Annotated in this window: 53 protein-coding genes and 1 other RNA gene (2 of these 54 cut by a window edge); 30 read left to right on the forward strand and 24 right to left on the reverse strand. The window is 61.9% G+C overall.

Features of this window, described 5'->3' with window-relative positions; genetic code table 11:
• Both hemDX and hemC read right to left on the reverse strand, forming a co-directional pair.
• On the reverse strand, positions 1-157 hold the beginning of the coding sequence (gene hemDX, locus AWB69_RS00315; protein WP_062080899.1) for a fused uroporphyrinogen-III synthase HemD/membrane protein HemX. Its footprint begins 2,057 nt before the window's first position; 157 of the gene's 2,214 nt are visible here — the first part of the coding sequence; its start codon is at positions 155-157; its stop codon lies off the left edge, out of view.
• Positions 157-1,158: a hydroxymethylbilane synthase gene (gene hemC / locus AWB69_RS00320; protein ID WP_062080901.1), complete on the reverse strand. Its 1,002-nt coding sequence runs from the start codon at positions 1,156-1,158 to the stop codon at positions 157-159. Before hemC ends, hemDX begins: the two co-directional genes overlap by 1 nt.
• Before the next feature lie 347 nt (positions 1,159-1,505).
• On the opposite strand from hemC, the gene ppc reads away from it, so the two are divergent.
• The 8 genes from ppc to AWB69_RS00360 all read left to right on the forward strand — a co-directional run bounded on the left by ppc (position 1,506) and on the right by AWB69_RS00360 (position 11,198).
• Entirely contained in the window at positions 1,506-4,559 is a 3,054-nt protein-coding gene (ppc, locus tag AWB69_RS00325) for a phosphoenolpyruvate carboxylase (protein ID WP_062081313.1), read from the forward strand.
• A 328-nt stretch (positions 4,560-4,887) separates the two neighbouring features.
• Positions 4,888-5,736, forward strand: coding sequence for a helix-turn-helix transcriptional regulator (locus tag AWB69_RS00330; protein WP_062080903.1), 849 nt, complete (start codon positions 4,888-4,890; stop codon positions 5,734-5,736).
• A 371-nt stretch (positions 5,737-6,107) separates the two neighbouring features.
• Positions 6,108-6,692 (forward strand): sigma-70 family RNA polymerase sigma factor, encoded by a 585-nt coding sequence (locus tag AWB69_RS00335; protein ID WP_062081315.1) that lies wholly within the window; start codon positions 6,108-6,110, stop codon positions 6,690-6,692.
• Positions 6,692-7,477, forward strand: a complete 786-nt coding sequence (locus tag AWB69_RS00340) for an anti-sigma factor (RefSeq protein ID WP_062080905.1) — start codon at positions 6,692-6,694, stop codon at positions 7,475-7,477. Before AWB69_RS00335 ends, AWB69_RS00340 begins: the two co-directional genes overlap by 1 nt.
• Before the next feature lie 171 nt (positions 7,478-7,648).
• Positions 7,649-9,055 carry an argininosuccinate lyase gene (gene argH / locus AWB69_RS00345; RefSeq protein ID WP_062080907.1) on the forward strand — a complete coding sequence of 469 codons (1,407 nt, stop codon included), beginning with the start codon at positions 7,649-7,651 and terminating at the stop codon, positions 9,053-9,055.
• Between the two features lie 61 nt (positions 9,056-9,116).
• The gene (locus AWB69_RS00350) at positions 9,117-9,722 is read left to right on the forward strand and encodes a helix-turn-helix domain-containing protein (protein ID WP_062080908.1); all 606 of its coding nucleotides are present in this window, start codon (positions 9,117-9,119) and stop codon (positions 9,720-9,722) included.
• Positions 9,688-10,125 (forward strand): hypothetical protein, encoded by a 438-nt coding sequence (locus AWB69_RS00355; RefSeq protein ID WP_062080911.1) that lies wholly within the window; start codon positions 9,688-9,690, stop codon positions 10,123-10,125. Before AWB69_RS00350 ends, AWB69_RS00355 begins: the two co-directional genes overlap by 35 nt.
• 131 nt (positions 10,126-10,256) lie before the next feature.
• Entirely contained in the window at positions 10,257-11,198 is a 942-nt protein-coding gene (locus AWB69_RS00360) for a bestrophin family protein (protein WP_062080913.1), read from the forward strand.
• Between the two features lie 100 nt (positions 11,199-11,298).
• Here AWB69_RS00360 and AWB69_RS00365 read toward each other — a convergent pair whose 3' ends face one another.
• The 4 genes from AWB69_RS00365 to apbC form a co-directional block, all read right to left on the reverse strand.
• Entirely contained in the window at positions 11,299-13,593 is a 2,295-nt protein-coding gene (locus tag AWB69_RS00365) for an arginine/lysine/ornithine decarboxylase (RefSeq protein WP_062080915.1), read from the reverse strand.
• A gap of 104 nt (positions 13,594-13,697) precedes the next feature.
• Positions 13,698-14,267, reverse strand: coding sequence for a dCTP deaminase (gene dcd / locus AWB69_RS00370; RefSeq protein ID WP_047896066.1), 570 nt, complete (start codon positions 14,265-14,267; stop codon positions 13,698-13,700).
• 211 nt (positions 14,268-14,478) lie between these two features.
• The gene (locus tag AWB69_RS00375) at positions 14,479-14,985 is read right to left on the reverse strand and encodes a superoxide dismutase family protein (RefSeq protein WP_407922999.1); all 507 of its coding nucleotides are present in this window, start codon (positions 14,983-14,985) and stop codon (positions 14,479-14,481) included.
• A 190-nt stretch (positions 14,986-15,175) separates the two neighbouring features.
• Positions 15,176-16,264 (reverse strand): iron-sulfur cluster carrier protein ApbC, encoded by a 1,089-nt coding sequence (apbC, locus tag AWB69_RS00380; protein ID WP_062080917.1) that lies wholly within the window; start codon positions 16,262-16,264, stop codon positions 15,176-15,178.
• A gap of 272 nt (positions 16,265-16,536) precedes the next feature.
• On the opposite strand from apbC, the gene AWB69_RS00385 reads away from it, so the two are divergent.
• Positions 16,537-17,193, forward strand: a complete 657-nt coding sequence (locus AWB69_RS00385) for an OmpA family protein (RefSeq protein WP_062080919.1) — start codon at positions 16,537-16,539, stop codon at positions 17,191-17,193.
• 400 nt (positions 17,194-17,593) lie between these two features.
• Entirely contained in the window at positions 17,594-19,771 is a 2,178-nt protein-coding gene (metG, locus tag AWB69_RS00390) for a methionine--tRNA ligase (protein WP_062080921.1), read from the forward strand.
• Between the two features lie 135 nt (positions 19,772-19,906).
• Here the strand turns inward: metG and AWB69_RS00395 are convergent, their stop codons facing one another.
• Complete coding sequence (locus tag AWB69_RS00395; protein ID WP_062080923.1) at positions 19,907-23,968, reverse strand: translocation/assembly module TamB domain-containing protein; 4,062 nt, start codon at positions 23,966-23,968, stop codon at positions 19,907-19,909.
• Positions 23,969-24,005: 37 nt separating this feature from the next.
• Entirely contained in the window at positions 24,006-25,739 is a 1,734-nt protein-coding gene (locus tag AWB69_RS00400; protein ID WP_062081320.1) for an autotransporter assembly complex protein TamA, read from the reverse strand.
• Between the two features lie 631 nt (positions 25,740-26,370).
• Between AWB69_RS00400 and AWB69_RS00405 the strand changes: the two genes are divergently transcribed.
• The 4 genes from AWB69_RS00405 to panD all read left to right on the forward strand — a co-directional run bounded on the left by AWB69_RS00405 (position 26,371) and on the right by panD (position 28,803).
• Positions 26,371-26,559 carry a DUF3460 family protein gene (locus AWB69_RS00405; protein WP_197500147.1) on the forward strand — a complete coding sequence of 63 codons (189 nt, stop codon included), beginning with the start codon at positions 26,371-26,373 and terminating at the stop codon, positions 26,557-26,559.
• A 2-nt stretch (positions 26,560-26,561) separates the two neighbouring features.
• Positions 26,562-27,467, forward strand: a complete 906-nt coding sequence (locus AWB69_RS00410) for a segregation and condensation protein A (protein ID WP_062080927.1) — start codon at positions 26,562-26,564, stop codon at positions 27,465-27,467.
• A gap of 93 nt (positions 27,468-27,560) precedes the next feature.
• Positions 27,561-28,394, forward strand: coding sequence for a pantoate--beta-alanine ligase (panC, locus tag AWB69_RS00415; RefSeq protein WP_062080929.1), 834 nt, complete (start codon positions 27,561-27,563; stop codon positions 28,392-28,394).
• A gap of 22 nt (positions 28,395-28,416) precedes the next feature.
• Entirely contained in the window at positions 28,417-28,803 is a 387-nt protein-coding gene (gene panD / locus AWB69_RS00420) for an aspartate 1-decarboxylase (RefSeq protein WP_047896052.1), read from the forward strand.
• A gap of 99 nt (positions 28,804-28,902) precedes the next feature.
• Here panD and AWB69_RS00425 read toward each other — a convergent pair whose 3' ends face one another.
• Positions 28,903-29,529 (reverse strand): ParA family protein, encoded by a 627-nt coding sequence (locus tag AWB69_RS00425; protein ID WP_062081322.1) that lies wholly within the window; start codon positions 29,527-29,529, stop codon positions 28,903-28,905.
• A 162-nt stretch (positions 29,530-29,691) separates the two neighbouring features.
• Here AWB69_RS00425 and AWB69_RS00430 point away from each other — a divergent pair, with 162 nt between their 5' ends.
• Entirely contained in the window at positions 29,692-30,111 is a 420-nt protein-coding gene (locus AWB69_RS00430; protein WP_062081325.1) for a PaaI family thioesterase, read from the forward strand.
• A 26-nt stretch (positions 30,112-30,137) separates the two neighbouring features.
• Here AWB69_RS00430 and AWB69_RS00435 read toward each other — a convergent pair whose 3' ends face one another.
• Entirely contained in the window at positions 30,138-31,625 is a 1,488-nt protein-coding gene (locus AWB69_RS00435) for a cobyric acid synthase (RefSeq protein ID WP_062080931.1), read from the reverse strand.
• A gap of 85 nt (positions 31,626-31,710) precedes the next feature.
• Here AWB69_RS00435 and cobU point away from each other — a divergent pair, with 85 nt between their 5' ends.
• The 4 genes from cobU to AWB69_RS00455 all read left to right on the forward strand — a co-directional run bounded on the left by cobU (position 31,711) and on the right by AWB69_RS00455 (position 35,160).
• Complete coding sequence (gene cobU, locus AWB69_RS00440; RefSeq protein ID WP_062081327.1) at positions 31,711-32,247, forward strand: bifunctional adenosylcobinamide kinase/adenosylcobinamide-phosphate guanylyltransferase; 537 nt, start codon at positions 31,711-31,713, stop codon at positions 32,245-32,247.
• Between the two features lies 1 nt (position 32,248).
• Complete coding sequence (gene cbiB / locus AWB69_RS00445; protein ID WP_062080933.1) at positions 32,249-33,190, forward strand: adenosylcobinamide-phosphate synthase CbiB; 942 nt, start codon at positions 32,249-32,251, stop codon at positions 33,188-33,190.
• Positions 33,183-34,190, forward strand: a complete 1,008-nt coding sequence (cobD, locus tag AWB69_RS00450) for a threonine-phosphate decarboxylase CobD (protein WP_062080934.1) — start codon at positions 33,183-33,185, stop codon at positions 34,188-34,190. Before cbiB ends, cobD begins: the two co-directional genes overlap by 8 nt.
• A gap of 61 nt (positions 34,191-34,251) precedes the next feature.
• The gene (locus AWB69_RS00455) at positions 34,252-35,160 is read left to right on the forward strand and encodes a cobalamin-binding protein (protein ID WP_062080936.1); all 909 of its coding nucleotides are present in this window, start codon (positions 34,252-34,254) and stop codon (positions 35,158-35,160) included.
• Positions 35,161-35,164: 4 nt separating this feature from the next.
• On the opposite strand, the gene cobC is transcribed toward AWB69_RS00455, so the two are convergent.
• The 6 genes from cobC to AWB69_RS00485 are packed head-to-tail and all read right to left on the reverse strand — an operon-like array spanning position 35,165 to position 39,595.
• Positions 35,165-35,737, reverse strand: a complete 573-nt coding sequence (gene cobC / locus AWB69_RS00460; protein WP_062080939.1) for an alpha-ribazole phosphatase — start codon at positions 35,735-35,737, stop codon at positions 35,165-35,167.
• On the reverse strand, positions 35,722-36,483 hold the full coding sequence (locus AWB69_RS00465; protein ID WP_062080941.1) for an adenosylcobinamide-GDP ribazoletransferase: 762 nt from the start codon (positions 36,481-36,483) through the stop codon (positions 35,722-35,724). The genes cobC and AWB69_RS00465 overlap by 16 nt, the downstream gene beginning before the upstream one ends.
• A 7-nt stretch (positions 36,484-36,490) precedes the next feature.
• Positions 36,491-37,540: a nicotinate-nucleotide--dimethylbenzimidazole phosphoribosyltransferase gene (cobT, locus tag AWB69_RS00470; protein WP_062080944.1), complete on the reverse strand. Its 1,050-nt coding sequence runs from the start codon at positions 37,538-37,540 to the stop codon at positions 36,491-36,493.
• Entirely contained in the window at positions 37,537-38,334 is a 798-nt protein-coding gene (locus AWB69_RS00475; RefSeq protein ID WP_062080946.1) for an ABC transporter ATP-binding protein, read from the reverse strand. The genes cobT and AWB69_RS00475 overlap by 4 nt, the downstream gene beginning before the upstream one ends.
• Positions 38,331-39,323 (reverse strand): FecCD family ABC transporter permease, encoded by a 993-nt coding sequence (locus AWB69_RS00480; protein ID WP_062081329.1) that lies wholly within the window; start codon positions 39,321-39,323, stop codon positions 38,331-38,333. The genes AWB69_RS00475 and AWB69_RS00480 overlap by 4 nt, the downstream gene beginning before the upstream one ends.
• A gap of 11 nt (positions 39,324-39,334) precedes the next feature.
• Positions 39,335-39,595: a hypothetical protein gene (locus AWB69_RS00485; protein ID WP_062080948.1), complete on the reverse strand. Its 261-nt coding sequence runs from the start codon at positions 39,593-39,595 to the stop codon at positions 39,335-39,337.
• A gap of 771 nt (positions 39,596-40,366) precedes the next feature.
• On the opposite strand from AWB69_RS00485, the gene AWB69_RS00490 reads away from it, so the two are divergent.
• From AWB69_RS00490 to AWB69_RS00510, 5 genes are all read left to right on the forward strand, one after another.
• Positions 40,367-40,750 (forward strand): hypothetical protein, encoded by a 384-nt coding sequence (locus AWB69_RS00490; protein WP_062080950.1) that lies wholly within the window; start codon positions 40,367-40,369, stop codon positions 40,748-40,750.
• A complete protein-coding gene (locus AWB69_RS00495; RefSeq protein ID WP_062080953.1) occupies positions 40,747-41,061 on the forward strand; it encodes a cell division protein ZapA in 315 nt (104 codons plus the stop codon). Before AWB69_RS00490 ends, AWB69_RS00495 begins: the two co-directional genes overlap by 4 nt.
• A 230-nt stretch (positions 41,062-41,291) precedes the next feature.
• A non-coding RNA gene (gene ssrS / locus AWB69_RS00500) (6S RNA) lies at positions 41,292-41,473 on the forward strand.
• Between the two features lie 190 nt (positions 41,474-41,663).
• Positions 41,664-42,122, forward strand: a complete 459-nt coding sequence (locus tag AWB69_RS00505) for an EVE domain-containing protein (RefSeq protein ID WP_062080955.1) — start codon at positions 41,664-41,666, stop codon at positions 42,120-42,122.
• An 84-nt stretch (positions 42,123-42,206) separates the two neighbouring features.
• Complete coding sequence (locus AWB69_RS00510; protein ID WP_062080957.1) at positions 42,207-42,932, forward strand: SIMPL domain-containing protein; 726 nt, start codon at positions 42,207-42,209, stop codon at positions 42,930-42,932.
• A gap of 79 nt (positions 42,933-43,011) precedes the next feature.
• Here AWB69_RS00510 and lgt read toward each other — a convergent pair whose 3' ends face one another.
• A complete protein-coding gene (gene lgt, locus AWB69_RS00515; RefSeq protein ID WP_062080958.1) occupies positions 43,012-43,917 on the reverse strand; it encodes a prolipoprotein diacylglyceryl transferase in 906 nt (301 codons plus the stop codon).
• Between the two features lie 21 nt (positions 43,918-43,938).
• Positions 43,939-44,886, reverse strand: coding sequence for a LysR family transcriptional regulator (locus tag AWB69_RS00520; protein ID WP_062080960.1), 948 nt, complete (start codon positions 44,884-44,886; stop codon positions 43,939-43,941).
• A 106-nt stretch (positions 44,887-44,992) separates the two neighbouring features.
• Between AWB69_RS00520 and ilvD the strand changes: the two genes are divergently transcribed.
• The gene (gene ilvD, locus AWB69_RS00525) at positions 44,993-46,666 is read left to right on the forward strand and encodes a dihydroxy-acid dehydratase (protein WP_062080962.1); all 1,674 of its coding nucleotides are present in this window, start codon (positions 44,993-44,995) and stop codon (positions 46,664-46,666) included.
• A gap of 137 nt (positions 46,667-46,803) precedes the next feature.
• Here the strand turns inward: ilvD and AWB69_RS00530 are convergent, their stop codons facing one another.
• The 3 genes from AWB69_RS00530 to AWB69_RS00540 form a co-directional block, all read right to left on the reverse strand.
• Positions 46,804-47,217 carry a DUF2486 family protein gene (locus AWB69_RS00530; RefSeq protein WP_062080964.1) on the reverse strand — a complete coding sequence of 138 codons (414 nt, stop codon included), beginning with the start codon at positions 47,215-47,217 and terminating at the stop codon, positions 46,804-46,806.
• 116 nt (positions 47,218-47,333) lie between these two features.
• The gene (locus AWB69_RS00535; protein WP_062080966.1) at positions 47,334-47,759 is read right to left on the reverse strand and encodes a DNA polymerase III subunit chi; all 426 of its coding nucleotides are present in this window, start codon (positions 47,757-47,759) and stop codon (positions 47,334-47,336) included.
• Between the two features lie 37 nt (positions 47,760-47,796).
• On the reverse strand, positions 47,797-49,308 hold the full coding sequence (locus tag AWB69_RS00540) for a leucyl aminopeptidase (protein ID WP_062080967.1): 1,512 nt from the start codon (positions 49,306-49,308) through the stop codon (positions 47,797-47,799).
• Positions 49,309-49,529: 221 nt separating this feature from the next.
• On the opposite strand from AWB69_RS00540, the gene lptF reads away from it, so the two are divergent.
• The 5 genes from lptF to AWB69_RS00565 all read left to right on the forward strand — a co-directional run bounded on the left by lptF (position 49,530) and on the right by AWB69_RS00565 (position 54,180).
• A complete protein-coding gene (gene lptF, locus AWB69_RS00545) occupies positions 49,530-50,627 on the forward strand; it encodes an LPS export ABC transporter permease LptF (protein ID WP_062080969.1) in 1,098 nt (365 codons plus the stop codon).
• Positions 50,628-50,631: 4 nt separating this feature from the next.
• Complete coding sequence (gene lptG / locus AWB69_RS00550) at positions 50,632-51,780, forward strand: LPS export ABC transporter permease LptG (protein WP_062080971.1); 1,149 nt, start codon at positions 50,632-50,634, stop codon at positions 51,778-51,780.
• Positions 51,781-51,812: 32 nt separating this feature from the next.
• Complete coding sequence (locus AWB69_RS00555) at positions 51,813-52,181, forward strand: sirohydrochlorin chelatase (RefSeq protein WP_062080973.1); 369 nt, start codon at positions 51,813-51,815, stop codon at positions 52,179-52,181.
• A gap of 351 nt (positions 52,182-52,532) precedes the next feature.
• Complete coding sequence (locus AWB69_RS00560; RefSeq protein ID WP_062080975.1) at positions 52,533-52,874, forward strand: helix-turn-helix domain-containing protein; 342 nt, start codon at positions 52,533-52,535, stop codon at positions 52,872-52,874.
• Positions 52,864-54,180 carry a type II toxin-antitoxin system HipA family toxin gene (locus tag AWB69_RS00565; protein ID WP_062080976.1) on the forward strand — a complete coding sequence of 439 codons (1,317 nt, stop codon included), beginning with the start codon at positions 52,864-52,866 and terminating at the stop codon, positions 54,178-54,180. The genes AWB69_RS00560 and AWB69_RS00565 overlap by 11 nt, the downstream gene beginning before the upstream one ends.
• Before the next feature lie 192 nt (positions 54,181-54,372).
• On the opposite strand, the gene cobA is transcribed toward AWB69_RS00565, so the two are convergent.
• The 3 genes in view from cobA to cysD are tightly spaced (at most 30 nt apart) and all read right to left on the reverse strand, a layout consistent with a single transcriptional unit that may run on beyond the window.
• Positions 54,373-55,131 carry a uroporphyrinogen-III C-methyltransferase gene (gene cobA, locus AWB69_RS00570; RefSeq protein WP_062080978.1) on the reverse strand — a complete coding sequence of 253 codons (759 nt, stop codon included), beginning with the start codon at positions 55,129-55,131 and terminating at the stop codon, positions 54,373-54,375.
• A 9-nt stretch (positions 55,132-55,140) separates the two neighbouring features.
• Entirely contained in the window at positions 55,141-56,466 is a 1,326-nt protein-coding gene (locus AWB69_RS00575) for a sulfate adenylyltransferase subunit 1 (protein WP_197500148.1), read from the reverse strand.
• A 30-nt stretch (positions 56,467-56,496) separates the two neighbouring features.
• Positions 56,497-56,812, reverse strand: the 3' portion of a protein-coding gene (gene cysD, locus AWB69_RS00580) for a sulfate adenylyltransferase subunit CysD (RefSeq protein ID WP_062080984.1). 647 nt of this gene lie beyond the right edge of the window; the window shows 316 of its 963 coding nt (coding positions 648-963); its start codon lies beyond the right edge, outside the window; it ends in the stop codon at positions 56,497-56,499.

The raw sequence follows: 56,812 nt of genomic DNA on the forward strand, positions 1-56,812 counted from the left end.
GACCAATATCGATGAGCGGAAACTCGATTGGCTCGAAACCGGCGCGCGCAAGCAGTGCCAGCAACGCGGCCGACTGGCCCGAAGGACGCGTGACGACAACAGCCGGTCGCTGCGCCGGCCGTCCCGATGAATAAGCAGATCCCCGAGCGCTCGCCATCAGTCGGCAGGCGAGGCAGCGGGAGGAATACCCGCGCCGCTCGCGGTACTCAACTCACGGACGATGTCCATTGCGCCCTGTGCTTCGAGTTCGGCCGAGACACGGCGGCCGAGATCCAGTGCGGCCTGCACGTCAGCATCCTGTGCGGAACCTTCGGCGCGCAGGACCCGCGTGCCGTCGACAGTCGATACACAACCACGCAGATGCAGCACGCCGTCGCGCCAGTCCGCATACGCGGCGAGCGGCACTTCGCAACTGCCGCCGAGCGAGCGCGACACCATCCGCTCGGCTTCGACGGCGGCGGCCGTCGCTTCATGATGCAAGGGTGCAAGCCAGGCCGCGAGATTGTCGCGGCCGGCACGGATTTCAATGCCCAAGGCGCCCTGTCCCGCGGCCGGCAGGCTGGTTTCGACGGGCAGGCTGGCACGAATCCGTGACTCGAGGCCAAGGCGTTTCAAGCCGGCGGCGGCGAGAATGATGGCCGCGTAATCACCGCGATCGAGCTTGGCGAGCCGGGTATCGAGATTGCCGCGCAACGGACGGACATCGAGATGAGGGAACTGCATGCGCAGCATGGCTTCGCGGCGCAGGCTCGACGTCCCCACAATGCTGCCTTCAGGCAGTTCCTCGAGCGACGCATAGTGCGGCGAGACGAAGGCGTCGCGCGGATCCTCGCGTTCGAGGATCGTGCTCAGCGTGAAGCCCTCCGGCAGTTCCATGGGCACGTCCTTCAGCGAATGCACTGCCAGGTCGGCGCGGCCGTCGGCGAGCGCAGCTTCCAGTTCCTTGACGAACAAGCCCTTGCCGCCGACCTTCGATAAGGTCCGGTCGAGAATCTGATCGCCGCGTGTCGTCATTCCAAGGATTTTGACGTCGCAAGATGGATATAATTTGTGCAGCGCAAACCGCACATGCTCGGCCTGCCACATGGCTAGACGGCTTTCCCGCGAGGCAATGACCAGAGTGTCGGGCGGTGGCGTGGAAGGCATCTCGGAGTTCATTGCAAAGTCAATCGAATGACGGGATGGATAACAAACAATGGTAGCACGCACGCCATTGCCCAATTACAGTCGGACCCCGCGCCCGAGCGCCGCAGCACGGGCTTCGAGCGAGGCGGCAGGACGGAGACAGCAAGGTTGTGCCGCATCGCACGGCATCGCCGGGGCTCGCATTTTATCGCGCCGCCACGGTAGGAAACCTTCGCCATCTCGCGTTCCATCCGCTGCGTAGTAATGAAGCATGGCAAAGCAGTCGAACGTCGCACCGGCCGGCGGTCTCGCGCCCTTTCATCGTTTCTGGCGCCGGGCCGCGCCGGTATCCTGTCTCTGGCTTTCAAGAGGAATTCAACGTGACGTCTCCCGGATCGGCGCGCAACGCCCGCCCCCGCCGCAACGCTGTATCGAAGGATGCTTCTTCCGCCGCACCCGCTGCAACGCCCGCCGTTCGTAGCCGCGCGACCACCGTCAGCAAGGCGTCCAAGACCGCCGTCCCCGTGAAAACGGCAGCGGCCGGGACTAGCAAACGCGTGACGAACGGCCGTGCTGCCGCCAACCCCGCGCCCGCGGAAACCGTGAAGAACGGCAAAGCGCCCAAAGCCTCGTCCCGCACGCGCGACGACAAGGACCAGCCGCTCTTTGAAGACATCCGCTATCTGGGCCGCCTGCTGGGCGACGTGGTGCGCGAGCAGGAAGGCGACAAAGTGTTCGATGTTGTCGAAACGATTCGTCAGACGGCAGTGAAATTTCGTCGCGAGGAAGACAACGAGGCGTCGCAGACGCTGGAAAAGCGCTTGAAATCGCTCTCGCCCGAGCAGACGGTGAGCGTCGTGCGCGCGTTCAGCTATTTCTCGCATCTCGCGAATATCGCCGAGGACCGGCATCACAACCGGCGCCGGCGGATTCACGCGCTCGCCGGTTCCGCCCCGCAGCCCGGCACGATGGCTTATGCCATCGAGCGGCTGAAGGCGAGCCCGAATGCGAAGTCGGCGAAAGCTACGCTGCAAAAGTTTTTCGATAACGCGCTCATCGTGCCCGTCCTCACCGCTCACCCGACCGAAGTCTCGCGCAAGAGCATTCTGGACGCGCAGCACGAAGTCGCGCGGCTGCTGGCCGAGCGTGATCAGGAACTGACCGAGCGCGAACGGGCGCACAACGAAGCCATGCTGCGTTCACGCGTCACGTCGCTGTGGCAAACGCGGATGCTGCGCGACGCCCGCCTGACCGTCGCCGATGAAATCGAAAACGCGCTCTCGTATTACCACGCGACGTTTCTGGAAGAGATTCCCGCGCTATACGCCGATATTGAGGCCGCGCTGACCGAACACGGCCTGCCGGCGCGTCTGCCGCCGTTCCTGCAGATGGGTAGCTGGATTGGGGGAGATCGCGACGGGAATCCGAACGTCACCGCGCCCACGCTCGTGCACGCCATCACGCGCCAGGCCACGGTGATCTTCGAACATTATCTCGATCAGGTACACAAGCTCGGCGCGGAGTTGTCGGTGTCGCATTTGCTGGCAGGTGCAAGCGACGCGCTGAAGACGCTCGCGGATGCATCGCCGGATTCGTCGCCGCATCGTACCGATGAACCCTACCGGCGCGCGCTGATCGGCGTGTATGCGCGGCTGGTGGCGTCCGCCGACGCGCGGCTCGGTCAAGGCGTGGTCCCGGCGCGCAGCCGTCATCCGGCGAAACCGTACGCATCGGCAGCGGAATTTGGCGCTGACCTGAACGTGCTGATCGAATCGCTCGCCGCACATCACGGCGAGTATTTGTCCGCACCGCGCTTGTCGCCGCTGGCACGCGCGGCTGAAGTGTTCGGCTTCCATCTGGCGAGCATCGACTTGCGTCAAAGCTCGGATATCCACGAAGCGGTAGTCGCGGAACTGCTTGCACGTGCGGGCGTTCAGGACGATTACACCGCCCTGCCGGAAGCCGATAAGGTCAAGCTGCTGCTGAACGAACTTGCCCAGCCAAGGCCGCTGCGGCTCCCCTATTTCGATTACTCCGACCTCGCGAAGAGCGAACTCGGCGTGCTCGAAACGGCGCGCGTGACGCGTGAGAAGTTCGGCACGCGCTCGGTGCGCAACTACATCATTTCGCACACGGAAACGGTCAGCGACTTGCTCGAAGTCATGCTGCTGCAGAAGGAGACGGGCCTGCTGCAAGGGCGTCTGGGGCATGCCAAAGACCCCGCGCACGATGGCCTGATGGTGATTCCGCTGTTCGAAACCATCGCCGACCTGCGCAATGCGCCGCACATCATGGGCGATTTTTTCGCGCTGCCGGGCGTGGACAAGCTGGTCGAGCTGCAAGGCGGCGAGCAGGAAGTGATGCTCGGTTACTCCGACAGCAACAAGGACGGCGGTTTTCTCACGTCGAACTGGGAGCTGTATCGCGCCGAACTGGCGCTGGTCGCCTTGTTCAAGCAGCACAAGACCACGCTGCGGCTCTTTCACGGCCGTGGAGGCACGGTCGGCCGCGGGGGCGGTCCGACGTACCAGGCAATCTTGTCGCAGCCGCCGGGCACTGTGGACGGCCAGATCCGCACGACCGAGCAAGGCGAAGTGATCGCGAGCAAGTTCGGCAATGCGGAGATCGGGCGGCGCAATCTCGAACTCGTGGTTGCGGCCACGCTGGAAGCATCGCTTCTGCCGCACGAGAACACCCCGCCGCAGTTGCCGCTGTTCGAAGCCACCATGCAGACCTTGTCGGATTCGGCGATGGCTGCGTATCGCGCGCTGGTTTATGAAACGCCGGGCTTCAAGGAGTATTTCTTCGAATCGACGCCGATCTCGGAGATCGCCGAGTTGAACATCGGCAGCCGGCCGGCATCGCGGAAACTGCAGGACCCGAAGCAACGCAAGATTGAAGACCTGCGGGCTATTCCATGGGGTTTCTCGTGGGGCCAATGCCGCCTGCTTCTCACGGGCTGGTACGGCTTCGGCAGCGCGGTGACCGATTTCCTCGATGCGTCAGCGGACGCCGCCGAGCGCACCCGTCGTCTCGATACGCTCAAGAAGATGCACAAGACCTGGCCGTTCTTCGCGAACCTGCTGTCGAACATGGACATGGTGCTGGCGAAAACGGATATTGCAGTGGCATCGCGGTATGCGCAGCTCGTTACCGATAAGAAACTCCGCAAGCATGTGTTCGGCCGGATCGTGGCGGAATGGGAGCGGACGTCGAGCGTGCTGTCGGAGATCACCGGGAACAACGAGAGGCTGGCGAATAATCCGCTGCTCGCAAGGTCGATTAAAAACCGCTTCCCGTATCTCGATCCGCTGAATCACTTGCAGGTGGAGTTGCTGAAACGCCATCGTGCGGGGGATGACAACGTGCGGCTCGGGCGCGGGATTCACCTGACGATCAATGGGATTGCGGCGGGGTTGCGTAATACGGGGTGATTCACCAGGTAGCAACGTGATTGCTTGATCGAAAAAGCCGGCTCGTGCACTGCACAGCCGGCTTTTTCATTGCTTCGCGGCCGGGTGAATCACCGGGCTCCTGGGGCACTTGACTTGATATGCCGTGTGCTTCCGCAGTAAGGGAGCCGACCGTGTCGGCAGTTTGCTCGCCGCGTCTCATCCATCGCTACAGGTTTTCGTCAGTATTTACTCGCCGGCCGCGACGCTACAATAAGGACCGCCTTGTACCGGTACAAGTTGAGCGGTTATTCTGGTATCTAAACACCCTGAGCCGCTGTCAGATTTTCCAAAGCGCGTATTGAGCCTCATGCCCTTGTCACCCACTACCACCAGCACCACCAACGCCCCGCCACCACTCGACGCCACCCCGGCTCATGCGCTTGGCGACTTCATTCGCGCGCATCGGGAGCGGCTGTCGCCAATGGCCGTCGGCTTGCCGCCCGGCCCGCGCCGCCGCACGCCCGGGTTGCGGCGGGAAGAAGTCGCCCAGTTGTGCGGCGTCAGTCCGACCTGGTACACGTGGATAGAACAGGGACGACCCGTGTCCGCGTCCGCCGATGCGCTGGCGCGCATTGCCGTGGCATTGCAGTTATCGCGGGCCGAGCGGGCTTATCTGTTCGAACTGGCCGCCCAGCGCGATCCCGCCGAGCCCGATCCGGCGGCGCAGGACGCGCCGGCAGCGCTGTTGAAATCGGTGGAATTGATCGATGCACCCGCCTACGTGCTCGACCGGCAGTGGAATGCGTTGCGCTGGAACGCGCAAGCGGCGGCGTTGTTCACCGGTTGGCTGGACGGTGCTCAGGACCGTAATCTGCTTGGCTTCACGTTCACAGCGCCCGGCGCGCAGAGCCTGATCGTGGATTGGGAGACGCGCGCGCGACGGCTCGTAGCGGAGTTCCGGGCGGATTCGATCCGCCATCTGAACGATGCCCCCACGCGAGCGCTGATCGATTCGCTCAGTGCCGCAAGCGATGCGTTCGCGCGTTTTTGGGCGTCACAGGACGTCGGTGAACGGGAAGGCGGTGCGCGCGAATTCAATCATCCGACGCGCGGGCGCCTGGTGTTCGACCAGATTACGTTCAAGCCGGCGCATCGGGAGGATTTGAAGCTGGTGATCCTGGTAGGTGCTGACGTGGCAGAACGCCCCCGCGAATAGCTCGGCGACGCTTGGACTCTGCGGGCCGGCCAGAAACGATGACCACCGCCAAACGCCGCCGCAAATGGTTTGAGGCACAGGAACCAAGGCTGTCGGCGCGCTGCTTGACCGAAAGCGATAGCGATAGCCGAAAAAAATGCCCGGCCTTTACGGTCGGGCAAATCCGTATCTCCCCGGCAGGGCCGGAGGAGAACGGGGACACAGGGTGAGCTGCGCAAGGTTGCGCCGCGAATTTCGCGCGCCGAAAGCGGGCCCGTATCCGTGATACGCAGACAAACGCGAAACGGATGCATCCGGATGCAAAAAAAAGCAGCGCGGTTCATATCGATTATTTCTGTAAGATTAATCGCGCCGCCTACCCGACCGGTTCCATGACGACAACACTCCCCCATGATCCGACCGCCGACACCCTCGTGCAATTGCTCGATCGCGTCGCGAGTGAAGACGCCGCCGCGTTGCGCACGCTCTACGACCTGACTTCGTCGAAACTGTTTGGCCTTGCGCTTCGTATATTAGTGAAGCGTGAGTGGGCTGAAGAAGTTTTGCAGGACGCGTTCGTCAATATCTGGCGATACGCGGGCGACTACAAAGCAGGCCTCTCCGCGCCGATGACCTGGATGGCGGCGATTGTCCGCAACCGGGCCCTCGATTATTTGCGGCGGCAAAAAGCCAACGGGGCAAGCGCCGAAACAGAGTGGAGCGATGCGTTGGACGATACCTTGCCGGCAAATGAGGCAGATCCCTCCGAGCAGATGTTGATGAGCCAGGAAGCGCGGCAACTCGCTATCTGCATGGAACGGCTCGAAGCCAATCAGCGACAGGCCGTGGCGCTGGCCTATCTGCGTGATCAGAGCCACAGCGAAGTGGCCGACGTCTTGAAAGTACCGCTTGGCACGGTGAAGTCGTGGATTCGGCGCGGCCTCGAAAAACTCAAAACGTGCCTGGGAGGTCTGTGATGGATTTGCATCGCTACGCAGGCCTGGTAGACCAACTTGCTGCCGAGTACACGCTCGGCGTGTTGCGCGGGCGGTCGCGCAGACGGTTTGAAGCTATTTCGCAGCACGATCCGGCGATCCGCCTGGCCGTTGAAGCCTGGCGTTTGCGGCTGGCGGCAATGACCGAGATTGGGCCGGCGGTCGCGCCGCCGCCTGAGATCTGGCCGGCTATCGAGCGGCGCTTGAACCTGGTGAATGCCCGGCGCGATGCGGCTGCGGTCCGGCCGGTTCCGCCTGCTGCTCCGGTTACCCGACCGAAGCCGGGCTGGTTCGAGAATCTCTCGTTCTGGCGCGGCTGGTCGATCGCCGCCACAGCCATTGCAGCGATTGCGCTGGTCGTGTCCATTCGGGAACTGTCGACGGTCGCGCCCGTTCCTGCACCGGCGCCCGCACCGCAAGTCGCCCAGGAACCGCGGATTGGTTATGTGGCAACGCTTGCCGATGACAAATCGAACGCGAGAATGCTGGTGACGTGGGACGACCGGACCTCCGAAGTCACCGTTCGACGCTTGAGCGGCTCGTCGGATCCCTCCGATAAATCCATGCAGCTCTGGGGCCTGCCCAAGGAAGGGCACCCGGTGTCGCTCGGGGTGCTGCCCGTCGGGGGAACCGCGCGCTTCAAAGCGGCTTCTGTGAATGCGTATCCGGTATTGGCGGTGTCGGTGGAGCCAATCGGCGGATCGCCGAATCCAAATGGGCCTACCGGCCCGGTCGTCTATACGGGTAAGGTCATTCCCGCAGCTTGACGGTTGTCGTTTCATCCTGGGCAGAAGGGGCGCCACTTGGCGCCCCTTCTGCCCGTTCGATGGTTGCCCGTTCTCATTGCCTGTAAAATCGCCAGTTCCGCGGGTTTCTATCCGGATTGCGCTATGCCCGGCCGCCTGCCATCGACTTTCCGTCCTCTTACGAACATCACTATGACGTCCCAACTGCACAAAAAAGGCGAAGCCTGGTCGGCTCGCTTCAACGAACCAATGTCCGATCTGGTAAAGCGTTACACGTCATCGGTGTTCTTCGACAAGCGCCTCGCGCTCGTCGATATCGAGGGGTCGCTCGCGCACGCCGCCATGCTGGCCGCGCAAAAGATCATCGGCGATGCGGATTTCCAGGCCATCCAGCAAGGCATGACGCAGATTCGCGGCGAGATCGAACGCGGCGAATTCGAGTGGAAACTCGATCTGGAAGACGTCCACCTGAACATCGAAGCGCGGTTGACGGCGCTTATCGGCGATGCCGGCAAACGCCTGCATACCGGCCGCTCGCGTAACGACCAGGTCGCGACCGACATCCGCCTGTGGCTGCGTGGCGAAATTGACCGGATTGGTGAATTGCTGGTCGAGCTGCGCCGCGCGCTGATTGATATTGCCGAGCAAAACGCCGAAACCATCATGCCCGGCTTCACTCACCTGCAAGTCGCTCAGCCCGTGACGTTCGGCCACCACCTGTTGGCTTACGTCGAAATGTTCAGCCGCGACAGCGAACGCCTGCTCGATTGCCGCAAGCGCGTGAACCGCCTGCCGCTTGGCGCTGCGGCGCTCGCCGGCACGAGCTATCCGATTGATCGTCACGCTGTGGCGAAGACCCTGGGCTTCGACGGCATCTGCGCAAACTCGCTCGACGCCGTGTCGGACCGCGACTTCGCCATCGAATTCACCGCGGCCGCCGCGCTGATCATGACGCACGTATCGCGCTTCTCGGAAGAACTCGTGTTGTGGATGAGTCCGCGGGTCGGTTTCATCGACCTGGCTGACCGCTTCTGCACCGGCTCGTCGATCATGCCGCAGAAGAAGAACCCGGACGTGCCCGAACTGGCGCGTGGCAAGACGGGTCGCGTGAACGGACATCTGATTGCTTTGCTGACGCTGATGAAGGGCCAGCCGCTCGCGTACAACAAGGACAATCAGGAAGACAAGGAACCGCTGTTCGATACCGTCGATACCGTCTCGGATACCCTGCGTATCTTCGCCGAAATGGCAGCGGGCATCACGGTCAAGCCGGACGCCATGCGCGCAGCCGCGTTGCAAGGTTTTTCGACGGCAACCGATCTCGCGGACTATCTGGTGAAACGCGGCCTGCCATTCCGCGATGCGCACGAAGCGGTAGCGCTGGCCGTGCGGATCTGCGTGGACCGCGGCTGCGATCTGGCCGACCTGACGCTCGACGAAATGCGCGCGGAACTGCCGAACGTGGCGCGTTTGATTGGTGAGGACGTGTTCGAATACCTGACGCTGGAAGGCTCGGTCGCGAGCCGGAATCATGCCGGCGGAACAGCGCCGGAACAGGTTCGGGCGGCGGCGAAGGCGGCTCGGGCGGCGTTGGGGTAATCAAGAAGTTCATGCGTTTGCTTGAATATCGTAGCTGAATCGGCTACGATCGTAGCCAATCATGCTACGTTCTCCATCCGAAACGCTCTTCAACAGCTATCGTCGGCGTGTTCTTGGACTCCTGCTGCTTCGGCCGGACGAGTCCTTCCACGTCCGCGAGATTGCTCGTCTGACCGGCACCTCCGCCGGCACGCTTCATAAAGAACTGAGCAAGCTCGCCGAGGCCGGCATTCTCGTCGCCGAGCGGCGCGCTAACCAATTGGTCTATATGGCTAATCGCGCGTCGCCGATTTACGATGAGCTAGCCAGCATCATGCGGAAAACCTCCGGACTGACTGACGTTATCGCCAACGCACTCGCGTCTTGTGCTGCATCGATCGACGTCGCGTTCGTGTTCGGATCGGTAGCACGAGCACAGGAAACGGCTCACAGCGATATCGACGTGATGATTATCGGCGAGACCCGTTTCGCCGACGTCGTCAGGCAGTTGTATCCGGCACAAGCCACGCTGGGACGTGAGATCAATCCCGTAGTGATGTCGGCGAATGAGTGGCGTGCCAGTATTGAACGCAAGGATGGGTTCGCGCTGGATTTGATGGACAAGCCGAAGTTCTACGTGGTGGGCAACGAGCATGACCTTGCAAAACTTATTGGGAATCTCCCTTGATTCGATCGCTCCGAATCGGGAAACCATAGCGCGCCTGCTCACGGCCGCACAGCGCAATTTGATGGACGCACGGCTCGACGGACTGAGCCAGGAAAATCGCTTCGACGCTGCGTATAAAGCCATCATGCAGTTGTCCATGCTGGCGCTCAACGCCAACGGATTCCGGACGCTGACCAGCCGGCCAGGACATCACCAGACCGCGATTCAATCGTTGACGCTCACTATCGGCTTGTCGACAGATCGGATGATCGTGCTAGACGCCCTGCGGAAACAACGCAACCTTTCCGACTATTCTGGCGATCTCGTCACCGACGCGGCCGTTCGTGAATGCATGTCGAGCGCAACAGCGCTTCTCGACGATGTCCGGACGTGGTTGACCGCTAATCGGCCGGAACTTGCGTAGGCCTTTCGTCGACGGCAATGGACATAGGCGTCGCCTTCGTTGACGACGCATAGGCGGCGACTGATCGACACACCCCGACAGCGAACGAAGCATTTCCCGGATAATTCTCCGTCCATCCGAAATCCGCGCCCATGATCACCCGTCCCAAACTCAACTGGTTTCGCATGCTGTTCGTCTGGCGCGGGTCCGTGCTGCCGCAACTACTGCCGCGCCTCGCGTTGATCTTCGTGTTGTCCGTCGCTGCGATCGTGATGCACGACCATGTGCGAAGTTATCCGGTCGGACTCGGTACGCCACCGTTCGCACTGGTTGGCATCGCGCTCGCCGTGTTCCTGGGCTTTCGCAATAGCGCAAGCTATGAGCGCTGGTGGGAGGGCCGCAAGCTGTGGGGTTCGTTGCTGATCCACGGCCGCTCGCTCGCGCGGCAGGCGCTGACATTGCCGCGCGGCGTAAAAAGCGAAGACACGCGCGAGTTCATCGCGGGAATTGGTGCACTTGGTCACGCGCTGCGCCACGAAATGCGTCGCACCGACCCACTCCCCGACCTCGCTACGCACCTTCCGTCAACGCTTTATCAGCGGGTCGTTCAAGCGCAATATCGCTCGTCACTGATCCTGCGATGGCTCGGCGAATGGTCGAGCACGCGCGCTCGCGAAGGTGCACTCGACGGCTACGGCGTGCTCGCATTCGAGCAAAACCTGAACGAGTTGTCGGCCGTGATTGGCGGCTGCGAAAGGCTGGCGTCGACACCTCTGCCGTTCTCGTATTCGGTGATGATCCACCGGACCGTGTATCTGTTCTGCGTGATGTTGCCGTTCGGGCTTGTCGATGGTGCAGGTTTTCTCACGCCCCTGTTCGCGCTGCTGGTCGCGTACGCGTTCATGTCGCTGGAGGCGATCGCGGCGCAGATCGAAGATCCGTTCGGTCTCGAAGAAAACGACCTGGCGTTGACCGCGCTATGCGACTCGCTGGAAACCGCACTCCACGATATGGCCGCCGATCCAGCTTTCGCGCGACCACCCAAGGCATTGCCGGAACCGGGCGTGACCGAGCGCTGGTTTATCGTTACGTAAGCGGCCAAGAAAGAGGCCAAGTGCTGGAGCAGTCCGACCACCAATGACAATGGCCCGCATTCGCGGGCCATTGTCATTCCTACGCTCTCACGCTGTCACATCAGCGCTCGAGCGCCACGCAATCGACAAAATACTCGATACGCCCGTTGATCATCTCACCAACCAACCCGTGGATATCCGTATGGAAGCCCGGGAAGCGTTCGTTGAACTCGCGCGCAAAACGCAGGTAGTCCACGATCGTCTTGTTAAACCGCTCGCCCGGAATCAGCAACGGAATGCCCGGTGGATACGGCGTCAACAGGATGCTGGTCACACGCCCTTCGAGTTCGTCGATAGGCACGCGATCGATCTCCCGATGCACCAGCTTCGCATAGGCTTCGGACGGCTTCATGGCCGGCTCCATGCTCGAGAGATACATCTCGGTGGTCAGTCGGGCAATATTGTTGGCCCGATAGACGCTATGAATCTGCTCACACAGATCCCTTAATCCTATGCGCTCATACGACGGATGCTGCGCAATAAAGTCCGGCAATACACGCCACAGCGGCTGGTTATTGTCGTAGTCGTCTTTAAACTGCTGCAACTCGGTGACCATCGAATTCCAGCGGCCCTTCGTAATGCCGATCGTGAACATGATGAAGAACGAATACAGCCCGGTCTTCTCCACGATAATGCCGTGCTCCGCCAGATATTTCGTCACGATCGCGGCCGGAATCCCGGTCTCGCCGAACTCGCCGTCCACGTCCAGTCCAGGCGTGATGATGGTCGCCTTGATCGGATCGAGCATGTTGAAGCCTTCGGCAAGCGGCCCGAAACCGTGCCAGCGGTCGTTCGGCTTCAACACCCATTCTTCACGATCGCCAATGCCCTCTTCCGCGAGCGCTTCCGGTCCCCACACCTTGAAGAACCATTCGTCGCCGTATTCGTCGTCGACCTTGCGCATGGCACGGCGGAAATCGAGCGCTTCCGCAATCGACTCCTCTACCAGCGCCGTGCCGCCCGGCGGCTCCATCATGGCCGCGGCCACATCGCAGGACGCGATGATCGCGTATTGCGGGCTCGTGGACGTGTGCATCAGGTACGCCTCGTTGAAGCGGTGCTTGTCGAAGGTGCTGTTCTCGGAGTCCTGAACGACGATCTGCGACGCCTGCGAAATCCCCGCAAGCAGCTTGTGCGTGGAGTGCGTGGCGAACACCAGCGCACCCGTACGCGGACGCCCCGCGCCGATCGCATGCATGTCCTGGTAGAAGTCGTGGAACTCGGCGTGCGGCAACCAGGCTTCGTCGAAGTGAAGCGTGTCGAGCAGGTCGCCAAGCAGGTCCTTGATCATCTCGACGTTGTAGATCACGCCGTCATAGGTACTTTGCGTGATGGTCAGGATGCGCGGCTTCGCTTTCGGATTCTTCGCCAGCGCTTCGCGCGCGAACGGATTCGCCTCAATCTTCTTGCGGATGTTTTCCGGCTTGAATTCGTCGCGCGGAATCGGTCCGATAATGCCGAAGTGATTGCGCGTCGGCGTCAGGAAGACGGGAATCGCGCCCGTCATGGTGATCGCGTGCAGGATCGATTTGTGACAATTGCGGTCGACCAGCACGATATCGCCGGGCGCAACGGTCGCGTGCCAGACGATCTTGTTCGATGTCGACGTGCCATTGGTCACGAAGAACAAATGATCCGCGCTGAAAATGCGCGCCGCATTGCGCTCGGATGCCGCGATCGGCCCGGTGTGATCGAGCAACTGCCCGAGTTCGTCGACGGCATTGCAGACGTCCGCCCGCAACATGTTCTCGCCGAAGAACTGGTGGAACATCTGCCCAAGCGGATTCTTCAGGAACGCCACTCCGCCCGAATGCCCCGGGCAATGCCACGAGTACGAACCTTCTTCCGCGTACTGCACGAGTTCCTTGAAGAACGGCGGCGCGAGCGCGTCGAGGTAGACCTTCGCCTCACGAATAATGTGCCGCGCGACGAACTCCGGCGTGTCCTCGAACATGTGGATGAAGCCGTGCAGTTCGCGCAGGATGTCGTTGGGCAAGTGCCGCGACGTGCGCGTTTCCCCGTACAGGAAAATGGGGATGTCGGCATTGCGCCTGCGCACCGCTTGCACGAACGCGCGCAACGCGACAATCGCGGAGGCCAGTTCCGGCGTGTCGCCTTCAGCCACCACGACGTTGTCCACGTACGGCAGCAATTCGTCGTCGTCGATCGACAGGATGAAGCACGACGCGCGGCTCGATTGCTGCGCGAACGACGTCAGGTCGCCGTAACTCGTCAGCCCGAGCACCTCGACGCCTTCGCGCTCGATCGCTTCGGCAAGGGCGCGGATGCCGGAACCCGAAATGTTCTCGGAGCGAAAATCTTCGTCGATGATGACGACGGGAAAACGGAACTTCATGCGGCGAATCTCCAAATGGAACGACCGCTGGCCGAGTAATGCGTACTCGATTCCAGCGGTCTTTCAAAAAGCGTTGCAATGACGTTTCGAATAATTGAGAAACGTCAGGTCTTCGGCAGTGTTACGCCGATTTGCCCTTGATACTTGCCCCCACGATCGGCGTACGAGGTCTCGCAAATCTCATCGCTTTCAAAGAAGAGAACCTGCGCCACGCCTTCGTTCGCGTAGATTTTGGCAGGCAAAGGTGTCGTATTCGAGAATTCGAGCGTCACATATCCCTCCCATTCCGGCTCGAACGGCGTCACGTTCACAATGATCCCGCAGCGGGCGTACGTGGATTTGCCGAGGCAAACCGTCAGGCACGAGCGCGGAATCCGGAAATATTCGACCGTGCGCGCAAGCGCGAAGGAGTTCGGCGGGATGATGCAGACATCACCCTTGAAGTCGACAAACGATTTCTCGTCGAAATTCTTCGGGTCGACAATCGTGGAATTGATGTTGGTGAAAATCTTGAATTCGTCTGCCACACGAATGTCATAACCGTAGCTGGACGTACCATAGCTCACGATCTTGCGGCCATCTTCAGACACCCGCACCTGATCGCGCACGAACGGCTCGATCATGTTGTGCTCTTCGGCCATGCGCCGGATCCACTTGTCGGACTTGATGCTCATAGGGAACGCTACCCAACGAAAGAGGCGGCCTCAGAAGTGCCGCCGGGCTTGAAACAGGGCATGGCCGGAGACTCGGGATGGATGCAGAAGCACGCCGAAGCCAGCCAGACCAGACGAGAAGCGCGTATTTTACTTGATGCGCCGGCTCTCGCGACGCGGCTATGCCAACAGGCCGGGTCGCGCGCCCCAACAGCCTGATTTCATTGAAAGATCACTGCTTGATCACACCGCACGCCAGCGCGGGACCGGCGCCGTGCGGCACGATGGCGTAGGTGTCCGCGCCGTCGCGATGCAGCACGATGGCCCGCGACAACACCGAACGCACGCCGTCGAGCGACACATCCGGCGCGACGATGAAACCCGTCGCCGTGCCGTTCGCGTCGGCGCGAATGCTGGCGAGGTCGCCTTCCACCTTGGAGCCGGAGTCGCTGCGCTCGGACGCGGGTGCGAATACGGGGCCGCCGTCGGACGAGGCCGTGATGATGCAGTCGCCACGCTCATGGATCTGCAGCGCATGCTCGCTGTTCGGCGGCATGCCCGACAAGTTGTAAGACACCTGAACGCCGTCTGCACGCTCGATGAACGTGACCGTGCCGGTCGCCGTATTGCCGCCGGTCGGCTGCAACGTGGCGTCGGCACGTTTTTCGTGGTTCTGGAACAGAAGGCCGCAGCCGCCGAGCAGCAAGACGCTGACCAATGCGCTGACAGTCGTGCTCAAACTCGGCACCAGGCTCGGAACCGGGTGTCTCGCGGCAGGGAGTCTGCGCGATTCAGGCCCGTCGAATCTTTGTTTCATGCGATCCTCATGGCGACCCGCGACCACCCCGTGTGTTCACCTGGCCGCGCCAATCAAGGCGACATGATACCGCGACACGCGCCGCCAAAATCGTGCGCGTTCCTCAAGCCGCCTAAGTGTTTTGCACTACGATGCTGGGGAACATCGACGTCATGTCGCGCTGGCGTTCGGCAATCGAAATAGCGACCTTGCGCGCGATCGATCGATACGCCTCGGCAATCTTGCTGTCCGGTTCCGAGATCACCGTCGGCTGGCCCGCATCGGTCTTCTCGCGGATCGCAATATCGAGCGGCAAATGGCCGAGCACCGGCACGCCATATTCCTTCGACATCCGCTCGCCCCCGCCCGCGCCGAAGATATGTTCTTCGTGGCCGCAGTTCGAGCAGATATGCGTGCTCATGTTCTCCACGATCCCCAGGATCGGAATGCCCACTTTCTCGAACATCTTCAAGCCCTTCTTGGCGTCGAGCAACGCGATGTCCTGCGGCGTGGTGACGATCACCGCACCCGTTACGGGCACTTTCTGCGAGAGCGTGAGCTGGATGTCGCCGGTGCCGGGCGGCATGTCGACCACCAGGTAGTCGAGGTCTTTCCAGTTGGTCTGGCGCAGCAATTGTTCGAGCGCGGACGTGACCATGGGGCCGCGCCACACCATGGGGTTGTCCTGCTCGATCAGGAAACCGATCGAGTTGGCCTGGATGCCGTGGCCGGTGAGCGGGTTCATCGACTGGTTGTCGGGCGATTCCGGACGGCCGCTGATGCCAAGCATCATGGGCAGCGACGGACCGTAGATATCGGCGTCCAGCATGCCGACCGACGCGCCTTCCGCTGCCAGCGCCAGCGCCAGGTTCACCGCGGTCGTGCTCTTGCCGACCCCGCCCTTGCCAGATGCCACCGCAATGATGTTCTTCACGTTCGGCAGCAGCTTCACGCCGCGCTGGACCGCGTGCGCAACCACTTGGGACGACACCGTCACCTGTACCCCGCCCACGCCCGGCACGCCGGCGACCGCGTTGGCCACGAGCGCGCGGATGGCGTCGAACTGGCTCCTGGCCGGATAACCCAGGACCACGTTCACAGTGACATTGGCGCCGTCCACGGTGACGCCGCGGATGCTTTTCGTGTCCGCGAAAGTGCGATTGGTATTGGGATCGATCAAGCCGCTGAGCGCGGTATCGATCTGGGCGCGATCAAGACTCATCGAAACTCCAGGGGAACGCTTTTTGCGGTGGCGGATCGAATGTTCCGCACGCAAGCTATGAAATTGAAAGGAATTGTTGCACCACGTTGCGCTGCAGCACAGGGCGATGCACTATCCGACGCTGCCATGATTCGGGGACGCATCGTTATAATCGCTTGAATCCTTGGCCGTATTGTAGTGGCAGCCGTTACGACGCGCCGGAAGACCCTACGGGGACCGTTCCGGGCTGTCGCAGCAGGCTTTGTCTGAATTGGTACCCTGGAGAATTAATAATGAACTCGAAAATGATGACCCGCTTGACCGTAATCGCCGTAGCCGGTGCGCTGGTCGCCGGTTGCGCCACCCAGCAAGGCAATAACGCCGCCGTTGGCACGGGCATTGGCGCGGCGTCGGGCGCGGCGCTTGGCGCAATCTTCGGCGGCGGCAAGGGTGCGGCCATCGGCGCGGGCGTAGGCGCGGCGGCTGGCGGTATTACCGGCTACAACTGGCAGGCCATCAAGGGCAAGCTGACCGGCGCAACGAAGGGCACGGGCACGCAGGTGACGGAACAGCCGGACGGATCGCTGAAGGTCAACATCCCGAACTCGATCTCGTTCGACACCAACAGCTACGCTATCAAGCCGGGTTTCGCACCCGTGCTCGACCAGGTTACGCAAACGTTGACGCAGCATCCTGAGCTGATTGCGCAAGTGGTTGGACATACCGACAGCACCGGCCAGCCGGCTTACAACCAGACGTTGTCGCAAAACCGTGCACAAAGCGTGGCTTCGTATCTGGCTGGCCACGGCGTCGCGGCGCAGCGTCTGTCGGCACAGGGCATGGGGCAGACGCAACCTATTGCCGACAACAGCACCGAAGCCGGCCGTGCGCAGAATCGTCGCGTGGAAATCTACCTGCGCGCTACCGCTCAGCCGGGTCAGGTTCAGTAATACGGTTGATTTACAAGGGGAATGACGCGGTAATCAGGTCAGGGATTCAATTCGTTTCGCGGCGGAACAGCAGACACGCAGCAGATCCATCGCGAACATGAAAAATATTTGAAACTTTGCCCCTGCAGTCCGTGTCTGTCTTATCGGTAGGTGGCTGGCTTTGCCGCCACGTGCCATTCTCCTCTTGTCGTTGTTGCTCCGGGGCCGCTAATCGCCCCGGTTTTTTTTCGTCTGAAATTTGGAGGGGCAGACCCTCCAACCATGGCCGTCTCACGGCCGTCTTTCCCACCTCCCCATCCCCGCCCCTGCCCGAGTAAGAACGGGCGACCCTTGGCTGGTAGAATCTTCATTCGCTTTTTCACGCCATCACTGAATTCTTTAACCGCAGGCCAGCCGCCTTATGTCCGCACCGTCAGCACCGTCAGCACCCACCTCGTCTACATCCGTACCCGCAGCGGCGTCAGCCACCCCTGGCCAGCGCCGGATTCTCGTCACGTCCGCGCTCCCTTACGCGAACGGTCAGATTCATATTGGCCATATGGTCGAATACATCCAGACGGATATCTGGGTGCGTTCGCTGCGAATGCACGGTCACGAGGTTTATTACGTCGGCGCTGACGACACGCACGGCACCCCCATCATGCTGCGCGCCGAGCTGGAAGGCATCACGCCGAAGCAGTTGATCGAGCGCGTGGGGAAAGAGCACAAGCGCGATTTCGACAGCTTCGGCATCTCGTTCGACAACTACTATTCCACCGACGCCGAAGAAAACCGCGTGCTGTGCGAATCCATCTACGAGTCGCTGAAGGCGGCCGGGCTGATCGAGGCGCGCGATATTGAGCAAGCCTACGACCCGGTCAAGGAAATGTTCCTGCCCGATCGCTTCATCAAGGGCGAATGCCCGAAGTGCGGCGCGAAGGACCAGTACGGCGACAACTGCGAAGTCTGCGGATCCACGTACCAGCCGCTCGATCTCATCAACCCGTATTCGGTGGTGTCGGGCGCAACGCCGGTGCGCAAAACCTCGACGCATTATTTCTTCCGCCTCTCCGACCCGCGCTGCGAAGATTTCCTGCGCGGCTGGGTCAGCGGACTCGCGCAGCCCGAAGCCACGAACAAGATGCGCGAATGGCTCGGCGACAAGGGCGACGCGAAGCTTGCCGACTGGGATATCTCGCGCGACTCGCCGTATTTCGGTTTCGAAATCCCCGGTGCGCCGGGCAAGTATTTCTACGTCTGGGTGGACGCGCCAGTCGGTTATTACGCCAGCTTCAAGAATCTGGCGGACGCGCGCGGCATCGACTTCGAGGAGTGGATCCGGCCGGGATCGAAGACGGAGCAGTATCACTTCATCGGCAAGGACATCCTGTATTTCCATACGCTGTTCTGGCCTGCAATGCTGGAGTTTTCCGGCCATCGCACGCCGACGAACGTGTTCGCCCACGGTTTTCTCACCGTCGACGGCGCGAAGATGTCCAAGTCGCGCGGCACGTTCATCACGGCGAAAAGCGTGATCGATACCGGGATCAATCCCGAGTGGCTGCGCTACTACTTCGCGGCGAAGCTGAACCACACGATGGAAGACATCGACCTGAACCTCGAAGATTTCCAGGCGCGCGTGAACAGCGATCTGGTCGGCAAATACGTGAATATCGCGAGCCGGGCGGCAGGGTTCCTGATCAAGCGCTTCGATGGCCGCGTGCTGGACGGCGCGATGAATCATCCGTTGCTGCTGCAATTGCGCGCCGCCGTGCCGCAAATTGCCGCGCTCTACGAGGCGCGTGAATACGGGCGGGCGCTGCGCACGACCATGGATCTCGCCGATGCCGTCAACGCGTTTGTCGATACCGCGAAGCCCTGGGATCAGGCCAAGGACGAAGCCAACCCGGCAGCCCTGCATGAAACGTGCAGCGTGAGCCTGGAGGCGTTCCGCTTGCTGTCGCTGGCGTTGAAGCCGGTGTTGCCGGTGCTGGCGGAATCGGTGGAAGGGTTCCTCGGCATCGCGCCGCTGGTCTGGGCCGATGTTTCCACACCTCTCAGCTCTGCGCAGCCAATCAACACGTACAAGCATTTGATGACCCGCGTCGACCCGAAACAGATCGCAGCGCTGATCGCTGCGAACCTGGAATCGGTCGCGCCGGGGCAAGCGGTGGCTGCCGCGCCTGCGGCCGCCTCTGGTTCTGCATCTGCTGCAGTGTCGAAGAAAGCGGCAAAGGTGAAAGAGCCGGAAGCGGAAGGCGTGATTTCCATCGACGACTTCGCCAAGGTCGACCTGCGAATCGCGAAGATTGTGAATTGCACGGCGGTGGAAGGCTCGGACAAGCTGCTGCAACTGACGCTGGATGTTGGCGAGGAAAAAACCCGCAACGTGTTCTCCGGGATCAAATCGGCGTATCAGCCTCAGGACCTGATCGGGAAGTTCACGGTCATGGTCGCGAACCTCGCCCCGCGCAAGATGAAGTTCGGGCTGTCGGAAGGCATGGTGCTGGCCGCGTCCGCCGACGACGAGAAAGCCGAACCGGGCTTGTACATTCTCGAACCGCATAGCGGCGCGAAGCCGGGCATGCGCGTGAAGTAAACGTATCGGGCGGCCGATTGCCGATTGATCACTGATTGATCGCCGCGCCCGGACTGAAGACCAAAGGGCCGTTTCCAACGTGAGTTGGAAACGGCCCTTTTAACGTTCAGGCGGTGCATTCATGCGGTGCGTAAGCTACTTCCCCTCCGACGGCCCGTTCCTTCGCGACCACGAATCGAAGCGCCGCGTATAAAGCAGATCGAGACCCTGGAACGTGCCGCCGTACGCCGATATTGACCAGAATCGCGACAGGCTCAGCGTCGCCTTGATCGCATTGCTTGCCGACTGCAAACCCTGCTCGTAGCCGAGCACGAGCCGCTCATTGATGGCCTTCGACAACATCACGACTTGCGGATCGGTCAACCCAACCTCACTCGTTCCAATAGAAAACTCATCCAGACCGAACGTCTGCGCAATCCTCTTGCCCTGCGAGCTCCCCAGCAACGCGAGCGCGTTCGTCATCGCGCTCTGCTGGCCGACGTTGTTGCCCTGATCGGTACCATGCCCGAACAGCAGCCACGATAACTTCTCGTTATCCGGCACGTTCGGCTCTGAAATCAGCTTCGCGATTGGCGACTGCACCGTGCCCGTCACCTGCACGCCCGCCTCGATTTCCTGATTACGCCGCATTGCCAGAATATTGATGCCGGGATTCGCAACCGGTCCATTGAACGTGAAAAAGCCGTTCTCAATGCCCAGCTTCCGCCCGAACGCCGTATAGGTGGACCCCGGTGTCACGCGCACATTGCCGACCGCCCGCAGCGGCATGTTCGGCGCGCTCATGGCCGTGATGGTCCCGGCCAGGCCAAGATCCGCACCCGCGCCGCGAAAGCGGAATTTCTGGCCGAGATTGATATCGATATTCGCACGCGGCGCAAACGCGCCCACAGGCTTCTCGCCCGTCTCTACAACGTGCTGGTTCTCGCCCTTCACCGTACCGTCAGGACGCTCGATCACGACGTCGTCGCCAAGTGACGGCGCCGATTGCTCGGGCAGGTCGAAGAGCGCGTGATCGACAGTGAATTTGCCGTCGATCGCCATGCCACCCTGCAGACCCGCATTCGCCACCGATGCACTGCCCGACAACTGCAACTGCCGGTCAGGCGATGCAAACAGCTCCAGCTTGTCTGCAATGATGCTGGCCGTCAGGTCCGGCTGCTGCTGATCCAGCCGCACCTTGCCGGTTGCGCGCAACGTGCCGCTCGCGCCGTGAAACTCGACCTGCTGCAGATCGACAAGATTCTCCGACAACGCAATCCGGATCACGCCGTCCTTCAACTGCACGCCCTGGTCGATGACCGTGACCGACAGCCCGTCGCCGGTGAGCATGCCGGACAGCGTCGGTTTCGCAACGACCCCCGCGATAGTCAGCTTCAACCCGAGATGGCCATCGAGCAGATACGTCGGGCCGAACAACCCGCCGGTCGTGCGCAGCGTCGGAACATTGGCGTCGATCGCGCCGCTCAGCGGCGCTTCGTCGGCGACTGTAAGCACGCCGTCGCGTGCCACCAGGGTCGTGTGGACGTTCGCATCGATCACGCCGATCCGCGTCGCCTGCGCGTGCAGCGTCGCGTTGAGCCGGTTGCCGCCGGTAAAGTCCGCGCGGGCGGTGATGTCCGTGATGCCGAGCGCCGCGACGCCGCGAGCCGCATCGATGGAGACGTCACCCGAGCGCCGCTTCAGTTGCACGTAACCCGTCGCGGTGGCGCCGAGTGCGAAATTCCAGTCGCCATCGAAGACCAGATCAGTCTTGGCGGGTGGCGGCCCGCCCTCCAGTTCCTGGCGGATTTCAAGCAGCCGCGCCACCGAGAGATTCGTCAACTGGCCGGCCGAACTGATGCGCCCGCCATCGAGCGCGAACGACTTCAAGTCGAGCACGGCGCCTTCCGCCGATACGCGCGTCGCGCCCAGCACGACGTGGTTCGGCGCGTAGCTCACGGTCAGCGGCGCGTCGAGATTGACGTTCGGCGTGCCCTTGTTGGACAGGCGCGTTACCGTACCGTCCCAATGCGCGCCGTCGCGGGCGTCGGTCAGGCGGCCGTTCGCGGCCACGGTCAGGTTGACCGCGTTGCCGCGCACCTTCCCGACCGCGGACGCGTTGAGCGTATGGTTGGCGCGCGTGCCGTTGAGGTTCGCGTCGAGACTCGAAAGATCCACGCCTTCCGCGCTGACATCGCGGGCCTGAAGGGTGAATACCAGCGCGCCGTTCGCGCCGTCGCGCGCTTCGGCCCGGCCTTCCGCATGGCCAACGCGGTTCGCGCCGAACACCACGCTGTCGGCCTGATAGTTCGCCGCCAGGTTTGGATGTGCGAACGAACCGGTGACATCGCCGTCTGCTTTGACGAGCCCTGCCAATCCGAAACCCAGCCGCTCGAGCTGAGGCGCATCAATACGAAAACGCAAGCGATCGCCCGGCGCGCCGAAACTGCCGTTGAGATCGACGTCGTTGCCAGCAATCGAAAGCGTGGCCGTGCTCGGCAGGATGCGCGTCCCCGCGACCTGGATCGTGCCCGCGCCCGTGAGCGGAAGATTGTCGTAGACGCTGTCGCCGAGCTTGAACTGTGCCTTGGTCGTAAGCGTTGGGGCGAGTACTCCCGCGGCGGTCAGCGTGCCGTTCACGCGCGCCTCAATTGGCCCGGACTTCGCCGCCGGTTTCGCTTTGGAAGAGCCTTTCGCCGGGGGCTTCGCGACCAGTTCGTCGGTCAGCAGCAGCGGATTAAAGTCGATGAGCTTCGCCTTCAGATCGTAGCTCGAATGCGTGTCCTTCTGAAGCGCGCCGCTCAACTCTATGCGCCCCTTGCCCACGCCCAGTTTCACGCCATCGAACGCGGTTTGTTTCGCGTCGAGCGTGACCTTGCCCTGCGCGTGCAACGCCGCTTTCGGGTCGCTGAGATCCAGCGTGATCGTCTGCGTATCGCCGGCGAGATGGATGCCGATCGGGCCGGCAAACTGTGTCGGCCGGATGGTCGATTCGATCGCGTTCAGGTCGAGTTTCGCGACCTTCAGGTCGAACTGGCCCGACCCGCCCTTGAGCGTTCCGCCGCCCGTGACGGTTGCGTCCCGCAGCAGCCGCACGCTCAAGTCCGAAATGGCTTGCTCCGATGCATCGAGTTTCACGTTCGCGTGGGCATCGATCAGGGGAAGCAGCTGCTTGTCGACCGAACCCGGCTTTGCGTTCACGATCGATACCGGCCCGGTCACCACCAGCGCATTCGGCGTAGCCGGGTCGGGCGTAAGCTCGGCCCGCACCGCGAGATCCGCGAACGGTGCGCTCGGGCTGAACGCCTGCGGATTGACGTGATCGATAGTCACCAGCGCGCGCTTGAGCGGCACGTCGCCGAACGGCGCTGCCTCAACGTGCGCCTGGCCCTTGAGCTTCAGGCCGCTTGCGTTGATATCGGCGGCCAGGTTTTCCAGCGACCCCGTCAGATGGGCGGCGACCTGCACGGCCTCGCCGCTGACCTCGCCCGAATAACCGGCGTCGCCGGTCAGCGCGAACGGGCGCGCACCGCCATCGAGTTTCAACGCGGCCGTGACCGCGCCGAACGGCGTATCGAGACGCTGGATGCGCGCCTCGTGATGGCGGCCGTCGCTATGGCCGTCCAACGCGAGCCGCGAGAATTCGGTGGTCGTCGCGCCCTCATGGAGACGCAGCTTGTCGAGCGTGACGTCGCTGACGGCAAGCTGGATCGGCAAACGCAAATCCGTCGGCAACTCGACTTTGCTGTTGTCTTTCGGCGAAGGCGCGATGCGTGCGTCGACCGTTCCGACATGCAAATAGTCGATGGTGAAACGCAACGGCGCACGCGTCAGCTCCCATCGGCCGGAAGCGCTGTCCACGGCAATATCCGTTCCTTTACCATCGAGACTCTTCCAGTGCACGTTGCGCAATTGCAAGCCGGTTGCAATCGCGCCGCCGTCCAACGTGCCGCTCAGCCGGCCGCCAAGCAGCGACGTCGCCGCCTGCCACACGTAGCGTGTCCCACGCTCGCTGTTGAGCGCGTACAGGATCATCGCCACACCGAGCGCGAAGCAGAGCACCAGCACCAGAACCACGCCGCCGAGCCATTTGGCCAAGCGGCGCCAGCCCCCGCTCCGTGGCTTCGGTGCAGGCGCTCCATTTTCAGACGCGCCGTTCCCCCGGTCCTCTGAAGGGGCCGGCGGGTCTCGGGGAGATTGGCCGTTCTGGTCGCTCATGCTTGAAGGAACAATCGGAATAATCCAGGCAAATTCATCAAAAGGCGATCCCAAGCGTCAGGTACGGGCGGATATCGCGGTTCTTGAAGCCATACGCAATGTCCACGTTCACCGGCCCGACCGGACTGCGCCAGCGCACGCCCACCCCCGTGCCCGGCTCGAATACGCGCTCTTTCCAGGTATCGGTGGCGGTACCTATGTCGAAGAACACCGCGCCGCCCCAATCGTGCGAAAACCAGTGCTGGTACTCCGAGCTGCCGGTCATCAGGTACTTGGTCGGCAATACGGAGCCATCGACATCATTACCGATGCTCTGATACCCATAACCGCGCACCGAATTCGCACCGCCCGCGCGGAACAGCAGCGACGCGGGGACACCGCTCGAACTGCCCGCCGTGAACACCCCGCCAAACTCCGCGCGGAACACGAACAGGTCGCGCTTGCCCAGCGGCAAGTACTGCAGCAGGTTCGTATAAACGCGGCCAAAGGTTTGATCAGTCAGCAAACCCTTCACCGCGACGTCCACTTCGGCGCGAATCAGGTTGCCCGAGCGCGGAAACAGCGGATCGTCCACATTTCGGCGCACCCATTGCCAGGACGGCACAAGCGCGCGGCTGGTGGTCGGCGGCCCAAGATTCTGCGTCAGCCGGTCCGCATAGAACAGCAGCGAAAACGTGGTGTCGATGTTCTGCAGCGAGCGCGTACGCTGCACGCCCGCGCGTGCGCTGTAGATGCGCGTGTCGGATACGTTCGTGTTCGTGTACGAAGCCAGCACGCTGTTCACCCAGGTGCGGCCGTCCGGCGGCATCGCGAGCTGCACCTGGCCGTACTGCTGGGTCTGGTCCAGACGGCCGGATACCGTGAACGGATAAGCCTTGCCGAAGGTATCGAGATAGCTGTACGCGCCCTGGATGTGCGGACCGGTATCGGTCGCATAACCTACGCCGTAGCGCACGCTGTTGTACGGATACTCGCTGACCTTCAGGTGCATCGGCGTTTCGTTTGGCTTGGTTACGTCGTTGTCCGCGTCAATGGCGACCGACGCGTAATACGGCGTGTTCTGCAACTGCCGCTGCAACTCGTTCACCCGCGCGACGTCGTAGGTGTCTCCCGGGTGAATCCGGTTCACATTGTGGATGATCTTTTCCGGGTAACGCCGGACGCCGCTGATGTCGAGCTGGCCGAACGTGAAGGTCGGACCGCTATCGAAGGTCACCGACAAATCCGCTATGTGCGTCCGCGGATTCACACGCGCCTTGGATTGCGAGATTTTCGCGCCAAGATACCGGCGGGCCTGCAAGGCTTTGAGCGCGGCATTCTTCGCGTGGTCCCAGGCGCTCTGCGAGAACGGATCGCCTTCCTTGATCGAAAATGCGAGACGCGCGGTGTTCTCCTGCGCCGGGTCTTCGGTCGTGATCGCGCCCTTGAATGTCAGCGAAACCGAGGCGACCTTCGTCTGCGGACCGGGATCGACGCTGATGGTGACGGACTTTTTGTTGCCGTCATGTTTCACGTCGGTCCGTACGATCGGCGTGAAATAACCGTCGGTCGCGACCAGATCGCGGACTTCCTGCGGCGTGGCGGTGACCAGAAAGTCGAATTGTTCGTCGCTGATGTCGTCGCGTTTCTTGAAACGCGATAAATCCAGGTGGTCTTTCAACAGCGACCGGACACTGCGCGGTGCGTCGATATCGACGTCGTATTTCGCCTGCGCGGGCTGTGCGATGGCAAACAACGCCAGCGCGTGGAGCAACCAGACGGCACGGCGCACGAATGACCACGACCACGCTCGGGAAGGCGCCTTCGACGACGCGATAACCGGCGGCTGGAGCCGCCGGTTATCGGCTTGCCCGCGCTTGAAGCGCAGCGGATCAAACAGGCGCCCCGCCAAACGTGACCTCCGGGGTTGAATTGAGTGGGATTGCGTGGGCGACGTGACACGGGACGACCGCTGCGCGGTACCGGCGCGGTGCCAGCTAAACGCCGGGCGTCGTTCCAGCAGGCGCTATTTCACCACACTGGCGCGGCGGGCTGTCCCAAAAAACGCCGGGTTGGCCGATCGGACAACGTTCAACCCGACCGTTGCCCGCTTCGACTCACCGGCCCCGGAAAACGCCGGAGGTGCGCCTTGGACGGCTCTCTACCGCGCTTGTTCCTTGGCTGTTTCAATAATTGACAGGGTTTTACCATTGCTCCCGGGGCGGTTCCGCCAGACCGGATGGCGAATGTCTCCGCTTATCCGCGGCCTTCGGGCAGGCTTGGGACATCTTGGAACGTGTTGGGACGTTGTTAACCGCTCCGCTCCCTGATGCTTGCGGTAAAATTGCAGCCAATCACGGCGGCGTCTCGCTTGAACCTGCGCCGCGCCCGTTTTCGAATCGCTCTGAGCCAACGGAAGTCGAATCATGTACCTGTCGGACATCACCCAGTTCATCAATCAGATGAAAGAGCAGAAACCGTCGCTCGAAGCAGAGCAGCGCCAGGGCCGTGCGCTGTTGTGGGACAAAAAGCCTATCGACCTCGACGAGCGCTCGGAGATCAAGACGTCGCGAGTCGAACAAACGCCCTACGTCTATTACCAGAACTTCTGAACGTGAGTGCCGCCCGCGAGGCGCAGCCGGCTCCGGAGCGTTCGGGACACCCTGGGCGTTCGGGCAAGGATGATCGCGCCGCGGCGCTTGCCGCGCCCGCGAACGATTCCACGCCGAATACCATTGACGGCGTGGCGTTCGCGCATCTGTATGGCGAGCCGCTCTGGAAGCTGCCCACCGACCTGTATATCCCGCCGGACGCGCTCGAGATCTTCCTCGAAGCGTTCGAGGGCCCGCTCGACTTGCTGCTGTACCTGATCCGCAAGCAGAATTTCAACGTCCTCGACATCCCGATGGCCGACGTGACGCGCCAGTACCTGGGCTACGTCGACCAGATTCGCGAATCCAACCTGGAACTCGCGGCGGAATATCTGTTGATGGCGGCCATGCTGATCGAGATCAAGTCGCGCATGCTGCTGCCGGTGAAAAAGGCGGATACGGGCGAGGAAGCGGAAGATCCGCGCGCCGAACTCGTGCGGCGCCTGCTGGAATACGAGCAGATGAAGCTCGCGGCGCAGCGCCTGGATCATCTGCCGCAACTGGGCCGAGACTTCCTGCGGGCAGAGGTGTACGTCGAGCAGAGTTCGGCGCAACGCTTCCCCGACGTCGATGCAAACGATCTTCGCGCCGCCTGGGCCGACGTCATCAAACGCGCCCGGCTGGTCGAGCATCACAAGATCTCGCGCGAGGAATTGTCGGTGCGTGAGCATATGAGCGTGATCCTGCGGCGCCTGCAGAATGCCCGCTTCATGGAATTCGGCGATCTTTTCGACTCGTCGCGTGGCGTTCCGGTCGTGGTGGTGAATTTCATCGCGATGCTGGAACTGTCGCGTGAAGCGCTGATTGAAATTACCCAGGCCGAGCCGTATGCGCCCATCTACGTGAGACTCGCGTATTCGCCGGCTTAAGCCTTCCGTGGCGCAAAAGTAGCGTAGGCCCTTCCCCTTTCCTTCCCCTTGGAGCAGTGTTTTCAAAGCTGCCCGCCAGGAGACACCTGCTAGATGAAAGTCATCAGCTCGATCCATGAACTGCGCGACCAGTTGCGCGGCCAGAACCGAACCGCCTTCGTCCCGACCATGGGTAACCTGCACGAAGGCCACCTGTCGCTCATGCGGCTGGCGCGCCAGCATGGGGACCCGGTAGTCGCCAGTATCTTCGTGAACCGGCTGCAGTTCGGACCGAACGAAGATTTCGATAAATATCCGCGCACGCTGCAGGACGACATCGAAAAGCTGCAGTCCGAGAACGTGTACGTGCTGTTCGCGCCGACCGAAGCCGACCTGTATCCGGAACCGCAGCAGTATCGCGTTCATCCACCGACCAACCTGGGCGACATCCTGGAAGGCGAATTCCGGCCGGGTTTCTTCCAGGGCGTGTGTACGGTCGTGATGAAGCTGATGTCCTGCGTGCAGCCGCGCGTGGCCGTCTTCGGCAAGAAGGATTATCAGCAACTGATGATCGTGCGGCAGATGTGCCATCAGTTTGCTCTGCCCACGGAAATCATCGCGGCTGAAACCGTGCGCGACGCCGACGGCCTGGCGCTCAGCTCGCGCAATCGCTTTCTGCAAGCGGCCGAGCGCGCCGAGGCGCCGGTTCTGGCAAAAACGCTGAATCGCGTACGCGACGCGGTGCTGGCGGGCAATCGCGACTTTGCATCGATAGAAAAAGAAGCCGTGGAGTCGCTCGCGCAGCGTGGCTGGCAGCCCGATTACATTGCGGTGAGAAAGCGCGTGGACCTGCTGCCTCCCGGCCCGGCCGACACCGCGACCCCGCTCGTGGTGCTGGCCGCCGCCAAGCTGGGCACGACCCGCTTGATCGACAACCTGGAAATTTGAGCGAAATTTGAGCGAGAGACGCATGCAGCGAACGCTTTTGAAATCGAAGATTCACCGCGCCACGGTCACGCATTGCGAACTGCATTACGAAGGTTCGTGCGCTATCGACGAGGATTTGCTGGAAGCCGCGAATCTGGTTGAAAACGAGCAGATCGATATCTGGAACGTGAACAACGGCGAGCGCCTGACGACCTATGCCATCAAGGGCGAGCGCGGCAGCGGCATGATTTCGCTGAATGGATCGGCAGCGCGCCGGGCGCAACTGGGCGACCTGGTGATCATCGCGGCGTTCGCGCTGGTCGATGAGGCCGAACTGAAGGCGGGCTGGAAGCCGGATCTCGTGTTCGTCGACGAAAAAAACCGTATCAAGGGAAACCGCGACCACGTGCCGACGCAGAACTGGACCTGAATCTGGTCTGGTGAGAAAACGCAAAAACGCCGGTTGGCTTTCATGGAATTGAAGCCAACCGGCGTTTTTTATGGCCGGAGCGGTCGTCTACGTCCTCTCCTACTTCTTCGACACCCATTCAATAATCGGTTGCCACTGCTCGATATCCTTCTCCACCCGGCTTTTGGCGACGTCCCAGATGGTGAGCCCGTGCGCCGCGACCTGCACGTAGTTCTGCGTATCGCGGATAAAACCCAGCACCGGCAGGTCAAGCCCTTCCACGAACCGATGCAGTTGATCCGCTGATTTCGTCCGGGCATCCACCCGCATACCCACCACGCCAACCTCGATGGTTCCCTTGCGTACCGCCTTTTCCTTCTGCAGCCGGACGAGAAATTCCTGGGTGGCGAGAATATCGAACATGGACGGCTGCAGCGGCACGATCACCTTGTCCGCCAGATCCAGCGCCAGCGCGAGACGGGTGCCGTGAATCCCGGCAGGCGTGTCGACAACGGCCTTTTCCAGGCCTCTGGGCGGCTTGGACGGCGCGTCGACGTTTGTCTTCCACTCTTCTATCTTCGGCAGCGTGTCCGGGCGCAAGCCCAGCCAGCCGTGGGCCGACTGCTGCTTGTCCAGGTCCGCGAGCGCGACCCACTCGCCGTTTGCCGCAAAATAACCAGCCAGATTCGTAGACAGCGTGCTCTTGCCCACGCCGCCCTTCGGATTCGCTACCACGATCACCGTCATAGATTCAATCCACGCGTTGTCGGCCGCGCCCGACGCCCTGACACCCCCGGCGTGCTGTAAGCGCTGCATTAAGTGAAAAGTTCGAGCCGTTGATACTATCGGATTTGCCTATTTCAATCCATGCGCGTCAACAACGCCGCTCAACTTCAAGGACTCCGCAACATGGCCACACTGCGCCCGGAAATCACCCTCGACTCCTTGCGGGAACGCCAGCGCGGCCGCCTGCCGGAGCTGCTCGGCGTGGAAGTCGTATCGCTGGAAAGCGGCACGCTCACCGGCAAGCTGACGGTGCGGCCCGAAGTGCTCGCACCAAACGGCTTCCTGCATGCGGCGACCGTGATCGGTCTCGCCGACACCTGTTGCGGCTACGCCTGCATCGCCCACTTGCCTGAGGGTGCGAAGAATTTTACGACCATCGAAACGAAGAGCAACCACGTGGGCACGGCGCGCGAGGGCGTCATCACGGCCAAGGCGACAGCCGTCCACCTGGGCCGCAGCACGCAAGTGTGGGACGCGATCGTGACGAACGGAGAGGGTAAGACCATCGCGTTGTTTCGATGCACGCAGATGATCTTGTATTGAACGCGCGCGGGAATCGGGCGCTTCGTTCAGGCAAACATCGAACCGATGGCGTCAAGATCCAGCGCCTGCCCGAGCGTATCGGCGAGGCGGTCAAGCGAAGCCTCCCGCAGCGCCGGGTAATCAAGCGCGGCGGCATCGCGCAGACCCGCCCATTCCAGTAGCGCCGCGCAGGCTTCGGGAGTATCGAAGATGCCGTGCAGATAGGTGGCGGCGATCTGGTTATCGGCGGAAATCGCGCCGTCAGGACGCTCGCCGTCGAGCATCACCGCCGGCCGGGCGAGTGCTGCGCCCGTCGTGCGGCCCATGTGGATCTCGTAGCCTCGCACGGGAGCCCGCTCGGAGCGTTCAGGACTTAAGGTCAGCCGGCCGGTCACGTTGTCGAGCAGCTTGTCCGCCGTCAGCGTGGTGTCGAGATCGAGCAGGCCCAGGCCGTTCACGCAGCCGGCAGGCCCTTCGAACCCCTGCGGATCATCCACCGTGCGGCCCAGCATCTGCATGCCGCCGCAAATGCCCAGCACCTTGCCGCCATACCGGAGATGGCGCTCGATCGCGCGATCCCAGCCGTTTTCGCGCAGCCACGCCAGGTCGCGCTGCACGCTTTTCGACCCCGGCAACACGATCAGATCGGCCGGTGGCGGCGTTGTCCCTGCACGCACATAGGAGAAATCGACCTGCGCGTGGGCACGCAACGCATCGAAATCCGTATGGTTGCTGATGCGCGGCAACGCCGGCACGATCACCTTCAGCACCTCGCCAGGGGCTTCGCCACGCGTGTGCAACTGGCCTGGCAACATGTCCTCGGCATCCAGCGTCAGGCCATGCAGATAGGGCACCACGCCCAGCACCGGCTTGCCGGTTTGCGCCTCCAGCCAGTCGAGGCCGGGCTGCAGCAGGCTGATATCGCCACGAAAACGGTTGATCACGAAGCCGCGAATCCGCGCCCTTTCGGTCTCCGATAAACAGGCCAGCGTCCCCAGCAAATGCGCGAACACACCGCCACGGTCAATATCCGCCACCAGCACCACCGGGCAATCCACTCGCTCGGCAAACCCCATGTTGGCGATATCGCGGTCCCGCAGGTTCACCTCGGCCGGGCTTCCCGCCCCTTCCACGATAATCGCGTCGAAACGCTGCTGAAGCCGGGCGTACGAGGCGAGAACGGCGTCAAAGGCAACGGTTTTATACGCGTGATACGCGCGGGCATCCAGATTGGCGTGCGCGTGGCCGTGGATGATCACTTGCGCGCCGCGGTCGCTGGTCGGCTTGAGCAGTACGGGATTGAAGTCGATCTCCGCTTCCACGCCCGCCGCGATAGCCTGCAGCGCCTGAGCGCGGCCGATCTCGCCGCCGTCCACGGTCACCGCGCTGTTCAGCGCCATGTTCTGCGGCTTGAACGGCGCTACCCGCATGCCGCCACGCCGCGCGAGCCGGCACAGGCCCGCGACCAGCGTGCTCTTGCCGGCGTCGGAGGTCGTGCCCTGGATCATCAGCGTGCCGCGCGGCGCAAATTGCATGGGTGTTTCCGTGGTCATCGGTTCCATCGTTGGCGTCGGTTCTGCGGGAAGCCGTTATGGTAGCGCCCGCCGGTACAATATTGCGATGACTTCACCCGACCTCACCTTCATCCTGGGCGGCGCCCGCTCGGGCAAGAGCGCTTACGCCGAACGGCTGGCCGCCGGCAGCGGTTTGCCCGTCACCTACGTGGCGACGGCGCGTATTGGCGACGCCGAATTCGCCGCGCGCGTGGAGCAGCATCGCGAACGCCGGCCGGCGCATTGGGCGCTGGTCGAAGCACCGCTCGATCTGGGCGGCGTGCTGCGCGAACTGGATCACGAAGGTCATGTGGTGCTGATCGACTGCCTGACGTTATGGCTCGCCAACCTGCTCTTCCCCGCGGATGGCAGCACGCCCGACGGGCCGCCGCTGCAGGCCTTCAGCGACTTCGACGCTGCGCTTTCAAATGTGCGGGGCAAGGTGATCGTGGTGAGCAACGAGATCGGGCTGGGCGTGGTGCCAATGGGATCGGTGACGCGCCTTTACGTCGATGAACTCGGCCGGCTCAACCAGCGCGTCGCCGCTGCGAGCACGCACGTGACCATGATGGTCGCCGGCCTGCCGCTCGTACTGAAAGGCTGACATGCTGCTGCTCTCTTTCTACGTCACGGCGATGCTCGCCATTGCCGGCGTCGTGATCGACCGGATCTTCGGTGAGCCGGCCACGCGGCATCCGCTGGTCGCGTTCGGGCGGCTTGCCACGCGCATCGAAGCAAAAATGAATACCGGGTTCCGCGCGCGGCCGGCGGGCATCCTGGCGTGGCTGCTGGCCGTCGTGCCGCCGGTGGCCGTGAGCTGGATTCTCGTGAGCGTGCTGCCGTTCGCCGCCGCGTGCGTGGTGCACATCGCGCTGCTGTGGTTCTCGCTCGGCGCCAAAAGCCTGCGCGATCACATTGCGCCGATCGCCCGCGCGCTCGGGCTCGGCGATCTGGACGCCGCGCGAAAGCTGACGGCGCGGATCGTCTCGCGCGACACCGCCAATGCCGACGAACCCGCGCTGTCCCGCGCAGCCGTGGAATCCGCGCTGGAAAACGGCAACGACGCAATTTTCGGCGCGCTGTTCTGGTTCGTGATTGCGGGCGGCCCGGGCGCGCTGATGTTCCGCCTTGCCAATACCCTCGACGCAATGTGGGGCTACCGGACACCGCGTTATCTCCGTTTCGGCTGGGCAGCGGCCCGTTTCGACGATGTCCTCAACTTCGTGCCCGCTCGTCTGACCGCGGCCAGTTACGCGCTGCTCGGAGACACCCGCACGGCGTGGCGCTGCTGGCGCACGCAGGCGCCGCTGTGGGACAGCCCGAACGCGGGGCCGGTGATGGCAGCGGGCGCCGGAAGCCTGAACGTGCTGCTCGGCGGCCCGGCGATCTATCACGGCACGCTGGAAACACGGCCGGTGCTCGGTTTCGGAATGACCGCCTCGCCGCGGCATGTGGTGGCGGCGCTGCGGCTGGTCGACCGCACGATACTGCTGTGGCTCGCCATCCTGCTGGTGCTGGCTTTCACGGGCGTGGGGTTCCATGGCTGAGCCCATCCGGCATGGCGGGAATCTTCGGGAAGCCGCGCGTCGATACGGGATCGCACTGGACGACTGGCTGGATTTATCGACGGGAATCAATCCGCGTGCGTATCCGGTGCCAGCGGTGCCAATGGACGCGTGGCGCCGCTTGCCCGAAGACGCCGATGGTCTGGCCGAGCTTGCAGCGCGTCACTATGGCGCGCCAGGGGCGCTCCCGGTTGCCGGCAGTCAGGCCGCGATTCGTGCGTTGCCGGGCTTGTTGAAACCCGGCGTCGCGGCCGTTGCGCCCTTGACCTATGGCGAATACGCGCCCGCGTTTGAGCGCGCCGGGCATCGGATCGTGACGCTCGATGTCGCGTCTGCTGCGTTGGCGGACGGCATCGATCATGTGATCGTTGCGAATCCTAACAATCCCACCACCGAACGTATCGGACGTGATGTGCTGCTCGGGTGGCATGAGCAATTGGCGGCACGCGGCGGCACGCTGGTCGTCGACGAAGCGTTCGCCGATGCTTACGGCGATGCGTCCATATCACTGGCATCGGAGAGCGGACGAGAGGGGCTGGTCGCGCTGCGCTCCGTGGGCAAGTTTTATGGACTGGCTGGGATTCGCGCCGGGTTTGTACTCGCGGCAGCGCCGCTACTCAATGCGCTTTCAGAAGCGCTCGGTGCGTGGACGGTAAGCGGTCCGGCACGGCACGCGGTCCAGGCCGCGTTCAATGATCTTTCCTGGCAGGCGCAGACTCGCGCCACGCTGGCTCGCGATAGCGCAAGGTTGGCAGCGTTGATCCGCAGTCAAGGTTTCGATCCCCGCGCGACGCCCCTTTTTGTCTGGTTCGAGACCGGCAAAGCGGCGATGCTGCAGCATGCTCTGGCCACGCGCGGAATCTGGACACGGCTCTTCGAGCATGGCGCGTTGCCCAGTTTGCGGATCGGTTTGACGGGATCGGAAGAGGAATGGGCGAGATTTGCGGAGGCGTTCGATGCAGCCGTGACAGCGATCCGCTGAACAATGACATGCTTCGATCACACCCCCCGCCACGCATGACACACCCGTCCTCACGCACCTCATGACCTTGCGCCACGTCCTCGCACTGAGTTTCATCGCTGCGATTTTTTCATCGGCCCAAGCGCGCGCCGAAGCCCTCACCGTCACCGACGACACCGGCGCCACCGTCACCCTCGCCGCCCCGGCAAAGCGCGTCGTGAGCTTGGCGCCCCATGTCACCGAACTCCTGTTCGCGGCGGGCGGCGGCACACGCGTCGTTGGTGCGGTCAGCTATAGCGACTACCCGCCGCAAGCCAAATCCATCCCGCGTGTTGGCGATAACAAATCGCTGGACCTCGAACGCATCGTCGCGATGAAACCCGACCTGATCGTCGTCTGGCGCCACGGCAATGCAATGCGGCAGATCGACAGGCTGCGCGAACTGCACGTGCCGCTGTTTTTCAGCGAGCCGCGCAGGCTGAACGATATCCCTGTCACCATCGATAAACTCGGCGTCCTGCTCGGGACATCGGCTCAGGCGAACAAGGCGTCGGACGCCTTCCGTCACGACATCGCCGGCTTGCGGACGCGTTATTCGAACCGGCCGCCGGTGAGCGTGTTTTACCAGGTCTGGGACGATCCGCTGATGACGCTCAACGGGACGCACATCATCAGCGAAGTGATAGATCTATGCGGCGGCCACAACGTGTTCACCGACCTTAAACCGCTGGTGCCCACCATCTCGACCGAAGCCGCGCTGGCAGCCAATCCTGAAGCGATCGTGACGGCCACGCCGGGCGCGACGAGTTCGGAACATACGTTGCCATCGCTGGATGCGTGGCGAAAATGGCCAACGATGAAAGCGGTCGCGCGCAACAACCTGTTCGGTATCGACGGTGACCTGATCAACCGGCCGACCCCACGTCTCGCGCTCGGGGCGGCTACGTTGTGTGAAGACCTTGAAGTAGCGAGAGCGCGCCGTCCGCTGTAAAGATTCAGGCGTTCCAGCGGACCAGCAGCCATTCATTGCGCACGCGTTTCAACCAGACGATCGCACCGAAATCCAGCGGCCATTGAATCGCGTTCGCGCGCGGGACGCCGAGTAAATGAGCGGTCAGTACACGTATGACGCCGGCATGCGTCACCGCGTGAACGGAACCGGTAGTGCTGGCGGTACAAACGGAATCGGCCCAACCCACCACGCGCTCGGCGAACTGCGCGACACTCTCCCCGCCGTGCTCGCGGGCGTGTTCAAGATCCTCCGCCCAGGCATCGAGCGTCGCGCGATCAAGGCCGTCCCAGCGCTGCCCTTCCCATGTGCCGAAATCGAGCTCCTGCAAACGCGCATCGGCTTGAATGGGACCGAGTGCTTCGGCCAGCAAGCGGCATCGGCTTAACGGACTCGTGTGCCAGACACCTTCAACCGGCGGCACGTTCAGCAGCCGCAACCGGTCGCCCAGCACGCGCGCAGAATCGGCCGCGTCGCCGAGAAGCGGGACATCAGTGCTGCCATAACAAATCCCGGTGTCTATGCCAACCGCGGGATGGCGAATCAGGATGAGATCCATCCGAGTCCGATCAGGTAGATAGCGAGTTCAAAAATTTGCTGCGCGAAGCCGAGGCAGTCGCCGGTATAACCGCCGATACGCTTGACGAAGTAGCGTCCCATCGCAAAGCGCAATACACCAAGCGCCACGATCATCGCGCAACCAAGCCGCCAGTCGGGCCAGAAAAGCCAGGGCAATCCGAATAGCGCAGCTAAAACAAACGCGCTCGCGCTCATCTTCTGGGCGACCGGTTTCGCTCGGCCTTCAGCACGTACATAGTCGAGCGTGCAAAGATAGCTGATCGCAAACGTACGGCTTGCCGCATGCGCCGCAACAATCATCCACGCCGTACGCAACGGCAGCATGGTGGCCAATGCCTGCCACTTGAGCGCAAGCACGACGATCAACGCAATCGCACCGAATGCGCCGATCCGCGAGTCGTGCATGATGCGCAACACGTCCTCGCGGGTGTATGCACCGCCGAAGGCGTCGGCGCAATCGGCAAGGCCGTCTTCGTGGAACGCCCCGGTGACAAGCAGCGTTGCCGCCATCGACAACAACACCGCCACGCCCGCCGGAAACACCTGCAGCGCGGCGAGATAAACGACCGCCCCGACCCCGCCGACCAGCGCGCCGATCAACGGGAAATAACGCGCCGCCGCATTCAGATAATGCGCTTGGAAACCAACCCAACGCGGTACCGGCACGCGGGTGAAATACCCGAGCGCGGTGAAGAAGTAGCGGAGTTCCTGCGATGGCCGGTTCATGAGGGGATCACACGGCCTTGTCGGATACGCCGGCCGATTCGAAGCTCGCCATTTCATTGATGAACGCCACCGCCGCGCGCAACAGCGGCAACGCGAGTGCGGCGCCGGTGCCTTCGCCCAGGCGCAAGCCAAGTTGCAACAACGGCTCGGCGTCGAAATGTTGCAGCATGCGCCGGTGGCCCGTTTCATCCGATGCATGCGCGAACACGCAGTAATCAAGGACGGCCGGGTTAAGCGCATGAGCGACAAGCAACGCCGACGTAACGATAAAACCATCGACCAGAATCGTCATGCGCGCTTCAGCCGCCGCGAGAAACGCTCCCACGATCATCGCAATTTCAAAGCCGCCGAAAGTGGCCAACGTCTCGACCGGATCGGTGGAGGCGGCGTGTTTCGCCAACGCCGCGGCAAGCACATCGCGCTTGTGGTTCAAGCCGGCGTTGTCGAGTCCCGTGCCGCGTCCTACGCAAGCATCGATCTCGACGTTGCAGATCCTGCTCATCAGGCACGCCGCTGCCGATGTGTTCGCAATCCCCATCTCGCCGAAGCCAATCACGTTGGTCCCGAGCGCCGCGTGAAAACGCACGCGCTCGGCCCCGCGTGCAATGGCTTGCAAGACTTCGTCGCGCGTCATGGCCGGTTCGTTTGCGAAGTTGCGCGTACCGCCGCGCCGGATCGCTGCATCGACGAACCCTGCCGCCGCCGGCGACGAACTCGCCACACCTGCGTCCACCACTTCGAGCGTCATGCCCGCCGCCTTCGACAACGCATTGATCGCCGCCCCGCCCGCGATGAAATTCGCGACCATCTGCACGGTGACTTCCTGCGGGAACGGGCTCACGCCTTCGGCAGCAATGCCGTGATCGCCGGCAAAAACAATGATCGCCGGCCGCTCGATACGTGGCTTTGAAGTCCGCTGGATCAGCCCGATCTGGAGACCGAGCGATTCGAGCCGCCCAAGACTGCCGAGTGGTTTTGTCTTCGTATCGATCACGTGTTGCAGCTCGGCCGCCATGGATCGAGCGAGCGGTTCAGGACGGGGAAGTGTGTCGTTCATAGTGATGTGTAAGGTGAGGTTGAACGCATCACGGGCACGAGCGCCTCGTGACCGTCCTGCTGGATCAAGGTAAGCGGATAGCCGAACGCAGCACCGGCACGCTCGGGCGTGAGGACGTCGCGAACGAGGCCGCCATATGCATGGCCGGCGCCATCGAGCAACAAAGCGTGCGTGGCGAAACGCCGGGCAAGGTTCAGATCGTGACACGAGAAAATCACGCTGCGTTGTTTTGACCTGACCCACCCGCTCAACGCTTCGAGACAATCAATTTGATGATGCACGTCGAGATGCGCCAGCGGTTCGTCAAGCAACAATAGCGGCGCGTCCTGGCACAAGGTCGCCGCCAGTGCCACGCGCTGACGTTCGCCGCCGGAGAGCGACAGGACATCGCGTGAGGCGAACCCGGCAAGGCCGAGCATATCCAGCGCCGCGTGCACAGCCGCGCGGTCCGCTTCGCTTTCCCAACCCCAGCCCGCGAGATGAGGGAAGCGGTTGAGCATGACGGTATCGAGAACGGTGGCGCTGAATGCATCATGCGAGGCTTGCGGCATCAACGCGCGACGGCGGGCGAGTTCGCTCGCACCCCAGGCGCTCAACGCATTTCCATCGAGGGAAATCGCATTCGATGCCGTCTTCGATACCCCCGCCATCGCCGCGATCAATGTCGTCTTGCCCGCGCCGTTCGGACCGGCGACGCACCACATTTCGCCGGGCGCGAAGGTCTGTGTGAGATCCGCGATCAATACGCGACTCCCTGCGCGCAACGCGAGATGCGTGACCTGAAGTCCGTTCATGGCGCGCGCCTGAGGAGCATCCACAAGAACACCGGCACGCCGATCAGCGCGGTGATGACACCCACCGGCAACTGCGCCGGCGCGATCACCGTGCGCGCGATCAGGTCCGCACCCATCACAGCCAGGCCGCCCGCAAGCGCTGATGCAGGCAGCAGCATGCGCTGATCGTTACCGAACGCGAGCCGCAACACATGTGGCACGACGAGCCCGATAAACCCGATGGTCCCGGCGGTTGTGACCGCAGCGGCTGCCGCCAGTGACGCAACGAGATACACGCGCAGCCTCAGTTGCACGACCCGCACGCCAAGCGCCTCGGCCGCTACGTCGCCACGCAGCAGGACGTTGAGCTGGGGCGCAGCCGGCACGATCGCGACCAGCGCAATCGCGAGCGCGATCAAGGCGGTCCACGGCATCGCAACGCCGTTCAGGTCACCGGTCAGCCAGAACACCATGCCGCGCAAGCGGTTCTCGGGCGCGACCGCGAGCATGAGCGTGATCAACGCACCCCACCCCGCCGCGATCACCGCCCCGGTAAGCAGCAACCGGGGCGATGTGTCCTGCGGCTCGCCGCGCCACAATTCCCGCCGGGCGAGGCCGAGCACCAGCAGTATCGATAAGAACGCACCCGCAAAAGCGGCAACGTCGACGCTCCACCACGACAGGGAGAACAACATCGCGGCGAGCGCGAACGCGGCGGCCCCGCCCGATACACCAAGCACATAGGGTTCAGCCAGCGGATTGCGCAGCAGGACCTGCAGCAGCGCGCCGGCCATGCCAAGCAAGGCGCCCGCAGCAAAGCCGCCGAGCGCGCGCGGCAGGCGCAGGCTGAGCACGATTTCATCGGTCACGTCGGTCGACTGCGACGCGAGCGCCTGCATCACCCGCAGCGGCGAGACAGCGATACTCCCCAGCGCCAGCGAGACCACGAACACAGCGAGCGCGGCCAGGCCGAGCACAGTCCAGATCATGAAAGCACGCCGGGCATTCATGCGTTTAACGTTCACCGCGGCTGCCGGCCGGGCGTGACAGAGGCGCCGCGACGCGGCATGTTGTACGAGTGCGCAAGCTGGTAGTCCTTGTTGAAGAGATCATCGAGGTTGCCGACAAGCGGACCGCTCCACGGAATGGCCGCACTTGGGACGATCGACGGATTGCCGCTGAACGGATAGTACAGACCGACGACGGTTGAAGCACGGCGGATGTGATCGCCACCGCCACCGGTGAAGACCTGCACACGCCGCCAACCGGCTTCGAGCCACACGCCGCCGACGCATTGCTGTTCACCGCTGACACGTGTTCGATCATCCGTTGCAAGCGTTGCGCTGCACCACGTCCCGTCGATTTCGCCCTCGCAGCAGGGATCCGCACTGGCGAGCGGGCTGACGGTGCGCCGCGCAAGGACAATCCCGCCAGATATCAGCTTTACGCGGACAATAGGGAGACCGGTCCGGATGAAGCACGGGCGACTCGCCCCCGCAGATCCATGCTGAATGTACAGAACGGAACCCAGCCACGAGGCGATGTGCTCCCAAGGCCCGTATTCCGGCTACCGGACGCCGTTTCGAGTGGTGAAATGGGCCGGACAACGTGCGCCGGGACCGACTTGCAACTTGCGTTGTAGTCGCTTACCGTTGCGGGGGCGGCGCAGGTTGGCTCGTCCGGGCAGACTCCGCTCGCGGCTTTCCGGCTAACTGCACGCAGCCCTGGCACGCACGAGCGCCAGGGTGGCGGGAGTTTAAGAGCGGCACAATGGCTCGTCAAGAAAGCAGGACAATGCAGGCGTGGGGACTGTCATCGCCGTGGTTCGATTATTCGATTTACCCTTGTTTCAAGGGCTCTCGCGTGATATTTCGACAAACGCTCGCGCGCCTGAATGAATGGGAGAATGAATCCCTATAAAACGTTTCCCCCTACAAATAAAGGGCCGCGCCCATGCTTTGAAGACTGACTGCTGTTACGTCTGGAAACGAACCAAATTTCTGAAGCGCCGGAGAAGCGCGCTAAAATGCGAGGTCTTAAGAGGACGCAGCACATGCTCAACGAACTCGAATCACTGTCACAGAATATCGGCCGGCTGATCAAGATCAGCGAACGCCATCATCAAGCGAAGAACGCGTTGGCCCAGCAACTCGAACAGTTGCGCGCCGACTATGCCAACATGCAGGGCGAACTTGCCGCCGTGCGCGCAGAACGCGACGCACTGGTGGCGGAGCGGGACTCGCTGTCGGCCAAGATCGACGACGCGCAGATTCGCCTCAATGCGATTCTCGAAAAATTGCCGCGTGCGAAAGCTGCACCGGAGCCGGATAACCAGCTTGCCCTTTTGCCTCCCGATGGCGGCATCGAACCGGACACCGCCGACTCGGCGCACGGTGCGTTGCACGAAGAATCACACCATCACGGAGAAAAGGCATGACGTCGAAACAGATCGAGGTATCCATTCTCGGCGCGCCGTATCGGCTCGCGTGTTCGCCGGAGACCGAAGGCGCATTGCGTGAAGCGGTAGCGCGCGTAGATGCGGAAATGTCGAAAGTGCGAAACGCCAGCAGCGTGCGCGGCACGGATCGGATCGCGGTAATGGCGGCGTTGTCGCTGGCGTCGGAATTGCTCAAGCTGCAAAACAGCGTGCGTCACGGCGAAGCGTTCCCGGCCGAAGAAATTCGCCGCACCATGCATCAAATGAACGAGCAACTGAACGTCGTGATTTCACAATCCGAAGCGCAATAGTTGCTGCGGTAGTTGCTGCAATGGTTGCCGCGATAGTCAGTGTGTAGCGGCCGGAATTTGCTTTAAATGCTTGACGTGCAAGCCAATATCCGAACGTTATTTTGTTGCCGGAGTCCTGGCACGATTCCACGGTTTGTCTCTACGTCATGGTGCATTTAACAAATTCACCGGTCACCATAAAGTTTTCCTGGATCGTTGGTGCATCGCCTCGTCGATTGGTGTAAAGTGGTCGCTCCCTGCCTGGTTTGCCAAGGTCATATATTCCTTGAACCAATGCCATTGTGCACGGTTGTGGGACCTTGTAGCACTGGCGAGCGCGTCACTCTGTCTGATGAGCCCAAGGTGCTGCTTACTGCGACCAATCTTGAACCCAGGTTCAGGATGCCGGCCTAGCGGCTTGGGCGGGGACCCTTTTTAAGCAGCATGCGTATTTGTTTTGCGCGTGATCGCGAACAGTTGAGAAGCGGTTAAAGAGCAGTTGAGTTGAGTTGACTGAATGGACTAACGGCGCTGGAGTTTCTCCGGCGCCGTTTTCTTTTGCATCGTGAATCCTGCATCGTGCATGCTTCTTTGCACGGCAACTTTCTCCATGGAAGACATTCATGCACTACTGGCTGATGAAGTCGGAACCGAACGAAGCGAGCATCGACCATCTCGCTCACGCTCCGAAAAAAACGCTGCCCTGGACCGGCGTGCGTAATTACCAGGCACGCAACTTCATGCGAGACGGCATGCAGATTGGCGACGGCGTGCTGTTCTATCACTCGAGTTGTCCGCAGCCGGGAATCGTCGGCATCGCGAAGGTGTCATCGGCTGCTTATCCCGACCCGACCCAATTCGATTCCACCAGCCACTACTACGACCCCAAGTCATCGCCGGAAAAGCCGCGCTGGTTGCTCGTCGACGTCCGCTTCGTGAAGAAGACGCCGCTCATTGCCCTCGCCACGCTACGCGATCATGCGGAACTTGCCGACATGCAAGTGCTCGCCCGGGGCAATCGGTTGTCAATCACACCGGTCACCGAAGCGCAATGGCGCTTTATCACCGAGCACCTCGTGTAACCCCGTTGAAGGGAACTTCGCGTGCATGAGAGGCGCCTAAGCTTCGCGTCACATGACGCGCACTCATGCTTACGGAGTTAGACGATGACAAAGAAAAACACCACTTCCACACTGGCAGCCGTTGTGCTGCTTGCAGGCGCTGCCATGGCACAGAGCGCTTTTGCGCAAAGCGTCGTTCAGGCCCAGCCGTCGGGCGTGTTGTCGCTGGCAGCACAGGCCACCGCAGACGTGCCGCAGGACGTGGTCGACATCACGCTGTTCTATGAGCAGGAAGCGCAAGACCCGGCCTCGCTGACAACGGTACTCAATCAACGCGCCGAGGCAGCGCTGCGTCAAGCCAGGGGTGTCGATAACGTCACCGCGCACAGTGGTTCGTTCACCGTCTACCCGTCGACGGATCGCGATGGCCGCATCTCCGCATGGCGCGGCCGCACGGAAGTCGTGCTGGAGTCGAAGGACTTCACGGCAGCATCCAAGCTCGCAGGCAAGATGAGCGAGTCAATGCAGGTGGGCAGCGTAACGTTCTCGCTGTCGCCGGAAGCGCAGCGCGCGGCGGAGCAGAAGCTGTCGACGCAGGCCATTGCTTCGTTCAAGCAGCAGGCACAGAGTTCGGCGCAGGCGTTCGGCTACAGCGGTTATGCGATCCGCGAGGTGAACATTGGCCATAACGGGTCATCACCGCGTCCGGTCATGATGATGGCCGCACGCAGCATGAGCGCAGATGCAAAGATGTCGGCGCCCATGGCGCTGGAAGCGGGAACCTCGACGGTGACCGTGAATGTCTCGGGCTCGGTACAGATGAACCGCTAGGCGTTCAAGTCTCGCAATATGAAAAAGCCTCGCTGCGTGCGAGGCTTTTTCATTGCTTTTGCAAAGGCTGAACGCTCGTTCAGGAGAGCTTCGCGGACTCTGAAGGCACTGCGCGCGCACGTCGGTACGACCATATGAGCAGGCCAATCCCGGCAATGATCATGGGCAGCGAAAGCCACTGGCCCATGGACAGATTCATGGCCAGCAGACCGAGATAATCATCCGGTTCACGCGCGAATTCAACCGTGAAGCGCGCGAGGCCGTAGCCAATCAGAAATACCGCCGAAATTGCGCCCACCGGCCGCTGCTTGCGCGACATCAGCCACATCACGATAAACAGTGCGAACCCTTCCAGCGCGATCTCGTACAACTGCGACGGATGACGCGGCAGCATCTGGTAACGCTCGAAGATCTCATTCAAATGCCACTGCGCCGCTTGCTGCGGATGGGTGCGCAGCCAGATGGCGTCATCGGGGGATGCGTTCTGGAACAACATGGCCCACGGCGCGTTCGGATTGGTCACACGGCCCCACAACTCGCCGTTGATGAAGTTGCCGAAGCGTCCGGCCGCGAGCCCGAGCGGAACCAGCGGCGCGACGAAATCGGTGACCTGCAGCCAGGTCCGCTTGCGTTGCCACGCGAACACGATCATTGCGGTTATCACGCCGAGCATGCCGCCGTGGAAGGACATGCCGCCTTCCCACACCTTGAAGATATCGAGCGGATTCGCCAGGTAGAAACTCGACTTGTAGAACACGACATAGCCAATCCGGCCGCCCAGGATGGTGCCTAGCACCCCGTAAAACAGGATGTCGTCGATATCCTTCGTCGTCCACCCTTGCGCCGCAACGTACGGCAAGCGCAGCCGGAAGCGGCCGATGACGATGCACTGGATGAACGCCAGCAGATACATGAGGCCATACCAGCGCACGGCGAGCGGCCCGAGATGAAGCGCGATGGGATCGAAATTGGGGTGAATGAGCATGTTTCTATTTACGTTTTGAGGTCACGGCAACGCTGGCAGGGTAGCCGCATGAGTGCGCACTATATCGATAAAACCGGCGAGCACCGGGCTGACCTCCGCCGCGCGCCACACGAGTCCGGTCTCGACAACCGGTCCGGATTCGAGCAACGGACGATACACCACTCCGGTCCTGCGCAGATGACGCAGCGATTGCGGCACGAGAGCGACACCCATGCCGGCCGATACCAGGCTGACGATGGTCTGCATCTGGATGGCCTCCTGCCCGACACGCGGCATCAGGCCAGCCGCGCCGTAGCAACCCATAATCATGTCATAGAAACCGGGCGCGAGACGCCGCGGAAAGACGACGAGTGGCGCATCGGCGAGTTGATGCAGGCTGACCGGGGTCTCCGACCACTCTTCGGCGCCCTGCCCGAGTTCGGCCGCCGCGTTGTCCGACATGGCGATGACCAATGGCTCGCGCGCGATCGGCAAATACGAAAGCGCAGCGGCGTGGCGCGGCGGCAGCGGGGGAATGACGAGCCCGGCGTCTATGCGACCCGCCACCAGTTCTTCGACCTGCACGTCGCTGGTCGCTTCCACGAGTTGCAGCCGGACACCAGGGTAGCGGGCGCCGAAATCGCGCAGCAGCAGCGGCAGGAGGCCGTAATCGGCGGTGGAAACGAACGCGAGGGACAGAACCCCCGCCTCACCCCGCGCAAGCGACTGGGCAAGCGGACGCAGGCTGTCAGCGGCCGCGAGCAGCCGACGCACCTCCGGCAGCAGATCCTTGCCCACGGGCGTCAGTTCGACGGAACGCTTCGTACGCACGAACAGCGCCACGCCGAGCATGTCTTCCAGCGCCCGGATGGCCTGCGACAAGGGCGGCTGCGTCATCGCAAGGCGCCCCGCGGCCCGTCCGAAGTGCATTTCTTCGGCAACCGTCACAAAATACCGCAACAATCTGAGTTCGATGTTCCGCGCTTCCATCAATATTTTCTGCGACCTAATAGACCCTGAATAATATATTGGACACGCGTTCGCACAAGCTTCATCCTTTCGCGATCGAACAATAAAATTCTCAAGGAGCCCCCACATGGCCTTCAATCGCCGCTCGAAAAACATCACGCAGGGCATCGCGCGTTCCCCGAACCGCTCGATGTATTACGCCCTTGGCTACAAGGAAGAAGACTTCGACAAGCCGATGATCGGCATCGCCAACGGTCATTCCACCATCACGCCGTGCAACTCGGGGCTGCAAAAGCTCGCCGATGCCGCGATCGAATCGATCCGTAAGTCGGACGCGAATCCGCAGGTTTTTGGCACGCCGACCATCTCGGACGGCATGTCGATGGGCACCGAAGGCATGAAGTACTCGCTCGTGTCGCGCGAAGTGATCGCCGACTGTATTGAAACGGCCGTGCAAGGCCAGTGGATGGACGGCGTGGTCGTGATCGGCGGCTGCGACAAGAACATGCCCGGCGGCATGATCGGCCTCGCGCGCATGAACGTGCCGGGCATCTACGTGTATGGCGGCACGATCCGCCCGGGCAACTGGAAGGGCGTGGACCTGACCATCGTCTCGTCGTTCGAAGCGGTGGGTGAATTCTCGGCCGGGCGTATGTCGAAGGAAGATTTCGACGGCATCGAGAAAAACGCCTGCCCGTCGAGCGGTTCGTGCGGCGGCATGTACACGGCCAACACCATGAGCTCGTCGTTCGAGGCGCTCGGCATGTCGCTGATGTATTCATCGACCATGGCGAACCCCGACGAAGAAAAGGTCACGTCCGCAGCGGAATCGGCGCGTGTGCTGGTCGAAGCGGTCAAGGCCGACCTCAAGCCGCGCGACATCATCACGAAGAAATCGATTGAAAACGCTGTCGCGCTGATCATGGCGACGGGCGGCTCGACCAATGCCGTGCTGCACTACCTGGCTATCGCCCATGCGGCGGAAGTGGAATGGAGCATCGACGACTTCGAGCGCATGCGCAAGAAAGTGCCGGTGATCTGCAACCTGAAGCCGTCGGGTCAGTACGTGGCGACCGATCTGCACAAGGCCGGCGGTATTCCGCAGGTGCTGAAGATCTTGCTCGACGCGGGCATGCTGCACGGCGATTGCATCACGATCACGGGCAAGACCATTGCGGAAGAACTGAAGGACGTGCCGTCGAAGCCGCGCGCTGACCAGGACGTGATTTTCCCGATCGACAAGGCGCTCTACGACGAAGGCCACCTGGCAATCCTGAAGGGCAACCTGGCGCCGGACGGCGCCGTGGCGAAGATCACCGGCCTGAAGAACCCGGTCATCACAGGCCCGGCGCGCGTGTTCGAGGACGAGCAAAGCGCGATGACCGCGATTGTCGCCGGGCAGATCAAGGCGGGCGATATCGTGGTGTTGCGTTATCTCGGCCCGAAGGGCGGTCCGGGCATGCCGGAAATGCTGGCGCCAACTTCAGCAATCATCGGCCAGGGGCTGGGTGAATCGGTGGGCCTGATTACCGATGGACGCTTCTCCGGCGGAACGTGGGGCATGGTCGTGGGTCACGTTGCGCCCGAAGCGTATGCGGGCGGCACGATCGCGTTCATCAAGGAAGGGGACTCGATCACCATCGACGCGCACAAGCTGCTGTTGCAACTGAACGTGGACGACGCCGAGATCGAGCGCCGTCGCGGGGAGTGGAAGCAGCCTGCGCCGCGATATACACGTGGCGTGCTGGCCAAGTATGCTGCACTCGCGTTGCCGGCGAACAAGGGCGCGGTAACGGGCTGATTGAGGGCTGATCGCGGGCTGTTTTTTCGCTTGGCGCCGGCGGACCGTTTCAGGTTCTGCCGGTGCCGGCGAAGATAAATGCTGCACTAGGCCGGGTTCGGCTCCAGCGGGAACCGCAACCGCCCTGAAAACCCCTTCTACTGGCGCCCTCGCCGCTCCAGTTCGTCCGCCACCGCCTCGCGCACCCATTGCGTCAACTCGGTTTCCAGCGCCAACGCAACCTCCCGCGTGATCTGGCTGACCAGCCAGTTCGAATGCTCCTGCAACGACTCCCTGCAACGCTCCTCGATCAGCGCCCGGCCATCGCCTGTCAAAAAGTGCGTAAACCGCCCGCGCAGCCTGTCCGCGATCATATCGGCGTCGCGATCCGCGCCGTGCGCAAGCTCCTCGCGCGAGGGCGCCGCCGCCGGCGACAGCACCGGCTCCGGCGCACGCGGTGCAACACGGGCACGGTCAGGCCGGCCCGGCACGATGACATTGGTCAGGACGGGAATGGAAGAATCGAAGTTTTCGGGTGTTTCAGCCGTATCGGGCGAGGTGGTGGTGGGCACGGTGGACTCCGTCTCTTGATGGCAGGCTGATGATGGCAGGCAGACTTCAGGCTAACGGCGGGCGTTTTTTACGATCATACCGCGTGGCCGCCGCGCCCTGCGACTGAGCGGGGTGCTCAGCCGCCCTGCTTGTAGTTGTTGAGCACATAGCCCCGATCGCGATAGAACCTGTACCGGTCGCGCCCGGCCACGAGTTCGTGCTCCTCGTTGCCGACCACTTCCAGCAGGCGCTCAAACCGCGCGAACTGCGGCGGTACCGTTGCGCCGAGGTTCAGCAGGATCTGGTGCAACGGACTCTGCACCAGCGACTCCAGCGACGCAGTCAGCCACACCGGCGTTTCAGCCGCCAGCGCGCTGTCCGCCATGCAATGCGGCACGAACTCGAGCGGCTTGAACGTCCACAATTGCTCGTCGAACCGTTTCAACCGCTCGGGTTCCGCCAGCACGATCAACGGCTGGCCGCTCAGGTACGCCTTGCGCACGAGACGGCAGGCGTACGCGATCGAATCCCCCACATTCGAATGGAAATCGATTCGCGTCATGCCGGCCCCTCCACGCTCACGCTTGCTTCAACCACGCTCATTCGCCCGCACGATCGACCAGGAACTGCGTGAGCAGCGGCACGGGACGTCCGGTTGCGCCCTTTGCGGCGCCACTTTTCCACGCCGTACCCGCGATGTCGAGGTGAGCCCACGGGTAGTTCTGCGCGAAACGCGACAGGAAACACGCCGCGGTAATCGCGCCGCCCGGCCGGCCGCCAATGTTCGCGACATCGGCGAAATTCGACTTCAGCAGGTCCTGGTATTCGTCGTCGAGCGGCATGCGCCAGGTCGGGTCAATAGCTTCTTTCGATGCATCCAGCAACTCGCCCGCCAACGCGTCGTCCTTTGAGAACAGGCCCGTGTTGTGATGGCCAAGCGCGACCACGCACGCGCCCGTGAGCGTGGCGATATCGATCACGGCAGCGGGCTTGAAACGTTCCACGTAGGTCAGCGCGTCGCAGAGAATCAGGCGGCCTTCCGCGTCCGTATTCAGCACTTCGATAGTTGTGCCCGACATGGACGTGACAATGTCACCCGGCTTCACCGCGTTGCCGGCCGGCATGTTCTCGCAGGTCGGCACCACGCCGATCACGTTGAGTTTCAGCCCCATTTCCGCGATGGCGCGCATGGTGCCGAACACGGATCCGGCGCCGAGCATGTCGTACTTCATCTCGTCCATGCCTTCGCCCGGCTTGATGGAGATGCCGCCGGTGTCGAACGTGATGCCCTTGCCGACCAACACGACCGGAGCAGCCTTCGCGCCCGCGCCCTGGTGATGCATCACGATGAACGCAGGCGGTTCTACCGAGCCTTTCGCGACCGACAGGAACGAACCCATGCCCAGCGCTTCGATCTGCTTCTGGCCGAGTACTTCCACCTTCAGCTTGAACTCCTTGCCCAGCTTTTTCGCGGTATGGCCGAGATACGTGGGCGTGCAGACGTTCGGCGGCAAGTTGCCGAGATCGCGCGTGAGATCCATGCCGTTGGCGAGCGCCGTGGCGTGTTTCACGGCGAGCTTCGCGGCTTTTTCGTCGGCGGCGTCGATGCTGAACACCACTTTCTTCAGCGCCCGATCGCCGTTTTCCGGTTTGCTTTTCATCTGCGTGAACTTGTAGGTCAACTCGCGCAGCGCGAGGATGGCGCAGCGCACACCCCAGTCGCCAGTGCGTTCGGGCACCGGCAGCTGGGCGAGCGTGAAGGCCACGTTCGCGATCTTCGTGGCAAGCAGTGCTCGCCAGGCGGCGCGCGCGGCTTCCGTGTAAGCCTTCTGATTGAAAGCGTCCTGCTTGCCGAGCCCGACCAGCAAAATCCGTGACGCGCCAATCCCCGTCACTTCGGTCAGCATCAGCGTGGAACCTGCCTTGCCGCTCATGTCGCCGGCTTTTACCGTGCGCGTGAGCAGACCCTTGGTCACCAAATCCATCTCGCGGGCTGCGCCCGTCAACGTCTGCGCTTCGAACACTCCGAGCACCACTACATCGGCCTTCCCGTTAAGGAAACCATTTGCCGAGCCTTTGCTCCAATCACAGGCTTTTATGCTAAAGTCCATCGCGCTTATCCTCGGATAAAATCTGGGCTGAAGGATGAAAGCCGCAATTATCCGCTATTTTTTCCGAGGCGGTCGCAGGCAGCGATACCCTGATTGAATGTCTCGCTCATGACCCGTTCTCATGACCCGTTCAATCGGCACGTTTGTCATGGCGTGTGGCGCAAACGCGGACCGCACATAATCCAACCGCCTGGTCGCCGCCGGTTTCCACCTGACAATCAATGATCTTCGAACGCTCCCTTCAGCGTGAACTCGCGTATACGGCTGGCGCCGTATTCATGGTGCTGCTCACGATCATGCTGACCACGATGATGATTCGCATCGTCGGCTTTGCAGCATCGGGGCAAGTCGACCCGCGCGACGTCGTCGTGCTGATCGGCCTGACCGTTATCGGCTATCTTGCCGTGATCATGATCGTGACCCTGTTCGTCTCCATCCTGTTCGTGCTGACGCGCTGGTATCGCGACTCGGAAATGGTTGTGTGGCTCGCGTCAGGCATCAGTCAGACGGCGCTGATCAAACCGATCGCGCTCTTCTCCACGCCCATCATCATCGCCATTGTATTTTTCGCGTTCGTCGTGTGGCCCTGGTCGAATTTGCAAAGCAAGCTGATCAAGGCGCGGTTCCAGCAACGCGACGAAGTCTCGCTGCTCGCACCCGGCCAGTTCCGCGAATCGCAAACCAGCCACCGGGTGTTTTTCATCGAGAAGATGTCGCCGGACCAGGGTCACGTGCAGAACGTGTTCGTGACGAGCACGGAAGGCGGCAAGGTCAACGTGGTGGTATCGAAGAACGGCCATACCGAAACGCACGCCAATGGCGATCGTTTCGTGGTGCTGGAAAACGGCCGCCGCTACGACGGCATTCCAGGGCAGCCAAACTTCCGGATCATGGAATTCGAGCGCTACGGCGTGAAAATCCAAAGCCAGCAATTCGTGAACACGCCGACCACGACCGGCATGTATACGAGCGAGCTGCTGGCCAATCCCACCCGTGACAACCTTGCCGAAATCGCGTGGCGCGCGGGTCTGCCGCTGATCGCGATCAACCTGATGCTGCTCGCCATTCCGCTCTCTTACCAGAACCCCCGACGCAGTCGCACAATCAATCTCGTGATGGCCGTGCTGATCTATCTGACGTATTCCAACCTGCTGAACGTGGTGCAGTCGTGGATCGAGCAAGGCCGGGTATCGTTTGTGGTCGGGCTGGTGGCGCTGCACATAATCGTCTCAGTCATGGTTGCGTTCATCTTCTGGATGCGCATACGCAATCGCCCGCTCTTCAAGCTGTCGGCGTTCACCCGCTCGAAAGGGGCCTGACGCAATGCGCATTTACGAACGGTATTTCGCGCGTCAGATCTATCTCGCGTTCATCTTCATCCTGTTTGCATTCTCGGGCCTGTTCTTCTTCTTTGACCTGATCAATGAGCTGAACACGGTCGGGCACGGCAATTACAAGTTCGGGCTGGCCGTGCTGCGGGTAGCATTGCAGACGCCCTCGCGCTTCTACGAAATCATCCCGGTTGCCGCACTGATTGCGGCCATATACGTGTTCGCACAAATGGCCGCCGCGTCCGAGTTCACCATTTTCCGTGTGTCAGGATTGTCCACCGGCAAGGCGCTGCGCTCGCTGCTCAAGATTGGCATACCGATGGTGCTGCTCACGTACGTGATCGGCGAAGTGGTTGGCCCCTACTCCGACCAGCTCTCGGAGAAAGTGCGGCTCGAAGCGCTGGGGTCGTCGGTGTCGATGAACTTCGAATCAGGCGTCTGGGTGAAAGACACGCTGACCGCGCGAGCGGACGGCGAACAGGTCACGCGCTTTGTGAACGTGGGCACGCTGAATCCGGATACGACCATTGCCGACGTCCGTATCTACGAATTCGATTCGCTGTTCCGGCTGACGAACGTGCGGATTGCCAAAAGCGGCGTGTTCCAGCCGCCGGGCCACTGGAAACTCACCGACGTAACGGACACCGAACTCATCGACGCACCGCCGCAAGCCGTGAATCCAGGTGACGCGCTCAACCCGGTGTATCGCGCGAAACAGATCACCCTGCCCGAGTATTCGCTGCGCTCCGAACTCACGCCGCAGATTTTGTCGGTGCTGCTGGTGTCGCCGGACAGGATGTCGATGTTCAGCCTGTTCCGCTACATCCAGCATTTGACGGAAAATCATCAGGACACGCAGCGTTATCAGATCGCGTTCTGGCGCAAGATCCTGTATCCGCTCGCGGTGCTCGTGATGCTGGTGCTGTCGCTGCCGTTCGCGTACCTGCATACGCGCGCCGGCGTGGTCGGTGTGAAAGTATTCGGCGGCATCATGATCGGCATGAGCTTCCAGCTCATCAACACGCTGTTCTCGCACATTGGTACGCTGAACACCTGGCCCGCGCCATTGACGGCCGCAGCACCGGCGCTGGCGTATCTGGTCATCGGCCTGATCGGGTTGCGATGGGTGGACCGGCATTAGGGTATTAGTGCTTCAAGACTGTGGAGAACGCCATGAGCAAGCACGGTTTGATCTTGTTCGGCCACGGTGCACGGGATCCGCGCTGGGCCGAACCTTTCGAACGGCTCGCCACGAAACTGCGGGCGCTGCGTCCTGAGCCGGTGTCGCTCGCGTTTCTCGAACTGATGACGCCTGATTTGCCCACGGCTATCGAACAGCTGGTAGCGCACGGGTGCGATGCAGTCACCGTCGTGCCCGTGTTTTTCGGTCAGGGCGGCCACATACGGCGTGATCTGCCCGAATTGCTCGATCGATGCCGCGTGATGTTTCCGTCGCTGACACTTCACTGTGCGACAGCCGTTGGTGAAGACGAGTCCGTGCTGAATGCGGTTGCGCAATATTGCGTTCGGCAGATTGAATAGGGTTTTCTTCCCCTCGCTAACGCGCTGATAAGTGCTCACGAAAGCACGACCGTTTTCCACGATGCCCCGCAAGTCACGGACTTTCGGGGCATTTTCTTGTCCGAAGAATTTTCCCGCCCGCGCATCTGCACCGATGCTCCGACATCGACTGCGGGGTGAGTTTCCGCACATTCCCGCCGCGTTCGCTTCATCAATCAAGCATCTCTTAGGTTGTTATAAATAGTCATATCTGATTAATTAAGCGTCTTATTTGGTCAGATATGGATAAATTCACCACTCCATAACATTGACACTCTTCAGTTTTTGTCTATACTGACCAATTAAGTAGGTTTATATGTCAGATACGACAAAATGAAGCGCAACAACAGGGAATTTTCTTCTCCGGAACTCAGCCGCGAGGCCGAGGGGCTGGGACGTGCCATCGCCGCCGCCCGGATCGCACGTAACATGACCCGAAAGGATTTTTCCGAACGAGCCAACATCAGCCCGAGCACACTGGTACGCATTGAAAACGGCGATGTTTCGGTCAGTTTCTCATCGTGGCTGCATGCATTTGAACGGGCCGGCCTGCTCGGATTGCTCCAGCCGCTCGCGAATCCGCAAAACGACGTGATCGGTGAAGCGCGGCGTAAAACGGAATCCCGTGTGCGCCCACGCAAGACCGCTTCAAAGACAGGCGAGTATGATTTTTAATACTACGACATGGAGCAAATACGTCTTCATCGCCCTCGAAGGCGCGGCCGAGTCGGTTCCTGCCGGTAAGCTCGAGCTATTCGAAGAAGGCATCAAGCCTGCCGGATCGACCTTCGTCTACGGCAACAAGTATCTGCAACGCGCAAACGCCGCTGCTGTGGACCCGGTCAGCATGCCTTTGGACAAAGCAAAGCAGTCCAAAGAAATGGTATTCCAGCCACCTGCCGGACTGGCGCTGTTTGGCGCCATTCGTGATGCAGCCCCGGACTCCTGGGGAAGGCGCGTTATCGAGAATATGTTGAGGGCTGCGCCCGACGGCTTGCCCGAGACCGAATATCTGGCTCATGCCGGCCCACACCGGACCGGCGCACTGGATTTCAGGGACTCCCCCACCGCCCCTGCGGAACCCGGCAAGTTGCCGGATGCCAAAGAGCTGTCCTATCTGCTCGACGCCGCAGCCATGATCCAGGACGGCAAGCCGGTTCCGAAAAAGCTGCAATTGCTCTTTAGCGTCGGTGCAACGTTCGGTGGTGCAAGACCCAAAGCCGTGCTGCTGGACAATGGACGGCAATGGGTTGCCAAATTCCCCGTCGCCCGGGACGGTTTCAACGTTCCTGTGGTCGAGCGCGCAACGCTTGAACTCGCCCGCAAGTGCGGGATGCGCGTTCCCGTGACCAAGCCCGTGCACCTGCCTGACGGGCGTGACGTCATGCTGATCGAGCGGTTTGACCGCGTGCCGCTGCCCGGAGGCGCGTTCGGCAAACGGCACGTCGTGAGCGCGCTGACCATGCTCAAGATGCATGAGAGCGATACCGCATCGGCCAATTACACCGACCTGGCCGACCTGCTCGGTGAGCGCGGCGCAACGGGCTTTGTGGCGGCCGACAAGGTCGAGTTGTTCAAGCGCATGGTGTTCAACATCCTCGTGACGAACGACGACGACCATCTGCGCAATCACGCGTTTGTGTGGGACGGAGCGAACAAGGGCTGGCGTCTGAGCGACCTTTACGACGTCGTGCCGAAGCCGCAGGTGGGCTCCGAGCGCTTCCTCGTCCTGGGAGTTGGCCCGGCAATGGGCCGGCTGGCGACGCTCGACAATGCCCTCTCCGCGGCCGGGCGATTCGGCCTGCTCAAGCACGCGGCCGTCGAAATCATCCAGCAACTATCGGCGGTTGTGAGGGAGTGGCGGACCTACTTCGAGGAATTCGGCGTTCCCAAGGCAGAGTGCGACAAGATAACCACGGCGTTCCGGAAGCCGCAGGCCATTGGTCTGCGGGAAGTGGAAAAAGCGGTGCAGAAAGCGTAGTTCTTCAAAGGCCGCGGAACAGAGCGTTGAAAACGCAATTGAGGCAAGCGTCAGCTATCCCGCATGCATGTGAAAAAGCCCTCGCGGGTCATTGACCAACGAGGGCTTTCAGACGAAATGAACGGCAAGCTGCATCAAGCAGAGATCCCGCACGCTGCAGCGAGTTTTCTCCGCAATGGCCTTCGACCTGGATCAGGCTGCGGCTTGCATTGCCGCTTCCACGCCTTGGACCGATACCCCCAACGACCGCTCCGCAAACGCCTCACCGATCATCAGCAAACTCGGCTGCGATGCATCGAGCCAGTCCTGAGCCTCGCCAACTGCCATTTCGCCCAACGTCAGCGTCAACGACCGCTCACGTTCCGTACTGCAAGCCTCGACGATAGCAACCGGCGTCGACGCCGGCCGCCCTGCATCGATAAGCTGCTGCGCAATCTCCGGCGCGCTGTCGCGGCCCATGTAGAACACGAGCGAATCCGCGCTTGCCTGCTCGCGGATTTCATCGGTATCAGGCGCACGGCTGTAGGTCGCCAACGCCACACTCCGCGATACCCCGCGCAAGGTCAGCGAGCGCTTCAACGTCGCGGCGCTCGCCAGCGCGGCCGTAATCCCCGGCACCACTTCGTACTCAATACCCGCGGCTTCCAGCGCGCGCATTTCTTCGTCCGCGCGACCGAACAGCATGGGGTCTCCGCCCTTCAGGCGCACGACGATCTCATGCTCGCGGGCGGCATCGACGATCTGCTTGTTGATGAAATGCTGGGCGGTCGAACGCTGCCCACAGCGCTTGCCCACCGCGATCTTGCGCGCGTCCGGCGCGTGGTCGAGCATGGCCGGCTCGATCAGCGCATCGTGCAGAACGACTTGCGCCTGGCTCAGCAACCGGGCGCCGCGAACCGTAATCAGGTCCGCAGCACCCGGCCCCGCACCGATCAAATACACCTTACCCATAATCAATACTCAGGCTGAATACGCGCGAATCATCCCGGCCGCAACCGTGTGATGCGTCGCTTCATCGATAAGAACAAACGCACCGGTACCCTGATGCGTGTCGTAGGCATCGCAGACGATCGGCTTTTGAAGCGTCAGCGCCACGCGGCCAATGTCGTTCATCGTCAGGTTATGGCGGTCCACCGAGTGCAGCAGCGTATGCACGTCGAGCACTTCCTTGATCGCGCCAATCCGTGCGAACACCGTGTTCGTGGTCTGCTTCAGCAGGTACTTGCGCTGCTGCGAGAGCGGCTCTTCATCGAACCAGCAGAGGTCCGCGTCCAGCTTCTTCGCCGGCTCGATCTTCGTGCCGCTGGTGTTGCGCGGCACGAACGTATCGCCGCGCGACACATCGACATGTTCCGCCAGGCGAATGGTAACCGTCTGCCCCGCGAACGCACGATCCACCTGCGCCACGCCGCCCGGAACCGGCGCGATGATCTCGGCCACGGTTGCATCGCGGTTCGCCGGCAGCACGGTGATCGTGTCGCCCAGCTTCACCTCGCCCGACTCGACCCGGCCCATGTAGCCGCGGAAATCGTCGGCCTGATTGCCGTCCTGGCGTGCGACCCATTGCACCGGAAAACGCAGCGCCTGATCAACGGGCTGCGCGACCGGCAGCGCTTCGAGCAGATCGAGCAGCGGTTCGCCCGCGTACCAGGGCATACGCTCGCTGGCGCTCACGATGTTGTCGCCCTTCAACGCCGACACCGGTACGAAGCGCACATCGGCAATTCCAAGCCGGCGCGCAAGTTCAACATACGCGTCGCGGATCTCGTTGAAGCGCGACTCGCTGAAGTCGATCAGGTCCATCTTGTTGATCGCAACGATCACATGCTGCAGCCCAAGCAACTTGACGATCGCGCTATGGCGCACGGTCTGCGGCAGCAATTGCGCCACGCCGTCCTTCAACGTGACCCGTGTGGCGTCAACGAGAATGATCGCGGCATGCGCCGTCGAAGCGCCCGTCACCATGTTGCGGGTGTACTGCTCGTGGCCGGGGGTATCGGCAATGATGAACTTGCGCTTCGCGGTAGCGAAATAGCGGTATGCAACGTCGATCGTAATGCCCTGCTCACGCTCGGCTTCAAGACCATCCGTCAGCAGCGACAAATCGATTTCATCGCCAACGGTGCGCTTATTCTTCGCTCGCGACAACGCCGACAGCTGGTCCGACAACACCGCCTTGCTATCGAAAAGCAGACGGCCGATCAACGTGCTCTTGCCGTCGTCAACGCTGCCTGCCGTGATGAAACGCAACACGCCGAGGTCTTCGGGTTGATGAATGCTCATGATGTTTCCCTGTTCCTTGTTACGGCGTGATGCTTAGAAATAACCTTGTTTCTTGCGGGTTTCCATCGCGGCTTCGGACGCTTGATCGTCCATGCGCGTCGCGCCGCGTTCCGTGATTTCCGTCACCGCCGTCTCGGCGATGATCTTCTCGACATCGTCGGCATCGCTCGCAACGGGGCACGTGCAACTGATGTCGCCCACCGTCCGGAAACGCACAAGCGCTACTTCCGAGACTTCGCCTTCCTGCAACGGAGTCAGTGGCGTCAGCGGGACGAGCAGGCCATTGCGGCGGATGATCTCGCGATCGTGCGCATAGTAAATGGACGGCAGTTCAAGCTTCTCGCGGCCG

Source organism: Caballeronia udeis, assembly GCF_001544555.2.
Taxonomy (GTDB): Bacteria; Pseudomonadota; Gammaproteobacteria; order Burkholderiales; family Burkholderiaceae; genus Caballeronia; species Caballeronia udeis.

What these genes read in the sequence shown, in the direction of transcription:
- metG (WP_062080921.1), top strand. Translation starts at nt 17,594, where the DNA reads ATGTCCGCACCGTCAGCACCGTCAGCACCCACCTCGTCTACATCCGTA.
- dcd (WP_047896066.1), bottom strand. Translation starts at nt 14,267, where the DNA reads ATGAGCATCAAGTCCGACAAGTGGATCCGGCGCATGGCCGAAGAGCAC.
- AWB69_RS00520 (WP_062080960.1), bottom strand. Translation starts at nt 44,886, where the DNA reads ATGGAAGCGCGGAACATCGAACTCAGATTGTTGCGGTATTTTGTGACG.
- hemC (WP_062080901.1), bottom strand. Translation starts at nt 1,158, where the DNA reads ATGAACTCCGAGATGCCTTCCACGCCACCGCCCGACACTCTGGTCATT.
- cbiB (WP_062080933.1), top strand. Translation starts at nt 32,249, where the DNA reads ATGCTGCTGCTCTCTTTCTACGTCACGGCGATGCTCGCCATTGCCGGC.
- lptF (WP_062080969.1), top strand. Translation starts at nt 49,530, where the DNA reads ATGATCTTCGAACGCTCCCTTCAGCGTGAACTCGCGTATACGGCTGGC.
- AWB69_RS00425 (WP_062081322.1), bottom strand. Translation starts at nt 29,529, where the DNA reads ATGACGGTGATCGTGGTAGCGAATCCGAAGGGCGGCGTGGGCAAGAGC.
- AWB69_RS00385 (WP_062080919.1), top strand. Translation starts at nt 16,537, where the DNA reads ATGAACTCGAAAATGATGACCCGCTTGACCGTAATCGCCGTAGCCGGT.
- AWB69_RS00510 (WP_062080957.1), top strand. Translation starts at nt 42,207, where the DNA reads ATGACAAAGAAAAACACCACTTCCACACTGGCAGCCGTTGTGCTGCTT.
- panC (WP_062080929.1), top strand. Translation starts at nt 27,561, where the DNA reads ATGAAAGTCATCAGCTCGATCCATGAACTGCGCGACCAGTTGCGCGGC.
- cobT (WP_062080944.1), bottom strand. Translation starts at nt 37,540, where the DNA reads ATGAACGACACACTTCCCCGTCCTGAACCGCTCGCTCGATCCATGGCG.
- AWB69_RS00495 (WP_062080953.1), top strand. Translation starts at nt 40,747, where the DNA reads ATGACGTCGAAACAGATCGAGGTATCCATTCTCGGCGCGCCGTATCGG.
- AWB69_RS00335 (WP_062081315.1), top strand. Translation starts at nt 6,108, where the DNA reads ATGACGACAACACTCCCCCATGATCCGACCGCCGACACCCTCGTGCAA.
- AWB69_RS00505 (WP_062080955.1), top strand. Translation starts at nt 41,664, where the DNA reads ATGCACTACTGGCTGATGAAGTCGGAACCGAACGAAGCGAGCATCGAC.
- argH (WP_062080907.1), top strand. Translation starts at nt 7,649, where the DNA reads ATGACGTCCCAACTGCACAAAAAAGGCGAAGCCTGGTCGGCTCGCTTC.
- AWB69_RS00535 (WP_062080966.1), bottom strand. Translation starts at nt 47,759, where the DNA reads ATGACGCGAATCGATTTCCATTCGAATGTGGGGGATTCGATCGCGTAC.
- AWB69_RS00455 (WP_062080936.1), top strand. Translation starts at nt 34,252, where the DNA reads ATGACCTTGCGCCACGTCCTCGCACTGAGTTTCATCGCTGCGATTTTT.
- AWB69_RS00560 (WP_062080975.1), top strand. Translation starts at nt 52,533, where the DNA reads ATGAAGCGCAACAACAGGGAATTTTCTTCTCCGGAACTCAGCCGCGAG.
- panD (WP_047896052.1), top strand. Translation starts at nt 28,417, where the DNA reads ATGCAGCGAACGCTTTTGAAATCGAAGATTCACCGCGCCACGGTCACG.
- cobU (WP_062081327.1), top strand. Translation starts at nt 31,711, where the DNA reads ATGACTTCACCCGACCTCACCTTCATCCTGGGCGGCGCCCGCTCGGGC.
- AWB69_RS00480 (WP_062081329.1), bottom strand. Translation starts at nt 39,323, where the DNA reads ATGAATGCCCGGCGTGCTTTCATGATCTGGACTGTGCTCGGCCTGGCC.
- AWB69_RS00340 (WP_062080905.1), top strand. Translation starts at nt 6,692, where the DNA reads ATGGATTTGCATCGCTACGCAGGCCTGGTAGACCAACTTGCTGCCGAG.
- AWB69_RS00475 (WP_062080946.1), bottom strand. Translation starts at nt 38,334, where the DNA reads ATGAACGGACTTCAGGTCACGCATCTCGCGTTGCGCGCAGGGAGTCGC.
- cobA (WP_062080978.1), bottom strand. Translation starts at nt 55,131, where the DNA reads ATGGGTAAGGTGTATTTGATCGGTGCGGGGCCGGGTGCTGCGGACCTG.
- AWB69_RS00360 (WP_062080913.1), top strand. Translation starts at nt 10,257, where the DNA reads ATGATCACCCGTCCCAAACTCAACTGGTTTCGCATGCTGTTCGTCTGG.
- lptG (WP_062080971.1), top strand. Translation starts at nt 50,632, where the DNA reads ATGCGCATTTACGAACGGTATTTCGCGCGTCAGATCTATCTCGCGTTC.
- apbC (WP_062080917.1), bottom strand. Translation starts at nt 16,264, where the DNA reads ATGAGTCTTGATCGCGCCCAGATCGATACCGCGCTCAGCGGCTTGATC.
- AWB69_RS00490 (WP_062080950.1), top strand. Translation starts at nt 40,367, where the DNA reads ATGCTCAACGAACTCGAATCACTGTCACAGAATATCGGCCGGCTGATC.
- AWB69_RS00430 (WP_062081325.1), top strand. Translation starts at nt 29,692, where the DNA reads ATGGCCACACTGCGCCCGGAAATCACCCTCGACTCCTTGCGGGAACGC.
- AWB69_RS00355 (WP_062080911.1), top strand. Translation starts at nt 9,688, where the DNA reads ATGACCTTGCAAAACTTATTGGGAATCTCCCTTGATTCGATCGCTCCG.
- AWB69_RS00395 (WP_062080923.1), bottom strand. Translation starts at nt 23,968, where the DNA reads ATGAGCGACCAGAACGGCCAATCTCCCCGAGACCCGCCGGCCCCTTCA.
- AWB69_RS00565 (WP_062080976.1), top strand. Translation starts at nt 52,864, where the DNA reads ATGATTTTTAATACTACGACATGGAGCAAATACGTCTTCATCGCCCTC.
- ilvD (WP_062080962.1), top strand. Translation starts at nt 44,993, where the DNA reads ATGGCCTTCAATCGCCGCTCGAAAAACATCACGCAGGGCATCGCGCGT.
- cobC (WP_062080939.1), bottom strand. Translation starts at nt 35,737, where the DNA reads ATGGATCTCATCCTGATTCGCCATCCCGCGGTTGGCATAGACACCGGG.
- AWB69_RS00555 (WP_062080973.1), top strand. Translation starts at nt 51,813, where the DNA reads ATGAGCAAGCACGGTTTGATCTTGTTCGGCCACGGTGCACGGGATCCG.
- AWB69_RS00330 (WP_062080903.1), top strand. Translation starts at nt 4,888, where the DNA reads ATGCCCTTGTCACCCACTACCACCAGCACCACCAACGCCCCGCCACCA.
- AWB69_RS00540 (WP_062080967.1), bottom strand. Translation starts at nt 49,308, where the DNA reads ATGGACTTTAGCATAAAAGCCTGTGATTGGAGCAAAGGCTCGGCAAAT.
- AWB69_RS00365 (WP_062080915.1), bottom strand. Translation starts at nt 13,593, where the DNA reads ATGAAGTTCCGTTTTCCCGTCGTCATCATCGACGAAGATTTTCGCTCC.
- AWB69_RS00465 (WP_062080941.1), bottom strand. Translation starts at nt 36,483, where the DNA reads ATGAACCGGCCATCGCAGGAACTCCGCTACTTCTTCACCGCGCTCGGG.
- AWB69_RS00435 (WP_062080931.1), bottom strand. Translation starts at nt 31,625, where the DNA reads ATGCAATTTGCGCCGCGCGGCACGCTGATGATCCAGGGCACGACCTCC.
- cobD (WP_062080934.1), top strand. Translation starts at nt 33,183, where the DNA reads ATGGCTGAGCCCATCCGGCATGGCGGGAATCTTCGGGAAGCCGCGCGT.
- lgt (WP_062080958.1), bottom strand. Translation starts at nt 43,917, where the DNA reads ATGCTCATTCACCCCAATTTCGATCCCATCGCGCTTCATCTCGGGCCG.
- AWB69_RS00350 (WP_062080908.1), top strand. Translation starts at nt 9,117, where the DNA reads ATGCTACGTTCTCCATCCGAAACGCTCTTCAACAGCTATCGTCGGCGT.